This window comes from Tardiphaga sp. GW822-FHT04G09 (assembly GCF_058800725.1).
This window is the reverse complement of sequence record NZ_JBXAMO010000015.1, coordinates 1-53,132: the sequence shown is the minus strand read 5'-3', so window position 1 is coordinate 53,132 and position 53,132 is coordinate 1. Positions and strand designations below refer to the sequence as shown.

The following is a 53,132-nucleotide window of genomic DNA, read 5'->3' as shown; positions in this document are numbered from 1 at the left end:
ACGTATCAGTCGCTTCGTCCGACAAAGGGGTGACATGGCGGCGGACATATTGTTCCTGTAACCCGTTGCTTGTGACCTGATCGATCCATCTTGCGGCGTCGAATGGCGCGTTGCGGAGAACGTGCATGCGATATTCGACCGATGATCTGCGCGCGGCCGTCACGGCCGGCGTGCTTCCTTCCGCGCAGCTCGACGCCCTGCTGGCTTTCCTCACAGCGCGTGTGCCGGAGCAGCCCGCCACCGGCCCGAAATTCGATATCGTGCACCTGCTCTGGTACGCCGGCGCGCTGGTGGTGATATCAGCCATGGGCCTGTTCTCGACGCTGGCGTTTTCGCAGATGGGCGGGCCGGCGCTGACGGCCACCGCCATTGTTTATGCCGTGGCCTTCACCGCGGCCGGTCACTATCTCTGGACGGTCAAGAAGCTGCGCACGCCGGGCGGACTGCTGATTGCGGTCGCTGTGGCGATGACGCCGCTGGCCGTGTTCGGCATACAGGACGCCTACGGTGCCTGGACCGAATTCGGCAAGCCGGCGGCGATGCGCGATTTCTATGTCTGGATCAAGGGCAGCTTCGTCTTCATGGAGCTCGCGACCATCGCGGCAGCCATCGTGGCGCTGCGGTTCTATCGCTTTCCGTTCATCGTGTTCATCATGGCGGTTGCGCTGTGGTTTCTGTCGATGGATGTCGTGCCCTGGATCGCGGGTGCCAGCTACGGCAACTGGGAACTGTCCCGCAAGGTCTCGATCTGGTTCGGCCTCGGCATTCTGGTTGCTGCGGTGATCGTCAACCTGCGCCAGCGCAGCGGCGACTTCGCGTTCTGGCTCTATCTGTTCGGCGTGCTGACATTCTGGGGCGGCATCACCGCCAGCTCGAACGGCAGCAATCTCGACAAGGCGCTGTATTGCGCGCTGAATGCCGGCTTCCTGCTGATCTCGGTCGCGCTATCGCGACGGGTCTTCGCGGTGTTCGGCACCATCGGCATTGCGATCTATCTCGGCGATCTCGCGGAGAAGCTGTTCAAGGATTCAATGCTGTTCCCGTTCGCCCTGTCGCTGATCGGCATCGGCATCATTGCGCTGGGGCTGTATGTGAACCGCCACCAGCGCGACATCAGCGCCTGGGTCGAGGCGCGGATGCCGGAATCGCTGCTGCGGCTGCGGGCGACACTGCGCGCCTCACAGATGTGATGAAGCTTGACCCCTCCAGGTCTGGCCCATGTGGGATCGCGCGATCGGTCCGAAACAGGCCGACCTCGCGGCTGTCGATCTCGAAACGCTGACGGAACCTGTTGCCGTCGGGCTCCGGTTCTATTCCACACGCGCCTTCTTCGGCTCCACGATCTCGAAGCCGGTGGGGAATTCGTCGAGCATCCCGAACAGCTCGCGCAGCTTCACCGGGTCGCCATCGAGAGACACTGCGCCGCCTGCAACGCTTTCGGCAAATGTCTTCTGCTTCAGCGTAATGGCGTCGAGCGCGGCGCGGGTCAGCCTGACGCTGGCATCGGCCTGATCGGAGAGTTTTCCCGACGTGTGCGTCAGCGCGGAATTTTCCAGATTCATGACATAGGCTTCGTTGAGATCGGTGAACGTCCAGTTGATGACGATCTTTCTGCCTTCCGCCTTGGCCGCATTGAGCCGCACGCCAAGGAAATCGAACGCAAGATCGATGGAAATGCCTTTCAGCAGTTCGGCATTCGCAAGCGACGGCCGCTGGGGACCGATGCCGCGACGTAATTCGAGCGCGCCGAGCAGATAGGCGTTGCGCCATGTTGCCGCCTCGCTCTGATAGCCGAGCTGCTCGAGCGCGTCGGCGCCGAGATCCCGCGCTTCCTGGTTCGACGGATCGGCGAAGACCACTTTGCTCATCACGCTGGCGACCCAGCGATATTGCCCGGCGTTGAAGTCGTCACGCGCGCGTTTGATCGTCGTGTCCGCGCCGCCCATATATTCCACCTGCTTCTTCGCCTCCTCCACGCGCGGCAGCGGGTTGAGGTCGGCGGGATTGGCGTCGTACCAGCCGAGATAGAATTGATAGACAGCCTTGGCGTTGTGGCTCAGCGTGCCGTAATAGCCGCGCGACGCCCAGTCGTTCGCCAGTGACGGCGGCAGCTTCAACTGCTCGGCGATCTCCGTCGAGGTCAGGCCATGATTGAGCAGCCGCACGGTCTGGTCATGGATGAACTTGTAAAGGTCGCGCTGCTTGTTCAGGAACGCGACGATGCGCGCATTGCCCCACATCGGCCAGTGATGCTGGGCGATGACAATATCGGTCCCGTCGCCGTAGCGCTGGATCGCCTCGCCGATATATTTCGACCACAGCCGGCCGTCACGAATCTCGGCGCCACGGATGGTGTAGAGATTGTGCATGTTGTGGGTGGCATCTTCCGCCATGTTCAACAGCTTGAACTGCGGAAAATACATGATCATCTCGGACGGCGCCTCCGAGCCCGGCACCAGATGGAATTCCATCTCGACGCCGTCGATGCTGCGGCTCTCGTAACCTTGCTTGATCAGATCGTTCGGCGGGATCAACGAGATCGTACCCTTCGCCAGTGCCTTGCCTAGACCCGTGTCGACCTGGGCGCGCTCGCCGACCGGCAGCGCAGAGCCGAACTGGTATTGCGCGCGGCGGCTCATGGCGTTGCCGGCGATGACGTTTTCCGCCACCGCATGCTCCATGAACCCATCGGGCGCGATCACCTTGACCTTGCCGGATGCCGCATCATCTTCCGACATCACGCCCTTGCCGCCGCCGAAATGGTCGGCGTGGCTGTGACTGTAGATCACGGCTAGCACCGGCTTTGCCGGCCGGTTCTTCAGATAAAGATCGAGCGCGGCTTTGGCGGTCTCGTTGGAGAGCAAGGGATCGATCAGGATCAGGCCAGTATCGCCCTCGACGATGGTGAGATTGGCGATATCCAGCCCGCGCACCTGATAGACGCGCTCGGTGACCTTGAAGAGACCATTGATGGCGTTGAGCTGTGCCTGCCGCCACAGGCTGGGATTGACCGTCGGCGGCACCTGATCGTTTTTCAGGAAATCGTACTGCTGTGTGTCAAACGCCGGATTGCCGCCGGGGCCGGGAATGACGCCATCCGGCAATGTCGCGATGAAGCCGCGTCGGGCATCGTCGAAATCGGCGCGGTCGTTGAACGGCAGTGTCTTGAGGAAGGCGTCGTTCACTGCGCGGCTGGCGGGCTCGGCGTCCTTCGACTGGGCGAGTGCTGACGACAGCGGCGCGACGGCAAACAGGCTAACGGCCAGCAGGCTGGCGGAGCGCGACAGCGGCATTTGAAACTCCCGGGCTTCGCGTGGTCCTCGGCATGCGCCACGCGCTGGTTTCAGCCTATCAAGGGAGCAATATCCCTTTCACCATGAACTTCACCTATCCCGGCGAAAAAAGTGCAGGGCCCGGTGAGCCCCGCACAAGGGCGACCTTGTCAGGTTGCCGGTCTTAGGTCGCCGGTCTTGGCTCTATCGGATGCCAGATGCTGATCTTGCGAGTTTCCGGCATCAGGAAGACACAGATGACGAAGCATACGGCAGGAACCACGATCGGGTAGATCAGCGCGTAGCCGATGCTGCCCGTGGCCGCGAAAGCCGCCGAGGTGATGAACGGCACCAGTCCGCCACCCCAACCGTTGCCGATGTGATACGGCACCGATACCGACGTATACCGAATCCTGCCGGGGAAGTATTCTGCCAGGAACGCCCCGACCGGCCCGTACACCATCCCGACGTAGCAAACGAGGATGAAGATAATGAAGACCGCGATCGGATAGTTGATGTTGCCGGGCTGCGTGACCGTTCCCAGCCACAAATACAACGGATAGTACGTAATCGCGGCGAGCAACATGCCTCCCAGGATCACTGGCTTGCGGCCAATGATGTCGGACAGCCAGCCGAAAAAAATCAGGCTCGGCGTTGCAATGAGCAGTGCGGCTCCCACGATGTAGGCCGAGGTCAGCGGGTCCACCTTGGATACCTGCTGCAGGAAGTACAACGCCCAGAACTGACCGCTGTACCAGACCACTCCTTGCCCGATCAGCACGATGGTGGCGATCCCAACATATTTGATGTTGGAGGTGAGGAAGGCCTCCTTCCATGGATTCCTGGTCATCTGCCCCTTGGCCTTGATCTCCTGGAAGATCGGCGTCTCCTGAAGCTGGAGCCGGATGTAAATGGCGATAGCCACCAACAGGAAGGAAACCAGGAACGGAACGCGCCACGCCCATGCGTCGAAGGCCTGGTTGCCGAAATACGTGCGTGTCGCGATGATCACCGCCAACGACACCACGATCCCGAGAGTCGGGGAGGTCTGCAGCCAACCGGTGTAATAGCCCCGGCTTTCGTCCGGCACATGCTCGGCGACATAGGTGATGGCGCCGCCATACTCGCCGCCCAGACACAGGCCCTGGAGCATCCGCAGGCCGAAGAGAAGGAACGCAGCAGTCAGGCCGATTGACTCGTAGGTCGGGATCAATCCGATCGCCCCCGTGCCCAGCCCCATTCCGCTGAGCGTAACAAGGAACGTGTACTTGCGGCCAACCCGATCACCCATCCATCCGAAGAGGAATGCGCCCAGTGGGCGGATCAGGAATCCGGCGGTGAATAGTGCAATCGTACTGAGCAGAGCTGCGACGGGGTGGGATTGCTCGAAGAACTTGACCGACAGAACCGCGGCCAGGCTCCCGAAGATATAGAAGTCATACCATTCGATGACGTTTCCGACCGCCGCGGCGACGATCACGCGGCGGAAATCCGTCTGGATTTGCATTGCCATGTGTGCCTCCTGTTACTTCAAGACATTGCCTCCCATTTTCGGTGCTTTGCTTTCTCGCGGCGCGCGATCAATGCGCGACATCTGCAGGTGCCTCACCTGTGTGTGCGTCTGCGCCGCCTGCCCCCCTTGAGGGAGCTTTTACCATCTGAGGGGAGCTCCAACGGCCTCCGGCGCCGTGAGCCAACGCTGCCTCCTTTCCATCTGGCTGGAAGCGAAAGCACTCAGGCAGTCTAATCCTAATTGGACCACCACCGCATAAGACTTTTGGCTCTATCGGGCTGCGCCCGGCTGGTGTCCCAAGTCCTCCCTGGCAGTGAGCAAACGCAGCAATCAGATGAGCCAGAGAAGGTTGCCTCTCGAAGCGCCGGAAGCACTCACTATATGACTCAGAACAACAATGAAGGGAGGTGAGCATCATGCGTATTCAACATTGGCAAGATGCCGCCAGCCTGTTGCTGGGCGTGTGGTTGGCCGTATCGCCGTTCATCCTGGGCTTCGCCGGGGCGGCGACCTGGATCACAATCGCGCTGGGATTGTGCGTCATTCTGTTTGCCATAGAGGGATTCTTCATTCCCTCCTATCTGGAGGAATTGGGAGAGATTCTCCTCGGACTGGCTCTGCTCGTAGCACCCTGGGCAATCGGCTACGAGTCGGGATCGGCCACAGCAAGCAGTATGGTGTCGGGCATTCTGGTGATCTTGTTCGCAGCCTGGGAACTGATGACGGATCGCGATTTCATCAGTTCATGGCACGATCGCTGGCATCACTTGACCAGTTGAGCCAGGCAGTTGCCTGATCCCTCTGCCGACCATCATCAATGGTGGTCGGAGGAGAGAAATTCCCTCGGCGGCGTGTCGCTCAATGATGCGATACGCTACTCGTAAACGCGCCATGTGGTGCCGCGCTGTAAGTCGACGCGGGATTCTTGAACCGGCTGTCCGATTGATGCATTCTTGCCATCAACGATGGAAGGGAGGCGATCATGACCACACGCCGCACGGTTCTGCTATCTCTCGCGATACCTCTTGCCGCGCTGGTGCCGGCGCAGGCCGCCTCTTTCCTCGCGCAGCTCGATCCCGACAAGGATGGCACCGTCGACCTTGCCGAGGCCAAGGCAGCCGCCGGCAAACTGTTCGACAAGCTCGACCGCGATCATGACGGCACGCTGGACGCCAGAGAGCTGCGCGGCCGCATGAGCAAGAGCGAGTTCGCTGCCGCCAATCCGGACAAGGACGGCACGCTCGACAAGGCGGAATATCTCGCCGTGGTGGAAACCCGGTTCCGCGCGGCCAATCCCGATAATGACGGCACCATCGATGCCAGGGAATTCGCCACGCCGGCCGGCAAGAAGCTATTGAAGCTGCTGAAATAGGGCCCTTTTATCGCCACCGGACTCGCCCCATATTCGGGCCATGGCGAAGAAACCCGACTCTCCGAAAAAGCCCGCAAAATCAATCAAGACACCCGCCGCCAAGCCCGGCGCCGGCCGTCCCGACGTCAAGCCGATCGGGCCCGCGCTGGCGGAACTGCTGAATCCCGCGATCAATCGCGGCGATGCCGGCATGGGATCGGGCACCGGCCTGCAGCCGCCGCCGACCAATTCCTTCGAGCGCCGCTCCGGCGGCGAGGCAGCGGTGCATCGCGCGCGCAAATCGACGCCAAAGAAATTCGAGGGCGACGAGGGAATGCGCCCGACGCCGTTGCAGCCGTTTCCGCAACCGGTTGTCGCGCCCTATGCCCCGCGACTGAGCGAGCAGAAGGGTCTCGAGGAAGCCCAGCAGGCCAATTACAACACCTCGGCCACGATCCCGACGCTGGATCCGGAACTGGCCAAGCAACTCGGTTTCGCCACCGAGGAAGATGATGCCGCTGCCATGGCGCGCCCGCCGCGCAACAAGATGGAGGCGCTCGGCGTGCAGGCCACGGCCGATGCGCTGGAAGCGCTGGTGCGCGATGGCCGCCCGGAGTTCAAGGACCAGAAAGTCTGGACGCCGCATCGTCCGCCGCGTCCGGAGAAATCCGAAGGCGGCGTGCGCTTCGAGCTGAAATCCGAATATGAGCCGAAGGGCGACCAGCCCACCGCGATCAAGGAACTGGTCGAGGGCATCGAGCGCAACGACCGCACGCAGGTGCTGCTCGGCGTCACCGGCTCCGGCAAGACCTACACCATGGCCAAGGTGATCGAGGCCACGCAACGCCCGGCGATCATCCTCGCGCCGAACAAGACGCTGGCCGCCCAGCTCTATGGCGAGTTCAAGAGCTTCTTCCCCGACAACGCCGTCGAATATTTCGTCAGCTATTACGACTACTATCAGCCGGAAGCCTACGTCCCGCGCACTGACACCTATATCGAGAAAGATTCCTCCATCAACGAGCAGATCGACCGCATGCGCCACTCGGCGACGCGTGCGCTGCTGGAGCGCGACGACGTCATCATCGTGGCGTCGGTGTCGTGCATCTACGGTATCGGCTCGGTGGAAACCTACACCGCGATGACCTTCGCGCTGAAGAAGGACGAGCGCATCGACCAGCGCCAGCTCATCGCCGACCTCGTGGCCCTGCAGTACAAGCGTACCCAGCACGATTTCACGCGCGGCACTTTCCGGGTGCGCGGCGACGTGATCGACATCTTCCCGGCCCACTATGAGGACCGCGCCTGGCGCGTGAACCTGTTCGGCGACACCGTGGAGAGCATCGAGGAGTTCGATCCGCTCACCGGCCACAAGCAGGATGAGCTCGAATTCATCAAGATCTACGCCAACTCGCACTACGTGACGCCGCGGCCGACGCTGATCCAGGCGATGAAGTCGATCAAAGAAGAGCTGAAGTGGCGGCTCGAGCAGCTGCACAATCAGGGCCGCCTCCTGGAGGCGCAGCGGCTGGAGCAGCGCACCACCTTCGATCTCGAAATGATGGAAGCCACCGGCTCATGCGCCGGCATCGAGAACTATTCGCGCTATCTCACCGGGCGTCGCCCCGGCGAGCCGCCGCCGACTTTGTTCGAATATGTCCCCGACAATGCGCTGGTGTTTGCCGACGAAAGCCACGTGTCCGTGCCGCAGATCGGCGCCATGTTCAAGGGTGACTTCCGCCGCAAGGCGACGCTGGCGGAATACGGCTTCCGCCTGCCCTCCTGCATGGACAACCGGCCGCTGCGCTTCGAGGAATGGGACATGATGCGCCCGCAATCGATCGCGGTGTCGGCCACGCCGTCCGGCTGGGAGCTGCAGGAATCCGGCGGCGTGTTCGTCGAGCAGGTCATTCGCCCCACCGGCCTGATCGACCCGCCGATCAATATCCGCCCGGCCCGCACCCAGGTCGACGATCTCCTGGGCGAAGTCCGCGCCACCGCGGCCCAGGGCTATCGCTCGCTGATCACCGTGCTGACCAAGCGCATGGCCGAAGACCTGACAGAGTTTTTGCATGAGCAGGGCATTCGCGTGCGCTACATGCATTCGGACATCGACACCATCGAGCGGATCGAGATCATCAGGGATCTTCGCCTCGGCGCATTCGATGCGCTGGTCGGCATCAACCTGCTGCGCGAAGGTCTCGACATTCCCGAATGCGCGCTGGTCGCCGTGCTCGATGCCGACAAGGAAGGCTTCTTGCGTTCGGAGACATCGCTGATCCAGACCATCGGCCGCGCCGCGCGCAATGTCGACGGCCGCGTCATTCTCTATGCCGACCAGATGACCGGTTCGATGCAGCGCGCCATCGCCGAGACCGATCGCCGCCGCGAGAAGCAGGTGGAATACAACACGCTGCATGGCATCACGCCGGAAAGCGTGAAGAAGTCGATCGGCGACATCCTCAACTCGGTCTATGAAGGCGACCGCGTGCTGGTGGATATCGGCGGCGGCATGGCCGAGGACGCCATCACCATCGGACACAATTTCGAAGCCGTGCTGGCCGATCTGGAAGTGCGGATGCGCGAGGCCGCAGCCGACCTGAACTTCGAAGAAGCCGCGCGCCTCCGCGACGAGGTCAAGCGCCTGCGTGCCACCGAACTCGCCGTGGTCGACGACCCCACCGTCAAGCAGCGCGGCGTCGCCGCCCGCGGCGGTGCCTATAAGGGCGACAAGAAATATGGCGATGCCGCCAACCTGCCCGCGCGCCTCGACAAGGCCGCACAAGGCAAGGCGCGCGGCAAATACGGCAAGAGTTCATCAGCGGGCGGCGCCTCGTCGAAAGTGCACAAGCCCGGGCTCGACGAGATGGGCATCGCGAACTGGCATGAGGTGAAGCCCGCCCGCGGCAAGGAAGTCCAGCGTCCGCGCAAGCCGACACTCGACGAAATGGGACCGGGCACCGAGAGCAAGATCTTCCAGCCGAAGAACAGCCGCGAGTCCGGGCCGGAGTTTGGCCCCGCGCCAAGATCAACCGGCGGCGCGCCGGGGCATCGGGGCGGGTGGAAGAAGCGGAGCTGAACGCGCATTGACGAAAAGGCATCTGTAGCGTATACGCTACAGATGCCGGTGATCAACAGAACCGACGAATTCTCGATTTGGCTGAAAAATCTGCGCGACATCCGGGCGCGGGCGAAGATTATTTCGCGGATCGATCGGCTGGAACTTGGCAATCCCGGCGACGTTGCGCCGGTCGGTGATGGCGTCAGTGAGATGCGCATTCACTACGGTCCGGGCTATCGGGTCTATTTCGTGCGTCGCGGCGACGAACTGATCATCCTGCTCTGCGGTGGCGACAAGAGCTCGCAAAGCGCAGACATCGCCGCTGCCAAGCAACTCGCGCATCAAATGAAGGAGTGAGCATGGCCACCGTGACCCCATTCGATGCCGCCGACTATCTCGACAGTCCCGAGATGATCGCCGCCTATCTTACCGAGGCTTTTGAATCGGAAGACCCGGCCTTGATCGCCAAGGCGATCGGCGCCGTTGCCCGCGCGCAGGGCATGACCGACGTTGCCGAGAAGACCGGCCTGTCGCGCGAGAACCTTTATCGCGCGCTCGGCGGTGACGCCAAACCGGAATTCGCGACGGTGCTGAAGGTGTTGCACGCGTTAGGCATCAGTTTGGTGGCGCAGACACGCGTAGCGTAGCATAATTCCTATAAGACTATATACCCCTCTCTGTCCTGCTCATGAGGGTGCTTTCGGGGTGGAGCACGATACGGCGCCTGCGGACGTGCCTCGCAAGCACGGACTCGGGAGGTCCGGGGTCACCGTCCTGGCCCACTATGAGGCTGCGCCGGAAACGGCTGGACGGGTGCGGGTGAAGGCAGGCGAAAGCCTGTCCGGAACGGAGGGCTTTCATTAGCCCTGCCCAGTGCCCGGAAGCACGGTCTCTGGAACAGAAATCGCCGCGATGAAGCGCCGCAAGGCGTTGCGCTGTAGACGGAACGATGTCGCAGCCGGACCGGACGCAGCGCCTGACTAAAAAGGTGCCCCTTGCGGCGCGCCATTCCCCTCAGTTTTCGAGGGAAAGACTACAGCTCACCTCGGGGTTTCGCCCGCGAGAACGATGTCGCGTGGCTGTTTGACATCCGAATCCGAGAGACAAATGCGACGGTGCATGCGCGGCCTGTTGAACCGTTTCGGCGCTACGTCAACCAATCATGACGCGCGGCCATCACGCCGCATCACGGCGACAATTGGCGATGAACGAAACCGGCACCATCGAGAAGCGGCTCAACGCACTGGAGCGCGATCACGGCAAAACCCGCGACTATCTGGTCGGGCTGACGTCGTGCATGGTGGCTGCGCTCGGGGCCGCGCTGTTCGAGCAATACGGCAAGCCGGCCAGCAACCTCTATACCCAGATCATCGTTTTCGCGATCGGTTTTGTCGTCGTCCGCCGCATTACGCGCTGGACGCTGAAAGTCTGACGCTCACTTCCCCGCCGGCGGCGCAACGTCGGCAACCTGGCCGCTGCGCTTCAGGGCTTCGACGACGAAGCCCGACGCCTTCATCTCCTCGACGAAGGCCTTGAGATAGGCGACGCCGGCCGTGCGCGGTCTGTCGGTGATGCGCGGCATGGCCATCGCCTGCTGGATCTCCTGGAAATGGCCAGACATCACGCGCATCTCCGGATGGTCCTTGGCATAGGCATCGAGCTGCTGGCGCACGCCGGCGGCGGCATCGAGCTTCTCGTCAAGAAACTTGCGGATCATCGCGCTGCCACCGCCGGCATCGGCGCGCAGCACGGTGGCATGCTTGATAGTGCGGGTGAGATAGAGGTCGTAGGCCGAGCCGAGGCCGACGGACATCCGGACGCCGTCCCGGTCGACGTCATCGACGGTCTTCAGCGGCGAATGCACGGGGACCATGTAGGTGCCCTCGATAATCACATAGGGCGCGGTGAAGATGATTTCCTGCGCGCGCACCGGCTCGATGGCGATGAAACCGACATCCCAGACGCCAGCCCTGGCGCCCTCGAACACCTTGCCCGCCGCGTCATAAGGCACATAGTCCACGGCGACGCCGAGGCGCTTCGCCAGCTCGGCGGCGAGATCCGCGGAGACGCCGCGCGGCGCGCCGTCCGGGCCCTTCTGGGCCAGGACACTGTTACCGTAATTGATCGCGGCGCGGAGCTTTCCGGTGGGGACGAGATCGCGCAACACCTCGGGCGATGCCTGAACGGATTGGACCGCGGGCTGGGCGAAGGCCGGGACTGCTGCGGTCATGAACAGCACCATCCATCGCAATACACGCATCGCAGGCCCCCCTAGTTTCGGCGCGACCATGCCTGCAAAGCCGGCGGGCGACAATCGGCCACCTGGGGCTTCGACGACCGTGCGATCTGCCCGGCGCGAACGGCGGCAGGCGGATTGGATGGCTGATATGCCCGGCCGGGAATGCCTGTTATCGCACTGCGCGACCGTCTACACTGGTGTCCGTTGGCGCAATGGGTGGCTCGACGTGTTCAATGGTTTCTACAAATGCGACTACCGGGCGGGCGACGTGGTCGGCCGCAGCGTCATGTATTGCAAGGACGGCCGCATGCTGGGCGGCAACACCGCTTTCGCCCATGTCGGCACCTATGAAGAGGCCGATGGCGCCATCCATGCGGTGATCCATGGCCAGCGCCACCACATCGACTCGCAGTTTCGCACGCTCTATGGCGACGACGACGGCTCCATCCGCGTCCGTGGCCTGCATGACGGCAAGAACTACAGGTTCACCGGCGGCGATATGCAGGGCCGTGGGCCGGCCTTCGAGTCGGTGATGACACGGCTCGACGAAGAGGACTTCCCGGACACGGGCACGGTGGGCGATGGCGGCATCGCCAACGGGCTGTATTCGCTGCACATGAAAACCCTCGACGGCGTCGAGGACGGGCTGACCGGCGTGATGCTGCTGTTCGACGGCCGCATTCTCGGCGGCGACGCGCGCTTCTATTATCTCGGCGCCTATGGTTCGTCCGGCGGCCGCTGGAAGGGCGAAATCGTCAATCAGGAACACACGCCTACAGCCGGCGGGGGTACGATCTTCGCCGGCTATGAAGTGGGCATCGGCTTTTCCGGCAGTTGCAGCGACGGCTGCGCGGCGTTCGAAGCCACGGCCCTCGCCGGCAAGCGCAGCCTGCGCCTGAAGGCCGAGCTGTCGCTGCTGCACAAGGCGTGAGACGTTAGCTGGCTCGCGCCAGTATCTTGCGTTCAACCGGGTGGATGTCGATCGCCCGTAACTGTCCCATCCGCAGCACATCGATTTCGATCGCGCGAGCGATGCGATCACGATCCAGAATCCGGATCAGATCATCGACGCCATTCACCGGCACATGATCGAGCGCGATCACGACGTCGCCGGGCAGCAGACCAGCTCTCGCCGCGGGACCATCGGGATCGATCTGGTCGAGCAGCGCGCCCATGGTGTTCTCCACACCGGCGAGCACCGCATGGCGACGCGGGATCGGCGCAGTCTGGCCGGACACCCCGATGAAAGCGCGGCGAACATAGCCGTGACGGATGATCTCCGACAGCACGAATTGCGCGGTATTGCTGGCGACCGCAAAGCAGATACCTTGCGCGCCCTGGATGATCGCGGTGTTGATACCGATCACCTCGCCCCGCGACGACACCAAGGGGCCGCCGGAATTGCCGGGATTGAGCGCGGCATCGGTCTGGATCACGTCCTCGATCGAGCGCCCGCTCTCCGAGCGGATCGACCGGCCGAGCGCCGAGACGACACCGGCAGTGACAGTGGATTCGAAGCCGAGCGGATTGCCGATGGCAACGACCAGCTGGCCGCGCCTCAGGTTCTTGGAATTCCCCAGACCCGCATAGCGCAAATCGCGTGCGCCATCGGCCCGCAGCAAAGCGAGATCGGTATCAGGGTCGGCGCCGAGCACGCGCGCTTCGGTGACGACGCCTTCGGTGTCGCGCAGGCGGATGTGCCTGGAATTGCCGACGACATGGCTGTTGGTCAGCACAAGGCCGTCCGGCGAGATGACAATGCCGGAACCGAGCCCGGCGCGCTGGCGCGGATTGGACGTCTTCGCTCCGGTCTCGACGCGCACGACCGCGGGACCGACGCGTTCTGTGACGCCGATCACGGCGTTGGAATAGGCATCGAGCAGCGCCGCATCATTCTGCACTGCGGCAACGCCAGGTGTCCCGGAATCGTCATCGACGGGATGTGTGGTGATATCAAGCATGGCGTGCTTCCTTTGTGATTTAAATGGCCCCGGCACGTACCATCGCAAGTGCAGTGCAGGTGCAGCATGCGCAGCGCACATGGCCGGCCCGCATTCCGCTTTAGCCGCAGGTCTGTTCAAACCGTGACTTTACGCCGCAGCTCGGCGCACCTATGTTTTGCGCGCGGCTGTCGATGGTGATGAGCGCTGTTCAAGGGAAGAAACCACGATGGCCAAACAACCCTGGTATCGCGTTCTCTATATCCAGGTGCTGATCGCCATCGCGATTGGCGTAACGGTCGGTTACTTCTATCCGGATGCTGGCAAGGCCCTGAAGCCGCTCGGCGACGGCTTCATCGCACTGATCAAGATGATGATCGCGCCGGCGATCTTCTGCACCGTTGTGCACGGAATCGCCTCGATCGGCGACATGAGCAAAGTCGGCCGCATCGGCGGCAAGACGCTGCTGTATTTCGAAACGGTCTCCACCGTAGCACTGCTGATCGGCCTCCTGGTCGGTCACTTCCTGCAGCCCGGCGCCGGCTTCAATATCGATCCCTCCACGTTAGACGCGAAATCCGTGGCCAGCTATGTCAGCCGTGCCAAGGAGGAGAGTTTCGTCGGCCATCTGATGGCGATCATTCCGACGTCCTATTTCGACTCGCTGGCCAAGGGCGATCTCCTGCAGGTGCTGCTGGTCGCGATCCTCTCCGGCTTCGCGATCTCCCATATGGGCAAGCCCGGCGAAAAGATCGCCGAAGGTATCGATCTCGCCGGGAAGATGTTCTTCCGCATCATCGGCATGATCGTCCAGCTCGCACCGATCGGCGCATTCGGCGCAATGGCCTTCACCATCGGCTCGTTCGGCCTCGGCGCCCTCGTCAATCTCGGCTATCTGATCTTCACCTTCTATCTGGCCTCGCTGCTGTTCGTGCTGCTGGTGCTCGGCGGTATCGCGCGTGCCTTCGGCTTCTCGATCCTGCGTTTCATCGGCTACATCAAGGACGAGCTGCTGATCGTGCTCGGCACCTCGTCGTCCGAGACCGTGTTGCCGCGCATGATCACCAAGATGGAAGCCCTGGGCGCATCGAAGCCGGTGGTCGGCCTCGTGATCCCGACCGGCTACAGCTTCAATCTCGACGGCACCAATATCTATATGACGCTGGCCACGCTGTTCCTGGCGCAGGCCACCAACACGCATCTCACCTTCGGCCAGATGGCCGCGGTGCTCGGCGTGGCGATGCTGACATCGAAGGGCGCATCGGGCGTCACCGGCGCAGGCTTCGTGACGCTGGCTGCAACGCTGTCGATCATCCCCGATATTCCGATCACCGCACTGGCCATTATCGTCGGCATCGACAAGTTCATGAGCGAATGCCGCGCGCTCACTAATCTGATCGGCAACGGCGTCGCCACCATCGTCATCAGCCGCTGGGAGGGCGAACTCGATCGCCATCAGCTCCACGAGGCGCTGCTGCATCCGATCGATTTCGGCGAAGAGATGGAGAGTCGGCCGTTGGGAGAGCTGCCGAAAAAATCGGCCGCCTGATTGCCCTATCTAGGACATCGATCCGGCATCAGCGCCGTTGCCGCCTTCTCGCTGTCCTCCGCACTTGACAGCTACAGATATTGCCCGCCCTGCAACGTTGCGGCGCTCGCCACGACGATGGCTCGCTTCGGACAGATGCCGAGGCAGCTCGTCAGTACAACGCGTGGACTTTTCACGTCCTGCTTCGCGCTGCGACGTTTCAAGTCCGACTTGAGAGATTTGCGCAACGCCTTGCCATCATCGATGCGACCGAGGCACTTCTTGCAGACAAGGACGGGCGGCGCGCGGCGCAAGCGGGCAGTGACGACGGGTTTACCGGCCATCCTTCATCTATAGAAACCGCCCGCTGCATTACGATCACCCCGAACGGCGGTTGCTGGTGTTCTGCGTGAGATTGCCGTGCGCCGCCTGCTCGCGAATATTGTGCTTCTCGTCGTCGCGATGACCCTTGGTGTTATCGAGCGTGACCTTCGGCGCGCTGCCAGGTCCCTTGTCGCTGCAGTTATCCTCGGGAACGGGCTGGATGTGCTTGGTCATCGGGAATCTCCCCTTGCAGGTCGAGGGCAACGCAGCTGCCCAAGCTGCGTTCCTTAACCAGGCTCCAGCACATGAAATCGCCGTCAGCCGTTGAACCTTCCGGTGCCGTTGTTTGACGCATAAAATGTTGAGTGGGGGCGCTGCATGAAAATCGCGTTGCTGATCTTGCTGGGTCTGGTTCTGGGGTTGCTCGGCGGAGCCGCTTTGGGAATCGGCGCCGGTGTTGCCTGGGTCGAATTGTTCAAGACCAGTAATTTCGAGGGCTACAGCGCCATGCTGGTGTTTTTCACCTTTATGCCCATTGGCGCACTTCTCGGCGCCGTCGGCGGGGCCCTCCTGTTCGGCATCATGGCCGCCCGCAATGAAGATGTCGCCATGAGGCGGCTCCCCGTGCAGGACCACGATCAGACATACCGGTAAGGTTATGCCGACGGCACAATGCAGCTTAACGTTTTGGTGAGCAGCTCCTCACCACGAACATTTGTGCATTGCAAAATAATCAATTGAATTTCAGCGAAATTATATTACTTAAGTTTCCAAGCAATTTGTGCAGACCGCCCGGGCGACGTTGCTCCGGCGCGCAAGTGTTTTCAGCCATTTTCAGGACGATCCCAATGACAGAGCATAGCCTCTGGCGTTTTTCGCGCGCGTTGCATCGCGCCATCAATGAACGCCAGCTCGACCACCTCGCTGACATCATCGACGACAATATCGAATGGGCGGTCTACGGCCCGATCGACATGTTTCCGTTTCTCGGCGCACGCCACGGCAAAGCGGCCGTGCTCGATGTCTGCAAGCAGATCGCGGACAATGTGCGGGTGCATCGCTTCGAGCGCGAGTCGATGATCCTTGGTGATGAGTCTGGCTCCGCAATGATGCGCTTCTCGCTGACCGCACTGGATTCGAACCGCCCCATCAGCCTGCGACTGGCACAATTCGCGCAGTTCAAGGCCGGGCGTCTGACCAGCATGCGCGTGGTCGTCGATACGTTCGACCTGGTCGAACAGGCATTGGGCCGGCCTATCCATCTGCCCAAGATCGCCTGAGCAGCGCGGCGATTGCCAATCGCCAATGATCATTCCCGGCGAAATGTTGCGACGCCACAATTCCGCCGGGCCTGATGGTATTATCTGCCAACCGATCCGCGATCTTGCTGGGCAGTGGGCACGATGGCTTCAGGATTCAGACCGAAATATTGGGCGCTTGTCGCAGCGCTCGGCGGAACCGCGTTGGCCTTTCCGGCTTACGCGCAAAACCCGTGGCGCGGTCTCGTCGACGTTGCGCCACCTCCCGGCGAAATAGAGCAGGTCGACACGGCAGCCACTCCTCCTGCTGACGCCGCGGAACCCGACTGGAGCCTCTTGAACACCGACGATTCGCCGACGGCGAAGGCATCGCTCCGCGAGAAGCGCTCGTCGCTGATCGTCGGCAGCCCGTCGTCCAGCTGGACGTCCAACGACAGCAACGGCGCAGCGGCACTCTCGGTCAAGCAATCGGTCACACCATTCTGGGATACGCGCGTCGGCGCCGATATCAATGTGGCGCGGCAGACCGCTCCGCGCAGCGCAGCCGATGCCTACCGCAATCAATTCGGAGACGGCACGGCGCAGGCCCAATCGGGCGGCGCAGCCTGGGCGGCCGCGACCGCTCCCGGCGTGGGCTCAATCTGGGACAAGACGGCGATCGAAGCCCGTGTCGATCCGGGTGCAGATCAGACCAAACTTGGTACCTCGCTCAGCAAGTCGGTGCCCATTGCCGGTGATCAGTATTCTCTGACGCTGCAGAGCGGCTACAACGTGATCCAGCAAGGCAGCATTCCGGCCATTGGCTACAATGGTCGCCCCACGCGAAGCTACGAGACCGACCAGCTTGCGCGGTTCAACATTACCGATACGGGCACGAGCTTCATCGCAGGGCAATCGCTCGCCACCACCGACGACAAATGGCTGCGCAAGTTCGGCGCGGAGCAGAAGCTGTTTGGCGGCGTCAACGTCTCCGGATCAATCAGCGAGACGGTCCAGGGCGTGACCAACAAGACATTCTCGGCCGGCTTCAAGCACAGTTGGTAAAGCAAGTTTTAATAACTTTGCCAGATGATTGCCGGCAAAGATCGGCGCCCCGCCGCATATTCGCCGCGATCTCGTCAAAATCCACTGCGCAGATGGACACGTAAATTTGTCGTGCGGGGGACCGCGCTCGCTCACTGTGAAGTTCACTTCGCACAAACAAGGAAGAGCTGATGAGTGCCATTCGTTCAGAACAGACGGAAGCCAAAGATGACGACAGCAACCTCGCCGCTGTGTCTGAAGTCGAAGCGGGTATCCGCGACTTCGTGCGCAATGATATCGCCTACCTCCGTCGTCCGGTGCCTGGCATGGTGAACAATTCAAGCGAAACCACAACCAGCACCGATGCGCCTCTGGAAGCCACCACCGAAGCGACCGTCAACAGCGTCAACTCGCTGATCCAGCGCGTCGCCGGCACCTCGCTCGGTGAGATCGAGAAGCTGGTTTCCGAACTCGAAAGCCTGCGTGACCTGCTCCATGCCGAAGGCCAGCGCGTCCAGCGCGAGATCTCCGGCTACGCCCAGCTCAGCCAGGCCGCAATGAAGTCGACCCGCCTGATTGCCGACAATGTCGCGCAGTGGAAGCGCACCGCTGACGGTCTGCGTCACGACTGATCGACACCAGGCCAACCAGATCAAAAGCCGCCGTCCCGAAAGGGCGGCGGCTTTTTCGTGAGCAACTTCAATTGAACTTTATTGGTTCCGTTCCCGACCAACGGTTACGCAGCAGCTGTGAACTGCTCCTGGGGGAATTGATTCGTGGAGACCATCCGGCCGAACAACACCGATCCGATTCCGGCGCGCAGCAGCGCGCCCAGGATGGGGACCATTATCTTGCGTTTTGTCGGGTTGCTGTTCGTGGCCGTGGCGCTGCTCGCCTGGGCCTGGAGTCGCTGAGGTCGCGATCATCGACCTCACGCGCGAGAAAACCAGCGCAGCTCGGCGCGGGTCTGGTTAGCAAATCGTAAAAATTACTCGCTGACGACTGCGCTGCTCTCGAGCGTATAGGCGCCATCGGCATAACCCTTGACCACCATGCAGGTGGCCAGCATCACCGCAAGCGTCACGCTCGCAAAGATAAAGCCCACGAATTTCAGTCCGGTGCGGTCAGCCATTGTCGTCCCCAAATAGTCCTGCAACGTCGTCTTAGTCGCCATATGCGTGAGTCGCAGATCACGCTCACAAGGTTCAGAACCCCTTAACAGCGTTCGGGTTCCACCGATAAAATTTGAAATGGTTAAGCCGCGCCACCCCGTTGCGGCAGGAAGACCGAACCGAGGAAGCTGTAGACCTCCTCGCCGCGCTGATTAACGGCAACGTTCTTCGACTGCAAGATGCCCCACCCCGGACGCGTCGCGGTCGCGCGCACGGAAACGACCTCACTGCTATAGGTCAGGGTGTCGCCCGCAAGAACAGGCCGGACCCAGCGCAGATCGCGAAAACCGGGCGATGGGCCACCGACTGGAGGCTCTTCGCCACGCGCTTCGGCTTCCGCCTTTGCGCGCTGGCCATCGGCCACCAGCAACTTCATGCACACCGACGCCACGTGCCAGCCCGACGCTGCAAGACCGCCGAACAGCGACTTGCGACCGGCCTCTTCATCGAGATGGAATGGTTGTGGATCGAATTGTTCGGCAAAAGCCTTGATCGACTCCGCCGTGAACGTGAACGATCCGAGCTCACGGCGCATACCGATTTGGATGTCTTCCAGATAGCGCATGCTGCGACCCTAGTTCCCGGCGGCGGCTTCGCGCCGCCCGACCATGATCGGGGTGATCATCTCGGAAATCGTCTGCCCCCTGGCATTGCGTGTGCTGAACTTGAATTTCACGATGCCCAAGGTCGGCCGGCTTTGCGATGCGCGCGCTTCGATCACTTCGACATCCAGCGTCAGATCGTCGCCCGGACGAAACGGCGCAAGCCATCGCATCTGATCCACGCCTGGCGACCCCATCGATGCGGTCTTGTGCAGAAACCCGTCATAGATCATCCGCATCATCAGCGAGCACATGTGCCAGCCTGAGCCGGCAAGCCCCTTCAGCATCGACGCACTCGCCGCATCCTCGTCAAGATGCATGGGCTGCGGGTCATATTCCCGCGCATATGCAACAATCTCGTCGCGGGTGATGTGACGCGGCCCAAATGTGCCGAAATGGCCGGGCTTAAAATCTTCAAATGTCAGGGTCATAATGGGGGATGCCGTCGAGGAAGCCTGATTGTGGCCGTTATTTGCAGCAATCTCAACCCGGTCGCTTGCATGGCTTTCCCGCGATCCTGCCCGTCAACGCCGTCGGGCCAGGACATTTGAAGCCGTTTGTCGATGCGATTGAATTTGTCATACATCTACCGGGCGGGGGATTTCACCGATGTTCGAATTTCGGGATCTGTTTCAGTGGGACCGTTTCATTACGCCCACAATCATCAAGACGTTCTACTGGCTGGTGATCGCACTGATCATTCTGTTCGGCATTTCCGGGATATTTTCGGGTCTCGCCGCAATGGCCATCAGCCCGTTTGGCGGCTTTATCCTCGTGATGTCGAGCCTTGCCAGCGTGATCGTCGGCATCATCTTCGCGCGCATCGGGGCTGAGTTCGTCCTGATCGTATTCCGCATCAACGAACATCTCGGCGCGATACGGGATCAGGGGCAGACGTTGGGTCAGCACCAGCAGTATTAAGTGCTTGAACCCCGCTCCTCGGTCATGTGAGGAGCGGGGCCAAGACGCTTAGGTATTGAACCGGAAATGCAGTACGTCGCCGTCGGCGACGACATATTCCTTGCCTTCCAGCCGCAGCTTGCCGCCATCGCGCGCGCCAGCTTCGCCACCGAGCCTGACATAGTCGTCATAGCCGATGGTTTCCGCGCGGATGAAACCCTTCTCGAAATCCGTGTGGATGACGGCTGCAGCCTGCGGTGCCTTGGTGCCCTGGGTGATGGTCCAGGCACGGGCTTCCTTGGGACCGACGGTGAAATAGGTGATGAGATGCAGCAGCGAATAGCCCGCGCGGATCAGGCGATCGAGGCCCGCTTCTTCGAGCCCGAGCGTATCGAGGAATTCCGCACGTTCGGCACGTGACAGAGTCGCGATCTCGGATTCGATCTTGGCGGAGATGGCGACCGCAACCGCGCCCTCCTTCGCAGCATGTTCTGCAACCCGCTTCGAATATTCGTTGCCTTCGCCCGCCGCGCCTTCTTCCACGTTGCAGACATACAGAACGGGCTTGGAGGTCAGCAGACCGAGCATGCCGAACGCGCGCTCTTCCTCGGGCTTGCGCTCGAGAAAACGCGTCGGCTTGCCGTCGCGCAACAGCACCAAGGCGCGCTGGACCAGATCGAGCTGTTCCTTGGCGTCCTTGTCGTTGCCCTTGGCCTTCTTGGTCAGGTTGTCGATGCGCTTCTCGCAGGAATCCAGATCCGCGAGCATCAGCTCGGTCTCGATGATCTCGATGTCGGCGAGCGGATCGATCTTGCCTTCGACATGGGTGATGTCGTCATCGATGAAGCAACGCACCACATGGGCGACGGCATCGACTTCGCGGATGGTGGCGAGAAACTGATTGCCAAGGCCTTCGCCCTTCGACGCGCCCTTCACCAGGCCGGCGATATCCACGAAGGTCAGACGCGTCGGGATGATCTGCTGCGACTTGCCAATCTCGGACAATTTGTCGAGGCGCTTGTCCGGCACCGCGACTTCACCGACATTCGGCTCGATGGTGCAGAACGGATAGTTCGCAGCCTGTGCGGCCGCGGTTTCCGTGAGCGCATTGAACAGCGTCGATTTGCCGACATTCGGCAACCCGACGATCCCGCATTTGAATCCCATGATCCTGTCCTAATTCTTCGACGGCTTCTCAGCAGAGCCGTTGTCGTCCTTCGACGTGAAACCCTTGGCCTGCATCGTCAGATGCACCTTGTTCTGAAACGACGAGTCCTGACCACCGACCAGCAAGCTTACATGCTCGGTCACCGCGTCGTTGAACGCTTCGAGCTGCGGCCGTTCGGCCTTGGCGAAATCGCTCAGCACGTGATTATGCACCAGTTCCTTGGCACCGGGATGTCCGATGCCGAGGCGAACGCGCCGATAGTCGTTGCCGATATGCGCGGAGATCGAGCGCAGACCGTTATGTCCGGCGATGCCGCCGCCGATCTTCACGCGCACCTTGGCGAATGGCAGTTCGAGCTCGTCGTGAAACACGGCGATGTCGCCGAGTGAAATCTTCAAATAGGCGGACGCTTCCTGAACTGAGCGGCCGGAGTCGTTCATGAAGGTCATCGGCTTCAGCAGGATGACACGTTCGCCGTCCAGCGTGCCTTCGGAGGTCTCGCCCTGAAAGCGACGGCGCCACGGTCCAAAACCGTGACGCCGCGCGATGTCGTCGAGAACCATGAACCCGATATTGTGCCGGTTGCCCTGGTATTTCGCACCAGGGTTTCCGAGACCAACAAAGAGAAGCATGACGCGGAGCTCCGCGCCGGATTACTTCTTCTTCGCCGGAGCGGCGGCGGCGGCCGGAGCCTTGGCGCCGGCAGCCGGAGCCTTGGCACCAGCCGCGGCGGGAGCCGCAGCAGCAGCAGCCGCAGGGGTCGCAGCTTCTTCACCGTAGCCCGACGGAGGCACGATGGTGACCAGCGTCAGGTCGGCATCGCGAGCCAGCGTCTTCACGCCCTTCGGCAGAACGACGTCGGTGATGTGCAGCGACGTGCCGATATCAAGCTGGCTGACATCAACTTCGAGGAACTGCGGAATGCTCTCGGCTTCGGCTTCCAGTTCGATCGTGTGGGTCACGATGTTGATGGTGCCGCCACGCTTCACGCCCGGAGCGCTTTCAGCACCCTTGATGTGCAGCGGAACGCTGACGCGGATGGTCGCGCCTTCGCCGAGGCGGAGGAAGTCGACGTGGAGCGGGAAGTCCTTGACCGGATCGAGGTGGAAGTCGCGCGGAATCACGCGGTGCTTCTTGCCCTCGAGCTCGATGTCGTAAATCGTGGTGAGGAACCGGCCGGCCAGAATGCGCTGGCGCAGTTCGGCGTCATTCACCGAAATCGCCACCGGGGGCTTGTTGTCACCATAGATCACTCCGGGCACTCGGCCGGCGCGACGCTCTGCCCGTGCGGCCCCCTTGCCGCCGACCGGACGTGAGGTCGCCTTCAATTCCTTGACGGTCGCCATCGTGTAAGTCCTTGTTTTCTAAAAAGTTAAAGGCCGCAATGCGGCCCGTTTCCACGCTGCAGCAAGCCTCCAGGGGTGCGGGGGCTGCGGACGTGGGCGGCTTCTACCGCCAAACCGCCAAAAAGACAAGGAAATGACGGGCTTTTTCTTCGTCTGCAGGGCCCTTCCAGGGGCCTATTTAGCCATCTTCGCCCAGGTAACCGATCTCCGGCCGCCGCGTGCAGGCGCCGGTAGAGCCGTCCACTCAGCCACCGAGCTTGGCTTCCAGTGCCGCGATCCGGGCCTTCAGCGCCTCGTTCTCCTCGCGGGCGATCCGGGCCATGTCCTTGACCGCCTCGAACTCCTCGCGCTTCACGATATCGAGATCGCGCAGGATCTTCTCAGCCTGGTTGCGCACAACCGTATCGACCTCGCGCTTGACGCCCTGGGCCGCGCCGGCAGCATCGTTCATCAGGCGGCCGATCTCGTCGAAGAACCGATTGTTGGTCTGGGTCATGGCAAGAACTCCGGTCGGATGAACAAACACGCGGCATTAAGCTGTAGATCGACAATGGCGATCCCGGCTGCGCAGTTCAAGTATCGCCTGTCTTTCGCGTTCACAACTGCCCAGGTCCCTTAATTCGTCACAAGCCAATGCTTTACTGGCGGCATCCGGAGCCGTAAGCCCACCACATGCCATTCCTGACCATCGCCTTCCCCGTTTTCGATCCGGTCGCCATCGCGCTCGGCCCGATTGTCATTCGCTGGTACGCGCTGGCCTATATCGGCGGCATCGTGCTCGGCTGGATCTACGCCCGCGCGCTGATCAAGAGCACGAAGTTATGGGGCGGCCCCTCGCCGATCTCGCTTCTCGATTTCGACGACTTCATCCTCTGGGTGACGATCGGCATCATCGTCGGCGGCCGCACCGGCTATGTGCTGTTCTACAATCTCGACTTCTTCATCGCCCATCCCGCCGAGATTTTCGAGCTGTGGAAGGGCGGCATGTCGTTCCATGGCGGCTTCATGGGCTGCGTCTTTGCCGTATTTCTGTTCTGCTGGAAGCGTGGGCTTTCGGTCCTGTCGCTCGGCGACATCACCTGCGCGGTCGGCCCGATCGGCCTGTTGCTCGGGCGCCTCGCCAATTTCATCAACAGTGAATTGTGGGGCCGGCTTGCCGACGCCAGCGTGCCCTGGGCGATGGTGTTTCCCAATGGCGGGCCACTGCCGCGCCACCCCAGCCAGCTCTATGAAGCCGGCCTCGAGGGTATCGTCCTGTTTCTCATTCTGGCCCTGATGATCCGGGCCGGCGCGCTGAAGCGCCCCGGACTGATCCTCGGCGCCTTCATCTTTTTTTATGCGCTGGCGCGTATTACAGGAGAATTCTTCCGCGAGCCGGATCCGCAACTCGGATTTCTGTGGGGTGGGCTCACCATGGGCATGCTGCTCTCCGTGCCGATGATATTTGTGGGACTCGTTTTGATGGTACGTGCCTGGCGCAAGCCGCAGGCATCGCTCGAATTGAGTCCGGGCAAGAAGGCCTGATGTGACCGAACAATCGCCGCTGCTGGATGAAATCAAGCGCCTGATCAAGTCGACCGGACCGATGCCGGTGTGGCGCTACATGCAGCTGTGCCTGACCCATCCGCAACACGGCTACTACATTTCACGCGATCCGCTGGGCCGCGAGGGCGACTTCACGACATCGCCGGAAGTCAGCCAGATGTTCGGCGAGCTGCTCGGCCTGTGGTCGGCTTCGGTTTGGCGGGCCATGGGCGCGCCGCCTTTTGTGCACCTGATCGAGCTTGGCCCCGGACGCGGCACCATGATGGCCGACGCGTTACGTGCACTACGCGTGCTGCCACCGCTGTATCAGGCGTTGAATGTGCATCTCGTCGAGATCAATCCCGTACTGCGCGAAAAGCAGAAGGCAACCCTGTCCGGCGCCCGCAACGTCACCTGGCACGACAGTATCGAAACCATCCCCGCGGGGCCGTCGATCACCCTCGCCAATGAATATTTCGATGTGCTGCCGATCCATCAGGCCGTGAAGCGTGAAAGCGGCTGGCACGAGCGCATGGTGGATATCGACAGCAATGGACAGCTGATGTTCAGCGCGTCAACCGATCCGCTGCCGCGCTTCGACGTGCTGCTGCCCCCGCTGGCGCGCGCAGCCCCTGTCGGCGCGGTGTTCGAATGGCGCCCCGATACCGAGATGATGAAGATTGCCAGCCGCGTCCGCGACGAAGGCGGCGCGGCCCTGATTATCGACTACGGCCATATGCGCAGCGACGCCGGCGACACCCTGCAGGCCATCGCGCAGCACAGCTACGCCGACCCGCTGAAGAATCCCGGTCAGGCCGACATCACCGCACATGTGGATTTCCAGGCGCTCGGCCGCGCGGCAGAAGATGTCGGCGCCCGCGTCCACGGGCCGGTGACGCAAGGCGAATTCCTCAAGCGCCTCGGCATCGAGACGCGCGCGCTGACCCTGATGGCCAAGGCCACGCCGGAAGTTTCCGAAACCGTCTCGGGCGCACTGAAACGCCTGATCGACAGCGGCCGCGGCAGCATGGGCTCTATGTTCAAGGTGGTCGGCATCTCCGATCCCAATATCGACACGCTGGTGGCCTTGAGCGACGACACCGGCATCGAGGCCCCGACATCATGACGTTCACATCGCCCTTGCTGTCAGCCATTCCCGGCCTGCGCCATGCTTTCTTCACGCGCGAAGGCGGCGTCTCCGAAGGCATCTATGCCGGCCTCAATGGCGGGCTCGGATCGCATGACGATCCCGCGCATGTGGCCGAGAACCGCCGGCGCATGGCGGCGGAGATGGGCGTCGCCCCTCAGCATTTCCTCACCGCCTATCAGGTGCACTCACCCGATGTCGCCGTCGCCACGGCACCGTGGGATGGAGATGCACGTCCGCGCGTCGATGCGATGGTGACGAAGGTCGAGGGCCTGGCGCTCGGCGTCACGACGGCCGACTGCGGACCGGTTCTGTTTGCCGATCCCAAGGCGCGCGTCATTGGTGCCGCTCATGCCGGCTGGAAGGGCGCTCTCACCGGCGTGCTCGAAACCACTATTTCCGAAATGGAGAAACTCGGTGCCGACCGTTCCGACATTGTGGTCGCGATCGGCCCGCTGATCCGCCAGCCAAGCTATGAGGTCGGCGCCGAATTCGTCGAGCGCTTCACGCAGTCCGATGGCGGTTTTAGCCGGTTCTTCATTCCCTCGGTCCGCGCCGGACATTCCATGTTCGATCTCGGCGGCTTCATCCGGACGCGGCTGGAGCGGGCCGATATAGCCATCATCGACGACACCGGCATCGACACCTATCCCGACGAGAACCTGTTCAGCTATCGCCGGTCTGTGCATCGGAAAGAGCCGGATTACGGCCGCCAGATCCACGCGATCGTTCTCGAACGCTAACCTGGGCGTTAACGCACCGTTATCCTTAACGCGGCCGAACTGCCTCAAACTGAACGCTAATTGTCGGGGAGCGGTGACCGTTTCGGTCACCCTGGAGAGACCCGTGGCCAAGCTGCCCTAGACCTTAACGCATTTTAACGATATCGCTCGACCTGTCCGGCGCCGCATGCGGCAAACGGACGGAAGTCGGGACGCCCTATGCGATTTTCTGCCCTTACGACCGATCGAGCCAGATCGCGCCTGATCCAGGCTGCGCTGTCGCTGACCGTAGCGTTCGGGCTTGCCGGCTGCGCCAATGTCCCCAATTCGGGCGGCGCCATGAATGCGCAGGCCAGCCTTTCCAGCCCGACAGGCGCTACAGTCGCATTCGAGTCCATAGACGGGCCGCCGCCGCAGGTGTTCGACCGGATGGTCAACCTTTTGGATAGTGAAGCGCGTCTGCGCAACCTTGCGGTTGTATCGCGCAAGGACAGCGCTGCTTTCCGGGTCCGCAGCTATCTGGCGGCCCAGGTTCGCGGCGGTCAAACCTCGATCGCCTGGGTCTGGGACGTCTATGACCGCGACCAGAATCGCGCTTTGCGCCTGAGTGGCGAGGAACAGGCTGGCAAGGGCGGACGCGACGCCTGGGCCGCGGCCGACGACCTTGTTCTGCGGCGGATCGCGCAAGCGGGGCTCACTGGTCTCAATGGTATGATCAACGGGACCATGCCCGGCGATCAGGAGCCGGCCCCGGTGTTACGTGGCAACGGACCCGCCATCGCAAGCACTGATGAATTGCCCGTGCAGGCCACCGCATTTGCCGAGACGCGCTGACTTCAGCTCACGTTAAGCAGAGGCCGTTTTTACGCAGGAAAACAGCGCGCCACGGGTTGCCAGCGGACCGTCGACCTTGATATCACCTCGCTCAACTAGACGAGTTCTTGTGGGTAATCCGATATGCTGAACGTTGTATCCACCAAGCCGCGGGGAGACGCGTCGATGTCGGCCAAGAACGGTTCGATCAAACTGGTCGCCGGTAATTCCAATCCTGCCCTTGCACAGGAAATCGCGACCGCGCTGAATATCCCGCTGACCAAGGCCAGCGTCCGGCGCTTCGCCGACATGGAAATCTTTGTCGAGATCCAGGAAAACGTCCGCGGGTCCGACGTCTTCATTCTTCAATCCACGTCGTTCCCGACCAACGACCATCTGATGGAATTGCTGATCATCACCGATGCGCTGCGCCGCGCTTCCGCGCGCCGCATCACCGCGGTGATCCCCTATTTCGGCTACGCTCGCCAGGATCGCAAGGCCGGTGGCCGCACCCCGATCTCGGCCAAGCTGGTCGCCAACATGATCACCCATGCCGGTGCCGACCGCGTCATGACGCTCGACCTGCATGCCGGGCAGATCCAGGGTTTCTTCGATATCCCGACCGACAACCTCTACGCCTCGCCGCTGATGGTGCGCGACATCAAGGACAAGTTCGATCTCGCCAATGTGATGGTGGTGTCGCCCGACGTCGGCGGCGTCGCCCGTGCCCGCGGCCTTGCCAAGCGCATCAACGCCCCGCTCGCCATCGTCGACAAGCGCCGCGAACGCCCCGGTGAATCCGAGGTGATGAACGTGATCGGCGACGTCGCCGGCTACACCTGCATCCTGATCGACGACATCGTCGACTCCGGCGGCACGCTGGTGAACGCTGCCGATGCGCTACTCAAATACGGCGCCAAGGAAGTTTCCGCCTACCTCACCCATGGCGTGCTGTCCGGCGGCGCCGCCGCGCGGATCGCCAATTCCAGGCTCAAGGAACTTGTCATCACCGACTCGATCCAGCCGACCGAGGCCGTGGCCAATTCGAAGAATATCCGCGTGCTCTCGGTTGCCTCGCTGATCGCCGAAGCGATCGGCCGCACCGCATCGGAAGAGTCGGTATCGAGCCTGTTCGACTAAGGCTCGCGCTTCTACACGATCCCCGCCGCCACCTGCCCGCGCAGACGCTCCAGACTGAGCAGCGTCTCTGCGCAGGCTGCGGCAACCTTGAGGCCACTCTCCGCGAAGTGCTTGCGGAAGAATGCCGCACGCTCTTCTGTCTCATGGAAATCCTCCGGCGCCGTCACGGCCGAGAACACCGGGATCTCGGTGCGCAACTGCACATCCATCAGCGCGCGGATGACCGTGTCCGCCACGAAGCCGCGGGTGCCGCTGTCGACCACAAGGCCGGCCGCGACGATCGCCGTGTAGCGCCGCGTCTTGGCCAGCACCTGCACATGTAGGGGGATCTCAAACGAGCCGGGCACTTCGAACAGATCGACCTGTGACGGGCTGATATGACGCGCCTCGATCTCGCTCAGAAATGACTCCCAGCAGGGCGCAACGATGTCGCGATGCCAGGACGACTGCACAAAGGCGACGCGCTGGGGCTTGGCAAAGCGCGGGTGCTGCTGGACAGCGGATGACTCGGACGTTGTGTCGTTCATGGCCTGATACTTTCGTTACAGCCGAACTATGCCGAAACCGAACCAGCCCAGCAAGGCCAACCACAGGCCGTATCGGAGCCCGACAGGCATCCCGCGAGGCCGAGAAAGCTCACAGCCCCCGCGGCGGAATCAATGGTTACCACCCCAACCGGACTCGCGGCACGCGAGGGCGCACCGCACAGACTCGCGATCCGGGAATCCGATTCCGGTTTGTTCTCATTGCGGCGAGATGACCTGTGGATGAGCGCCGGTTTGTCTGTGGATGGATTCGTGGTGCCGTTGCGCAGATTCAGCAAATCACATCACTTCAAACTCGCAAGGTCTGGACGAATAGAGCTTGCAGCCTGCAGCGACGCTCCGACATTTTCGCGTACCGGCCAGCTGTTTGCATCATCACATTTCAAGAGCAAGGTCGCGACGGCATGTCACTCCTCGAAGGTACTATCGATTCACGGCTCAACCCACTCGCGGTTGTCGAGGATATTGCCGCCGATCATAACTGGGCGTTCGAGCGCTCCGGCGAAGACGAAGTCACAATTGTTTCCAAAGGTGACTGGATCGATTACCAGCTCTCTTTCACCTGGATGAATGAGATCGAGGCGCTGCATCTGGCTTGCGCCTTCGACATGAAGATTCCACCTGCACGCCGCGCCGAAGTGCAGCGCCTGATCGCCATGATCAACGAACAGATGTGGGTCGGTCATTTTGATATCTGGACTCACTCAGGCATGGTGATGTACCGGCAGGCACTCGTGCTGCCCGACGGCCTCACCGCGACGAGCGCACAATGCGAAGCGATGCTGGTTTCGGCGATCCATTCCTGCGAGCGCTACTATCCGGCATTGCAGTTCGTGGTGTGGGCCGGCAAGACCGCAGCCGAAGCAATGTCTGCTGCGATGTTCGACACTGCCGGCGAAGCATGACCGACGCGCCGGTCATCACCGTGCCGGATGCGCCCGGCGAGGCCGAACGACTGGTGGTCGCAAATGCGTTGCTGGCCTACAATACCAACACCGTTGGCCCCAACAATTACCAGCCGCTCTCGATCCTGATCCACGATCCCGCGACCGGCGAGCCGATCGGCGGCATCTGGGGCAAGACGGCGTTTAACTGGTGCTTCGTCGAGCTGTTCATCGTGCCCGAACAGTTTCGCGGCCAGGACATCGGCTCGAAAGTCCTCGCCAAGGCGGAAGAGATCGCGCGTGAGCGCGGCTGCATCGGTCTGTGGCTCGATACCTACTGGTTTCAGGCGCGCAGCTTCTACGAGAAGCAGGGCTATGAGGTGTTCGGCGAAATCCCCGACTATCCGCGCGGCGGCCCGCGCTACTTCCTGAAAAAGAGCCTCATCTAGACCGGTTCAGGCTGTGCAGCCCGCCCCGCAATGTTATGGTCCCGGCCGTTCTGACAGCCGGGATTTTGCGATGACCTCTCCGACACCCTCACGCGGGCTCAACACCATCGACGGCCATATCGTGCTGGCGGGCGCCGGCAAGATGGGCGGCGCGATGCTGACCGGCTGGATCGCCGGCGGCCTCGATCCCAAGCGCGCCGTTGTGATCGACCCGTATGTCTCCGACGAGATCAAGGCGCTCGCGGCAAAGGGCGTCCGCCTCAATCCGGATGTGAAGGACATTGACGCTGTTGCCGCGCTCGTTCTTGCTGTGAAGCCTCAGATGTTCGCCGAGGTCGGCCCGACCCTGCGTGTGATCGCCGGATCGTCGCTGGTGGTCTCGATCATGGCCGGCACGACCATCGCCGGCATCGTCAAAACCTGCGGCGGCAAGGTGGTGCGCGCGATGCCGAACACGCCGGCCGCCATCGGCCGCGGCATCACCGTGGCGGTTGCCGCGAGCGACGTATCGCAGGAGCAACGCGGCCTGACCGACGCACTGTTGCTTGCCACCGGATCGGTGGAATGGGTCGAGGACGAGAGCCTGATCGACGCCGTCACGGCCGTCTCCGGCTCGGGCCCTGCCTATGTGTTTCTGCTGGCCGAAGAAATGGCTCGCGCCGGCGTTGCTGCGGGTCTTCCACCCGAGCTCGCCATGAAACTTGCACGCGAGACCGTGTCCGGCTCCGGCGAGCTCCTGCGCCGGTCCGATCTCGACGCGGCAACGCTGCGCAAGAACGTCACCTCGCCTGGCGGCACCACTGCAGCGGCTCTCGGTGTCCTGATGGCCGACGATGGTTTCGAACCGTTGCTGACGCGCGCCATCGCTGCGGCAACCGCGCGGTCGAAAGAACTGGCGAAGTAACTACACCGGCACCCGGACCACCGCACGCAGTCCGCCCATCGGACTATCCATCAGCGTGATATCGCCGCCATGGGAGCGCGCGATATCGCGGGCGATGGCGAGGCCAAGGCCTGTGCCGCCTTCGTCCTGATTGCGCGCATCGTCGAGCCGCAGGAACGGCTTGAACACTTCCTCGCGCATATCGGCGGGAATGCCCGGACCGTCGTCATCGACAGTCACCGTCAGATAGCGGTGGTCGCGATGGCCGGTGATGGCGATGTCATTGGCGTGGCGCGCCGCGTTCGAAACGAGATTGCCGAGGCAACGCTTGAACGCCGCCGGCTTCACCGTGACGATCGGCAGGCCATGAAACGTGACCGTCGCCTTGTGGCCGTTGCGCTCGGCATCGCTGCGCAATTCTTCCAGCGCCGCAGCCATGTCGGTCGGCTGCGCCTGCTCACCGCTGTCGCCGCGCGCGAAGGCGAGATAGGCCTCGAGCATGCCGGACATCTCGTCGATATCCTTGCGCATGCCATCGACTTCCGGACCGTCCTCGATCAGCGCCAGTTCGAGCTTGAAGCGCGTCAGGATGGTGCGCAGATCGTGCGAGACGCCGGCCAGCATGGCGGTGCGCTGTTCCATCGCGCGTTCGATACGCGCCTTCATCTCGATAAAGGCATTGGCGGCACGACGGACCTCGCGCGCGCCGCGCGGCCGGAAATTCGGCGCCTCGCGGCCTTTGCCGAAACTCTCGGCGGCGTCAGCCAGTCTGAGGATCGGACGGATCTGGTTACGCAGGAACAGGATCGCGACGATCAGCAGGATCGAGGACGTCCCCACCATCCAGAACAGGAAGATTTCGGAATTCGACGCATAGGCTGCGCTGCGCTGGGCAAAGACGCGCATCACGGCGTCATCGAGCTGGATGCGGATTTCCACCAGATTGGAGCGCCCGACGGTATCGATCCAGAACGGCCGCGTGATCTGCCGACCGATCTGGACGGACAGCGCCTGATCAAGCAACGAGAAGAACGGCTTCGGACCGGGCGGCGGCATGTCACCGAGCGGCAGGAAATCCACCACGAGGCCAAGGCGCTGCTGTGCGATGGCCTTGATCTGCGTGCGGTCCTTGTCCTGCGGATAGACCTTGTAGACGTCGATCAGCGTTGCGATGTCCTGCACCACGGCCTGCGACAGGCGGCGCGTCACCGTGTTCCAGTGCCGCTCCATGAAGACGAAGGCCACCACCGACTGCAGCAGCACCATCGGCACGATCATGATCAGCAGCGTGCGGGCATAGAGCCCCGTGGGCATCACGCTCTTGAAGCGCCGGCCCATCAGACTGTGCGCCGCGGAGACGCGGCCTGCCGCCGAGCGGAGGATGGTGATGCCGGTGTCGAGCGTGCTCATCGCGCAAACTTCATGGACTATGGCGATGCGACGAGGCGATAGCCGATGCCACGCACGGCCTGCAGAAACAGCGGATTGGCCGGATCGGTCTCGATCTTGCGGCGCAGGCGATTGATCTGCACGTCCACCGCACGCTCGTTCACGGTGCCACCGCCACCCGTGAGTTCGCCGCGCGGCACGGTCTCGCCGGGCGCTGCGGCCAGCACGCGCAGCATGTCACGCTCGCGGTCGGTGAGATGGATGATCTCGTCGCCCTGGCGCAGCTCACCGCGCGCGAGGTGATACACATAGGGCCCGAACTGCAGAGACTCCGCGCGTTCGACCGGCACCGGCGCACTGCGCTTCAGAATATTTGCGATGCGCAGCACCAGTTCACGCGGCTCGAACGGCTTCGCAACATAATCATCCGCGCCGATCTGCAATCCCTCGATCCGGCTTTCCGCCTCGTGCCGCGCCGTCAGCATGATGATCGGCACGGCCGAGGCCGTCCGAATGAAGCGTGCGAGCTCGAAGCCGGTCTCGCCTGGCATCATCACATCGAGGATCAGGAGATCGAAATGCAGCCCGAGCAGCTTGGCGCGCGCTTCCTTGGCACTCGGCGCCGTAGTGACGCGGTAGCCTTCGCCAGAAAGAAAGCGCGAGAGAAGATCGCGAATACGGCGGTCGTCATCGACCAGGAGCAGATGCGGCGCATCGTCGGCCAATGGCACCGGCATTCGTTTGGCGGCCTGAGCTAACGTCATGTCTTGTTCGTCCTGCCGTCAGTTTTTGCGGATCCCTGACTCAAGATGACCTGCAGCACCTTGTCGGGATCATTGCGGTCGATCATTGCCGAGAGAAAACTCCCGATCGCTTCAACTTCGACCGGCGTAAAATCCTTCAGCGCGCGGTTGATGCGATCGGTTTGCAAACCCGCGAGCTGCGCGACCAGAGCTTCGCCTTTGGCAGTGGCGAAAAGAAGCCGCTGCCGCCGGTCGGCCTCGCCGGATTTCTGCACGATATACCCTTCATCGAGCAATTGCTTGAGGACACGGCCCAGCGACTGCTTCGTGATGCGCAGGACATCGAGCAGATCGGCAACCTTCAGGCCGGGATAGCGATGCACGAAGTGAACGACGCGGTGATGGGCACGCCCGAAGCCAAACTGGTCGAGCACGTCATCGGGATCGCCCACGAAGTCACGATAGGCAAAGAACAACAGCTCGATGATGTCCCAGCGGGGCTGTCTCGCAGGATCGCCGCTGGATTGCCGCTGGATCGTCTCAAGCGATCGGGAAACCGCGTCCTTAGAATTTACGTCAACCATATTGACATATCTTGGGTTCAATCTTACAAAACTGACCATCGCGACGAAATATTAGAACTCTCGCCGCATGGTCCAATAGGACCGATCTGAGAACCATACCGGACTTCGGCATGGCGCTAAAGCCTGTCCTGGGACATCCACCGGGACCGGAAACGCTTTTGCCGTGGGTCCGGACTTGACGTAGAACATTAACGCCGCCGCTAGCCGCCGCGCCGTACGCTAGGAGTAAGGTCATGGGAATTTCGTTCGATAAAGTCGATGGCGCGACCTGGCTGAAGTTCGACGTGCAGCCCGCAGCGAATGCGGTGTCCGAGGCAGACCGCGCAGAAAAGCTCAGGGATCCGGGCTTCGGCCGGGTTTTCACCGACCATATGGCCATCGTCCGCTATAATCAGACCGACGGCTGGCATGGCGCGCGCGTCGAATCCCGCGCGAATTTCCCGCTCGATCCCGCAGCCGCCGTCCTGCATTACGCGCAGGAGATTTTCGAAGGGCTCAAGGCCTATGTGCGTGAGGACGGCGGCGTCAATCTGTTCCGTCCCGATGCCAATGCAAGGCGCTTCCGGAATTCGGCCGATCGCATGGCCATGGCCCCGCTGCCCGAAGCCGTGTTCATCGAAGCGGTCGAGCAACTCGTGCGCATCGACCGCGCCTGGATTCCATCGGGCGAAGGCAGCCTCTACCTGCGCCCCTTCATGGTCGCGAGTGAGGTCTTCCTCGGCGTGAAGCCGTCCGCGGAATATATCTTCGCTGTTATCGCCTCGCCGGTGGGCTCCTATTTCAAGGGCGGCCCCGCCCCGGTGTCGATCTGGGTGTCGGAGAACTACACACGCGCTGCGATCGGCGGCACCGGCGCCGTCAAATGCGGCGGCAACTACGCCGCGAGCCTGCGCGCGCAGGCGGAAGCCAGCGATCACGGCTGCGATCAGGTCGTGTTCCTGGATGCGGTGGAGCGCCGCTACATCGAAGAACTTGGCGGCATGAACATCTTCTTCGTGTTCGAGGACGGTTCACTGCTGACGCCGCCGCTCGGCACGATCCTGCCAGGCATCACGCGCGATTCGATCATCGCACTGGCGAAGGACAAGGGCACGCAGGTGCGCGAAGAGGCCTACACGCTCGACCAGTGGCGTGCCGACGCTGCCAGCGGCAAGCTGAAAGAGGCCTTTGCCTGCGGCACGGCGGCGGTCATCTCGCCCATCGGCCAGGTGCGCTCCGCGAGCGGCGATTTTACCATCAATGGCGGCGCGGCTGGTCCCGTCACGATGGGACTGCGCAAGCAGCTGGTCGACATTCAGTACGGTCGCGCACCCGACCCGCATAACTGGATCCGCAAGGTTCTGTAAGCGCGAGCGCTTCGAGACGACAAATGCCGCAGCCTTTCGAGGCTGCGGCATTTTTATTTGGCTCAGGTCGTCGGCACGAGCCCGAGTTGCTCGCGCCTCGTCCAGCGCCAGAGCATGACCGGCGCCACCACGGCAAGACCTGCGGCCAGTCCGATCCAGATGCCAACGCCGCCAAAGCCCAGCTTGAATGCGAACAGCAGGCTGAGTCCCATGCCGAAGCCCCAGTAGCCCAATGCGGCAAAGATCATCGGCATGCGCGTATCCTGCAATCCGCGCAGCATCCCCGCAGCCACCGACTGCGCGCCATCCGCAATCTGGAACACCGCCGCGCAAAACAGAAACGACATGGCCGTGTCGATGACGACGGCATTGGCGGGATTGCTCAGATCCATGAAAGCGCCAATCAGGACCCGCGGCGCAGCCAGCAACAACATGCTCATCGACGCCATGAATGCCACCGCAAGGCCGAATGCTGTCCACCCAGCCCGCGCGATCCCATCGCGATCCAAGGCGCCTTTGGCCAATCCAACGCGAACGGTTGCCGCCTGGCTTAGTCCCATCGGTACCATGAAGGAGATCGATGCGATCTGGATTGCAATCGCATGCGCCGCAATGGCGGCCGTTCCAAACTGCCCCATCAGGAACACCGCCGCATTGAAGACGGTAATTTCGAATGCGAGCGTTGCGCCAATTGGCGGGCCGATGCGCCATAGCTTCGCGAGGCGCGGCCAATCGGCGCGCCACCAGTTGCCGAACAGATGGTAGCGCCGAAACTTCGGATGCCATGCGACGACGAGAGCAAAGACCGCAAACAGAAAGACGTTCGACAGAGTGGTCGCGAGACCCGAGCCGCGCAAACCCATCTCCGGAAATCCGAGATGGCCGAATACTAGCACCCAGTTGGCCGCCGCATTGAACAGAATGGTCGCGCCGGTCACCACCAGTGCCCAGAGCGGGCGCTGCACAGCGGCGACGAAGGAGCGCAATACGATGAAGCCGAGCGCAGGCAGAAAGCCCCACTGCAGCATATGCATGAATGCCTGCGCATCGGCAGCCGCCTGCACCTGTTGACCGAATAGCAACAGGATCGCTTCCGTATGCCAGAAAACAATCCATGCCGGCACCGAGACAATCAGCGCCGTCCACAAACCCTGCCGAAACGTTCGCCGGACATCGCGCACCGCATGCAGCTTGCGGCCGATAGCCTCCGCCATCATCGGTGACGTCGCCGTGACGAGGCCGATGGCAAATATCAGAATGGCGAGATAGACATTCACGCCGAGCGCCGACGCAGCCAAAGCCTCCGCGCTCACGCGGCCGAGTATGATGACGTCAGTCGTCGTGAGCGCGATCTGCGCCAGATTCGTCAGCACCAGCGGCCAGCCGAGCGCCAGCGTCGCCCGCAATTCGGCGAGCCACAGATCGCGCGTCAAAGCCTTCTGACCGACAGCCAGCAGCATGGAATCCTTGTCGATTTGAGTGACGCGGCTGCAAGGGATGTCGCGTCAAAATCCGTCCGGCAACGATGTCGGACATTCACACATCAAAATGCGCGTGAAGATGCCGTGATAAACGCTACGAGGGTGTTTGGCCAGACGCCGGACCTAGCTGGCGCCGCGACCTTGCAGCGCAGCAGCGGACACCCAGAACACCTCGCCTTCGGAGTCTTCGGTGTCCAGCCAGATCAGTGGCAGATCGGGAAAGGCTTCATCGACATTGGCGCGGCCGCGACCGATTTCGCAGAGCAGACCGCCATGCGGGTTCAGGTGATCGCCAGCCTGTGCAATGATCTTCCTGACGATATCGAGCCCGTCATTGCCGCCATCGAAGGCCATTGCGGGTTCCGCCAGGCATTCGTCGGGCAGATCAGCCATGCCCTGCGCATCGACGTAAGGCGGATTGGTGATGATGAGATCGTAGCGGGTGTTGCCGAGCGGTTCGAACAGATCGCCCTTGTAAAGCGTCAAACGCTCATCGAGCCCGTAATCAATGACGTTGCGCATGGCGACGGCGAGCGCTGCGGGCGACAGATCAACGGCATCGACCTGCGCATTGGGGAAAGACTGGCTCGCCAGGATCGCGATACAGCCTGAGCCGGTGCAGAGATCCAGCACGCTTTCGATTTCCATGGGATCGTCGATCAGCGAGCCGCCCTCGCCGTCGTCACCGCTGAAATGCGAATCCAGCAATTCACCGATGAAGGAACGCGGCACGATGGTGCGCTCATCCACATAGAACGGCAGGCCACGCATATAGATCTTGTTGACCAGATAGGCCGCCGGTTTGCGCGTCGTCACGCGGCGATGAATGACGTCGAGGATCTGCCTGCCTTCGGCCGCAGTGACCCGCGCCATGGCGAAATTCTCGAACTGGTCGGGATGCAGATGCAGGACTTCGCAGACGATGAAGGCGGCTTCGGCCACAGGATCCGTCGTACCGTGCGCAAAAGCGAGCCTCGCCTCGATGAAGCGGCTGGTGGCATAGCGCACATAATCGAGCAGCGTCACGAGTTCGCCCGGCGCCACCTTCGGCAGGGTCGCAGTCGCGATCCTCTTCACCGAGGTCTTTGCCTTTGCAGAAGCCTTGCTCGCGGATTTCCTGACCACTTTCTTCGCGGTCTTTTTCACAATCTTCCTGGCCATCATTTATCCCAGCGCGCCGCAGCGTCGTCATCGTCGGTCTTCGCAGCAATCCAGCTGCTGCCACCGGCGGTTTCCTCGCGCTTCCAGAACGGAGCATGCGCCTTGAGGTAATCCATCAGAAACTCGGCGGCCTGAAACGCCGCCTGACGGTGCGCCGACGCGGTCAGCACCACCATGATATTCTCGCCGGGCAAAATGCGGCCGACACGGTGAACGATCGTCAGCCCCGTCAGCGGCCAGCGCGTCATCGCCTCGTCGGCATGACGCCCGATCTCCGCTTCGGCCATGCCGGGATAGTGCTCCAGCTCCAGCGCCGTGGTCGCATCGCCACTCTCACTTGAGTTTTCCTGGCTGCGGCAAATGCCGCTGAACGTGACCACCGCGCCGATATCGGTACGGCTCGCCGTCAGCGCTGCGATTTCGCTGGAAACGTCGAAATCGGCATGCTGGATGCGAATGGTCACGTTGGAAGTCATGAGGTCAACGCAGTCGTTGGTGAAATCAGCCGCCGGTCATCGGCGGGAAGAATGCAATCTCGCGTGCGCCAGCGATGACGGTATCGGGCCGTACATGGTTATGGTCGATAGCGGCACGGATCACTTTAGGCGTCTCGAACGCATAGGCATATTCGTCGCCGCGCGTACTCAGCCATCCGATCAGATCGCCGACCGTGCGCACGGTTGCCGGCGGCTCGACCGTCTCTTCGGCCTTGCCGATTCGCTCGCGCACCCAGGCGAAGTAGACGATCTTCATGCATCCTCCGCGATGAGGTGATGAATGCCGGCGCGGAAATAGTCGTAGCCTGTATAAATGGTGACGAGCGCGGAAATCCACAGCAGCAGCAGGCCAAGCTGTGTCGTGATCGGGATCACCTGATCGCCGGCCTCGCCGGCCAGCAAGAACCCGATGGCGATCAACTGGGCCGTCGTCTTCCACTTCGCCACCCTGGAGACCGGGACGCTGACCCGGAGCGCGGCGAGATATTCGCGCAGGCCGGAGACCAGAATCTCGCGACACAGGATCACGATGGCCGCCCACAGGGTCCAGCCATGGATGATGCCATCAGCCGCCAGCATCAACAGGCAAGATGCCACCAGCAGCTTGTCGGCGATCGGATCAAGCATCCGGCCGAAGGCCGACTGCTGATTCCAGATCCGGGCGTAATAGCCATCGAGAAAATCCGTGACCGCAGCGCCGATAAAGACGGCCAGCGCGACCCAGCGCAGCCATAACGGGCCATCCATGATCGACTGCGAATAGATGCAGCCGACCACCACCGGAATGGCGGCAATGCGGGCCATGGTCAGGATATTTGGCAGGGACATCGCGGAGTTCGCGGCCCGTCTCGTGGTCACTGTCATCCGTCTTACCAATACTGCCAGAGCGCAGAGGTCAACCGCCAGAGAAGCTGGAGCGGCTTAGTTTACCGCAAAACTGTCCCGGGGCATGCGACAGCCAGATTACGTCTCGTTCATCTTGGCGGTTAGCTGGCCGGTCACCTGGTCCCCGGCTGGGCGTGGAAAAAGTCGAAAATCTTGCGGGCGCTCTCCGCCGAGATGCCAGGAACCTTGCCGAGGTCGCCTACGGAGGCTCGCTCGATCTCTTTTAACGTTCCGAAATGGTGCAGGAGTGCCCGCTTGCGGGTTGGGCCGATCCCCGGAATTTCCTGCAATCCGGCTTCGCGGATATCCTTCTTGCGCAGTGTGCGGTGCGATCCAATGACGAACCGATGCGCCTCGTCGCGCAGCCGCTGGATGAAATACAGCACGGGATCACGCGGCTCCAGCTTGATAGCCTCGCGGCCGGGAATGAACATGGTCTCGCGGCCAGCGTCACGATCCGGCCCCTTGGCCACCGCCATCAGGGTCACATGGGTCAGTTTCAGCTCGTCGAAGATCTCCTTGACCGCATTGAGCTGGCCGCGGCCGCCATCGATGATGACCAGATCCGGCCAGAGCGGCACGTCATCGTCTTTCGGCTTGACCACCTCGCCCTCGACCGGCGGCGCCAGCAGCCGCTTGAAACGACGCTGCAGCACCTCCTTCATCATCCCGTAGTCGTCGCCGGGCGTGAGCCCTTCGGACTTGATGTTGAACTTGCGGTACTGGTTCTTGATGAAGCCGTCCGGTCCCGCCACGATCATCGCGCCGACCGCATTGGTGCCCTGGATATGGCTGTTGTCATAGACTTCGACGCGCTTCGGCACCGTCGACATGCCCGCCATCTTCGACATGCCTTCCAGCAGACGCGTCTGCGTCGCCGTGTCGGCGAGTTTGCGGCCGAGCGCCTCGCGGGCATTGGTCAGCGCGTGGATGACCAGCTCTTTCTTTTCGCCGCGCTGCGGTGTCAGCACCTCGACTTTGAAGCCTGCCTTGACGCTAAGCGCGCTGGCCAGCAATTCGCTTTCCTCGATGGCATGCGACAGCAGCACCATCTTCGGCGGCGGCTTGTCCTCGTAGAACTGCGCCAGGAACGAGCCGAGCACTTCCTCCGGCGTGTATGATTTCTCGGCCTTGGGGAAATAGGCGCGGTTGCCCCAGTTCTGGCCGGTTCGGAAGAAGAACACCTCGACGCAGGAATAGCCGCCCTCCTGATGGATGGCGAAGACGTCGGCCTCTTCCACGGTGCGCGGATTGATGCCCTGCTGCGACTGAATGGCAGACAGGGCTGCAAGGCGGTCGCGATACAGCGCGGCGCGCTCGAAGGCGAGCTCCTCCGACGCTTTCTCCATTTCGCCGGCCAATAGCTGCTTCACCGCGCGGCTGCGGCCGGACAGGAAGTCCTTCGCCTCACGCACCAGTTCGGTATAGCCGGGAAAATCGATCTCGCCGGTGCAAGGACCGGAGCAGCGGCGGATTTGATACAGCAGACACGGACGTGTGCGGCTCTCGAAAAATGAATCCGTGCACGACCGCACCAGGAATGCGCGCTGCAGTGCCGTGATGGTGCGGTTGACCGCGCCCACCGACGCGAATGGACCGAAATAGCGGCCGGGCCGCGACTGCGCGCCACGATGCTTCAGAATCTGGGGGGCCCAGTGATCGCCCGTGATCAGAATATACGGAAAGGACTTGTCGTCGCGGAGCTGCACGTTGAAGCGCGGGCGCAGCTGCTTGATGAGATTGGCCTCAAGCAGCAGCGCCTCGGTCTCGGTTGCGGTCGAGATGATCTCCACCACCACCGTGGCCGCGATCATGCGTGCGATGCGCATTACCTGCCCGGTCGGCCTTGCATAGGACGACAGCCGCTTCTTCACGTTCTTGGCCTTGCCGACATACAGCACATCATTGGCCGCATTCAGCATCCGGTAGACGCCGGGCGAGGTCGGGGCGTGACGCACCGCATGTTCGATCGCCGCGCGGCCGAGCGCCAGCGGACCTTCAGCGATCGCTTCGCCGAGATCGTCGTCGCCGGTATCCGGGAGCGCGCCATCTTCCTCCTCGTCGGCCCCCGCGGGTTCCGGCTCGAGATCCGGTGGTGCCTGCAGGGTGGAAGGGATGTCCTGCCCGGAACCATGGCCATCGGTGTCTGACTCTGCCGCGGGTTCGGGCGACGTCTCGTGCAGCGGCTCGGTGGGGTCTTGAATCATGAGCCCAATTTAGGCGCTGCGGCGGACCATCGCCAGCATCCGGGCGCCCCGAAATGCCCAAGCAACAGCCGGTTTCCGTGGTCTTTGCAGCCAGCCACCGGATTTTGGCCGCCCGCCCCGGGAAATTCGCGAATTGCCAAAAGTAAGACTCTTTTAACGCCAATACGGCGGCGCTGAGGGCCGTTAAGGACCGCTTAATCTAAAACTCTCGATAAATCGTCTCGATCAATGATGGAATTCCGTAACCCTAAGACTTCGTTCGGCAGATCCCGAGCGCGCTCTCATGGGCCGGCAGTAACGCGTATTTTGGAGAGTTGAGATGAGTAAGTTTGCGTTCGCGGCAGTCGCCCTCGTGGCTGCAGGTGCGACAACAGCACATGCGGCGGACATGCCTTACCGGTCGCGCGCGCCCTATACGGTCGCCCAGCCGCTCAACGCCTATAGCTGGGCCGGCCCGTATCTGGGCGCCAATCTCGGTTACGAATGGGGCAGCGTCTCCAACAGCGGCGCGAAGCCCTCGGGCATCGCCGGCGGCGTCACCGGCGGTTACAACTGGCAGAGCGGCAACATCGTGTTCGGTCTCGAAGGCGATCTGCAGGGCACCGGCGCGGATGACCGCTTCGCTACCTACAAGTTCTCGAATCCCTGGTTCGGCACCGCGCGCGGCCGCATCGGCTATGCCTTCAACAACGTGCTGCTCTACGGCACCGCCGGTCTCTCCTTCGGCAGCCTGCAGGCCGAGCAGAGCGGCCTGCAGCAGTCCCAAACCTCGGTCGGCTGGACCGCCGGCGTCGGCGCCGAAGTCGGCATCTACCAGAACTGGACTGCCAAGATCGAATATCTCTATGTCGATCTGTCCAAGAACACCTACACGCTCACCGGCACCGACAGCGCGCTCAGCTTCGGCACCGTGCGCATCGGCGTGAACTACCACTTCTAAGCTTGGCTCCGGACGCCTCGCGTCCGGATCTCCTCCAGGTACAAGAAACCATTGCCATCCACTCCCGGCCGCACTGCGGCCGGGATTTTTTATGGCAACACGCACAGGCTGGATCCGTCGCTATCCTGTGATGACCAGATTGACCGCTTTGGGGCCCTTGCCCTTCTTGTCGGGCTCGACCTCGAAGGTGATCCGCTGCCCTTCGATCAGGTCCTTCAGGCCGGCGCGTTCGACCGCGGTGATGTGCACAAACACGTCCCGCCCGCCATCGTCCGGCTTGATGAAGCCGTAACCACGCTCGCCATTGAAAAACTTGACCGTACCGCTCATGCCCATCGGGTCCCTCCCCGCAATGCTCCGCCACGGCGCTTGGACACCGCGACCGACCGGACATTCACTCCACGGAAGCTAGGCCTCGTTTCAATATCGCTTTGGGCCACGTCACTCCGCCGCTACCATTCGCGGAAGCGGAACGTAAAGCCAGTCACAATGCCACCAGCTTAATACGGTTACGCCGGGATTGACTACCGTTTTTGGTGGTGCCGTTTGATAGTCGGAGTTTGCGTAGTTCGGCGCAGAGCCTGCGACGTCAGGGCTTGGCCGTTTCGAGTCTGAAGCGTCCGGCGCCGCCAAGACCGAGGGGCTTTTCGAGCTGCGGCAGGATTTCCTTGAGCTCGGCGGCAAGCTTCCACGGCGGATTGACGATCAGCAGACCGGTCGAGGTCAGCGGACCATCCGCCGTTTGCGGTGCAACGCTGAATTCGAGGCGCAGACATTTACCGGGCGTGGCAGATGCAGCAGCTGTCGCCGCGACGTGCTGCGCAAGGTCATCGGTGGCGCGGCGGCTTTTGGCCGGATACCACATCACATAAATGCCGGTCGCCCATTTGGCGTAGATCTGTTCGAAAGTCGCCGCCAGCCGTGCGAACTCTTTCTTGTCCTCATAGGGCGGGTCAATCAGCACCACGCCGCGGCGCTCCTTCGGCGGCAAGAAGGCCGGCAGACCGACCCAGCCGTCGATATCGACCACGCGCGCCTGCTCGTCCCTGCGCAAGGATGAAATGAGCTTCTTGCGCGCCTGCGGCTCGACTTCGCAGCAGACCATACTGTCCTGGGGCCGCATCAAGGCGCGCGCAATCAGCGGCGAGCCGGGATAGGCCTTGAGCTCGCGCGGCGCATTGAACGAACGGACGATGTCGAGATAGGGCGCGACCAGCGGCGCACTGGCTTCGCTGAACCGGGCCTGCAGGGCGCGCGCGATACCGGTCGTCCATTCACCGGACCGCGTGGCTTCGTCGCCGGTCAGGTCATAGAGTCCGGCGCCGGCGTGGCTGTCGATGACGCGGAACGGCGCCGGCTTCTCCTGCAGATGGGTCAGGATGCGGACCAGCACGATATGCTTGATGACGTCGGCAAAGTTGCCGGCGTGGAAGGCGTGGCGATAATTCATGCGCCAGCAGTACGCTACGATGGCTCACACCGCAAAAGCTTAGACGTTGATTCGTGCGTATTCCGGCCGCAAAAACGGTAGCCACTTCTGCGGAATCCGCGCCGGCTAGCCGCCCCGCATCGGCGGCATCACCACCTGATCGCGGCGGCAGGCGCGGCGATCGATCTCCTCGCAGGCGCGGAACTGGAGATCCTTGCTCATGCAGACCCGGACCTCGCTCAGGCGGTTACGATCGCAGGTCACGGCGATGGCCGAATTGCTGAGGCCCGGATTGACCTTGATGAAGGCTTCCTCGATAGCGTCCGGCGAAATTGTCTTGGTCTGCTGCAGATCGAGAAATTCGTCGGGAATTTTGACGCCGGCGCGCGCCTTGCGGATGGCTTCGAAATAGCCGCGCTGACCGAGGCCGGAGCAGGTGCCGTGCTTGTCCCATTCATTGAAGATCAGGCCGGGCGCCGGCATCAGGTCGAGCATGGATGTCATGATATTGCGCGCCAGCCGGGGCGATGGACGCTCGCAATAATTCGGGAAGCCACGGTCGTATTGCGGCCACAGGCCATGAACCACGAAAGAGTAAGGCCGGCCGCCGCATTGCATCTGGGCCGAGCGGTTGTTGCCGCCGCGCTCCTGAGCCGCCTCGCAGAAACTCGGCGACCATGACAGCGACAGCACGTAGAAATCGAATTCGCCGGGCGCATTCTGCCGGCGGTCCTGGGCGGAGGCCGGATCGACGCTTAGCGCCGCGAGCGCCAAAAACCCGAGTGAAATGACCAGTCTAAATGCCTGAAACATGACGCGCCCCACCCCTGAGAAGGGCAAACCTAATCAGGCATCAAGAACAATTCAAGAACAAAATGGGTTGGATCCGCAAACGAAGCTTAGTGCTTCGCGGCCCGGCAACGCGGGTTATAGGACCAGTCGCGGTCGAGACCGACGACACACCATTCCACGCCCTGGCCGTAACCGGCAAAGCCGCCGTCCTCGACGATCGAGTAGTGCACCTGGCGCGTCTTGCCATCGGTCAGCATCGCGTCGGCGGTGCAGTAGCGGCGCGGAATATTGTCGGAGGTCCAGGGGCGGAAGGCCGTCTCATGGACGCGGCTGAAGCCGGTGATCTGCAGCGCCGAATTCCAGAAGGTGCTTTCCTTGTCCTGGAACTGGGACGAAATCGTCGAGAGACCGGCTTCGCAATCCGCCAGACGGCCCTCGTAGTTCGGCCCGGACAGCCAGAAGTTCAGCTCGAGCGGGTTCGCAGCCTGTGCGCCCGGAGCCAGGGTCATAAGCCCGAGAACGGCGCCGGCAACGGCAGCCAGGGCGGCTTTCTTCCAGGATGAGATGAGGTCGCGCATGGGGAATCCGCCGTCTGATGATTGTTCCCGGAACGTGCCGCGAAGCCCGTGCAGGGTCAAGTGCAGCACGGCAACACCCTGCGCACAACTCCGTCAGAACCACACCGGCGTTCTTTTCAGCGTCGCCGATGCCCTCTAAGGTGCCCGCAACGACGATGGAGACGGTAATGCGAATGATTCGGTTGGCGATTTTGGCTGCAGGCCTGAGCGGTGCGATCGTGAGCAGCGCGGCCCAGGCCGACTGGGTGCCGCCATTCAAGGGCAATGACACCGGCGGCATCATCTCCACATCCCTGATCAGCCAGACCGATATTCGCGCCCTGGCGATCGACCATTGCGCGCGTTACGGCAAGGTCGTGAAATTCCTGAGCACACCGCAGGAATATGGCGCCTACGTCTCGTTCGCCTGCCGCTGGGTGCCCTACGGCGCCTCGGACCGCCCGTTGCGCGTTCGCTACTGAGCTTCTCCGTTCGCGACTGAACCTTTTGGCGTGATACGGCGTCTCATCGGCTTGGGGAGAACCAGGCATGATGAGACGCTGTTTTTCATTGTTGAATGTTCCAGTCTTGAGCGCAGCGGCGGTGCTGTGGACCATGTCCGCCATCGCCGATCCCATCGAGTTGCCGGCACGCAAGGCCGGGCTTTGGGAAATGAAGATGCAAGGCAGTGCCGGAATGCCCGGCATGACCATGCAGCACTGCACCGATGAGACCACCGACAAGGTCATGAACACCACCTTCTCGCCGATGGCAAAGGACATGTGTTCGAAGAACGAAATGAAGAAGACCGCCACCGGCTATGTCACGGATTCGGTCTGCAACATCGGCGGCACCACCAGCACGTCGCACGCCGAGATCACCGGCGATTTCAATTCCGCCTATACGATGAAGATCACGTCGCAAAGTTCGGGCGGCGCCAAGGCCAATGCGGGCGACAGCACCACGCAGCTGGAGGCGAGATGGCTCGGCGCCTGCAAGCCGGACCAGAAGCCCGGCGACATCATGATGCCTGGCGGCATGAAGATGAATGTCAAGGACATGGAGAAGATGAAGGGCATGCGATCCAGGTAACGGCATAGCCGCTGCCGGACGCTTCCCATCGCCGCGATGATCGCTATAGATGATGCTAATCATCCCAATGGCGCGCCATGACGCCAGCGACAGGAAACACAGGATCGCGCAATGACCGAATTCACAGCATTGATGGCCGGCATGGCCAAGTCCGGCGATGGCTGGGCCGTTGGCGTCAGCGAAGACTGGCTGCAGGGCCGCACCGTCTATGGCGGCCTCGCAGCAGCCCTGTGCATGCAGGCCGCGCTGAACGAATTCGGCGACGTGCCGCCGCTGCGTTCGGCACAGATCGCCTTTATCGGCCCCGCCTCCGGTCAATTGCAGTTGAAACCGAACGTGCTGCGCAAGGGCAAATCGACCCTGTTCGCCAGCGTCGATCTTGTCGGCGACGCCGGGCTCGCGACCCGCGCCATGTTCTGTTTTGGCGCTGCACGCGAATCGGCATTTTCGCATGTTGCGATCGGCAAACCGGATTTGAAGGCGCCCGAGACCTGCCCGGACTTCTTCCGCAGCGCGCCACCAGCCCTGAGCTTCGTGCAACATCTCGAAGGCCGCTTCGTAAGCGGATCGCCACCGTTCAGCGGCAGTGAGGATCCGCAAATGATGCTGTGGCTGCGGCTTCGCGAACAAGGCATCCGACCTTCGCTGGTCCCGCTGCTCGCATTGGCCGATGCACCGCCACCGGCTGCGTCCGCGCGCTCAACTGCACCATCGCCGATCTCAACCATGACCTGGTCGATCGACATGCTCACCGACGAGATCGCCACCGACGACGGCTGGTGGCTGATCCACAACGTCGCCGAACAGATCGCCCATGGTTATTCCAGCCAGGCGATGACGCTTTGGAATCGAAACGGCCGGCCGATCATGGCCAGCCGTCAGAATATTGCAGTGTTTGGATAGAGGCTTACTTCTTTGCCGCAGCAGCTGCGGCATAGCGCTCGATGAAGGTCTTGCCACCCTTCATCTTGTTGTTGTGCTGCGCTTCGTTGATCTGGATCGTGACGGCTTCGGCATCGACGCCGAGGTTCTTCACCAGCGCCTGGGTGATGTCGAGCATCATGCCCTTCTTCTGCTCGTCGGTGCGGCCGGCGGCCAGGTTGATCGTGATCTCAGGCATTGATGTCTCCCGTTGCTCTACCAATTGTTGGCGCGTGGATTAATTCCACTTCACGCCGTGCTTGTCGAGAATCTTGCGGACTGCGCTCACGAGATCGTTTTCCGCGATCCTGGTCTGCGCCTCTGCCTGCTTCTGCAGATAGGCCTCGCGATCGCCTTCCAGATCCGACAGCCCGGCGCCGAGGATCAGGTCCTTCAGCATCACTTCGCCGGTCGCCTTTTCGTCGGAGCCCTGAATGATCACGCAGGGCGAATTGCGCCGGTCGGCATATTTCAACTGGTTGCCCATGTTCTTGGGATTGCCGAGATAGAGTTCGGCGCGGATGCCGGCATTGCGCAGGCTTGCAACCATCTTCTGATAATCGGCGACGCGGTCGCGATCGAACACGGTCACAACCACCGGGCCAAAGGCCGGCGTGGTATCGATCTTGCCGAGCAGCGTCAGTGCCGCCTGCAGACGCGACACGCCGATCGAGAAGCCGGTCGCCGGCACCAGTTCGCCACGGAAACGCGAGACAAGTCCGTCATAGCGACCACCGCCGCCGACCGAACCGAAGCGCACGGGGCGGCCCTTCTCGTCCTTGGCTTCCAGCAGAAGCTCAACTTCATAGACCGGGCCGGTGTAGTATTCGAGGCCGCGGACAACAGACGGATCGATCTTGATACGATCCGCACCATAGCCCGCTGCGCTGATCAATTTTGCGATCTCGTCGAGCTCGGCGCGCCCCTGCCTGTAAGCATCGGACTTTGCGAGTTCATCCTGCGCCGTTTCAGCATCAAGGCTGCGCAGCACAATTTCGGAAGCTTCAGTCGACAAACCAGCGCCCTTGGTGAAGTCACCCTTGCCTTCCTCGCCGCCATCCCAGCGGCCAGGACCGAGCAGCTTCTTGATCTCATCAACCGGAAACTTGTCCATCTTGTCGATAGCGCGCAGCACGGTGAGCCGTCGCCCGGCATTGTCGTCACCGCCGAGGCCGATGCTCTCCATCACGCCGTCGAGCACCTTGCGATTGTTGACGCGCACCACATAGCTGCCGCGCGGAATGCCGAGCGCTTCCATCGCATCCGCCGCCATCATGCACATTTCGGCATCCGCGGCTGGCGAGCCGGAGCCGACCGTGTCGGCATCGAACTGCATGAACTGGCGGAAGCGGCCCGGGCCCGGCTTCTCATTGCGATAGACGTAACCTGCACGGTAGCTGCGATACGGCTTCGGCAGCGCGTCCCAGTGTTCGGCGACATAGCGCGCCAGCGGCGCGGTCAGGTCGTAACGCAGCGAGATCCACTGTTCATCGTCGTCCTGGAACGAGAACACGCCCTCGTTCGGACGGTCCTGATCAGGCAGGAATTTACCGAGCGCGTCGGTGAATTCCATGGTCGGGGTCTCGACCGGCTCGAAGCCGTAACGCTCATAGACCTCGCGGATAGTGTCGGTCATGCGCCGTGTCGCGGCGATATCTGCCGGTCCGCGGTCGCCGAGGCCGCGCGGCAGGCGCGCGCGCAGTTTCTGGGGTTTTTTGGGTTTGTCAGCCATGGCGCGTCGTACCAGCGCCGGCCGGAACCGGCAAGCACTGGAGCCGCTGCCAATCTTGCTTGGCGACGCCCAAAACCGGCACGCCGCTGCGGCGGAACCTTCGTCTGGCCTTCCCGTTCATTTTCATATGCCGGTCAGCCTGGCCGGAGCAGAATGAGGCTTCCACGATGCCACCGCTCGCAAGCGCCCTGGTGCGAACAGGGCTGGCGCTCAAGCTCAATCAGGTCAAGCGCGCCACGTCGTCCTATGTCCGTGACCGCACCGAACAGACCCAGGGCATCGCCGTGTCCTATGCTGTTGCTGCCGGGCTTTACGCCGCCGCCGGCATCTTCCTGATCGCCACCTTGCTCGTCGGCGCCGCCGCGCTGTTTCGCTGGGTCGAATTGCGCTACGGCCTGTTTCAGGCATTTGGCGCAACCGGCGGGTTGCTGCTGGTGCTCGCTGCGCTCTTCGCCATCCTCGCGGCGAGCCGCCTGAAGCGCCCCGCAAAACAGTTTCCGAGTCTGGGCAGCCGGCTGCGCGTCGCGATCAATGCGAGCCCTGCCAAGCATGAGCAGGTCACATCGGCCGCACCGCATCGTGCGGCTGCACCCAACGAATTCAGGCCGAGCACACGCTCCGCCCAGCCCGCGCCAAACAATGGCCCCGTCAAAGCCGGCCTCGTTCTGGCCGCAACGCTTGCCGGCTGGGCCCTTGCAAGGCGCCGCAGCCTTGCGCAGTCGGCCGCTGCCCGCAGACCCGCGAGCAAAGCGAACGCCTGATGGCCGTCCGCCGATCCGACACGGACAGTCTGCTGCTGGTGGCAGCGACCATCTTTGCCGTGCTCGCCTTGCAGAGCTTTCTCTCCACGCGCACAGCCGAGAAATCCGTTGCCGATGAGCCGGAACCGATCGGCGACACCGATGTCCCGCCACCGGCGACGTTCACACGCGAACTCGCACAGCCCGGCCGCGGTCGTCTTTCTTCCAGCCCGCTGCAGATCCCATGGACGGGCTGGAAGGATGTGCTGTGGCGCACCTATGAGCAGATCAACGACGACCGGCTGCTGGCGATTGCCGCAGGCGTGGTGTTCTTCGGTCTCCTCGCCGTATTTCCGGCGATCACGGCACTGGTCTCCTGCTACGGCCTGTTCGCCGATGCTTCAACAATCTCAGACAATCTGCAAACACTGGCGCTGATGCTGCCGGATGGCTCGTTCCAGATTGTGCAGGACCAGATCGCGCGCGTGCTCGCCAACGGGCAGGCCAAGCTCGGCCTTGCTTTCCTGTTCGGCCTTGCGCTGGCGCTGTGGAGCGCCAATGCCGGGGTGAAGGCCGTGATCGATGCGCTCAATGTCGTCTATGGCGAGCGCGAGAAGCGCAGCTTCATCAGGCTCAACCTGCTGTCGCTCGCCTTCACCACCGGCGCCATCGCGACCCTGCTGCTGATGGTCAGCGCGGTCGTCGCGCTGCCGCTGACGCTGGACAAGATCGGTCTCGCGGCCGACAGCAAGATGATCATCAGCCTCGCCCGCTGGCCGCTGCTGTTGCTGGTGGTCATGCTGGCGCTCGGTATTCTCTACCGGTTCGGCCCGAGCCGCCCGGGCGCGCGCTGGGAATGGCTCAGCATCGGCACCCTCGCCGCCACCCTGCTCTGGCTCGCCGGCTCAGCGCTGCTGTCCTGGTACCTGTCCAATTTCGGCAATTACAGCGCCACTTACGGCTCTCTCGGCGCCGCCATCGGCCTGATGATGTGGATGTGGATGTCAGCGATCATCGTGCTGTGCGGGGCCGAGCTGAATTCCGAGATCGAGCACCAGACGGCCGTGGATACCACCGTCGGGCCGGGCCGGCCGATGGGCGCGCGCGGTGCCGCCATGGCCGATACGCTTGGCCGCGCCAGCGCCTGAGGGCAAAAGCACCGGTGGGCAAGTTCCCCGAGCCCTGCTTTCCGAATCAACAATAATGCTAAGCTTGGCCGGACACTTAAGGCGCAAGTAGCGCTCGCGGCTGGACCCCGTCATGCCGTGCAGGAGTTTGGGTTTGAGGATGTTGCGCGCGTTATGATCCGCATCTCCACGATTTTCGTTGGCATCTGCATGATGCTGGTCGCGGCATCGCTTGGCATGGTGCTGTATGCGATCGCCGGCGTCAGCGGCTATGAGTCCGCCATCGTCGCGCTGGCCACGCTCACCGTCATGATTCTCTACAACGCCGTGTCGATGCGGATCAAAGACCGCAACGAATCCACCGGCCAGATCACCGACCTGTCGCGCGGCACCGCCGATCTCGCCCGGCAGGTTGCCGAATTCGGCCGCCGCCTCGCTTTGGTCGAAAGCAAGATCGCGTCAGCCAGTTCCGCCAATCAGGAGCGCATCCAGACTGTCGTCGGCGAGATCGGCGAATTAGGCGCGCTGGTGAAACAGCTGGCGACGTCGGTCGCCAGCCATGAGGACATGCTGACCGCGATGCCGGCGACGGTTTCGGCGGCGAGCGCGCCGCCATCGCCGGTCAAGGCCGTGGCCGTTGCTGATGTTCCGCTCGCCGTCAAAGACACCGTGACGCCGACCGCGCCCGTGATCGTCGTCAGGCCTGAAGCAGCGCCGTCGCGCAGCGATGCACAGTTCACCGCCGTGGTGAAGAATGCCATCGCCGACAACCGCATCGACATCTATCTGCAGCCGATGGTCACGCTGCCGCAGCGCAAGGTACGCTTCTACGAGGCGATGACGCGGCTGCGCGACGACAAGGATCAGGTGATCACCGCCGACGAGTTCATCGGCCCGGCGGAAGCGGCCGGCCTGATGGGCCAGATCGATCACATGGTGCTGCTGCGCTGCATGCAGGTGCTGCGCCGTCTGATGGTGCGCAACAAGGATGTCGGCGTGTTCTGCAACATGGCCGGCACCACGCTGGCCAATGCCGAGACCTTCGCACAATGCATCGACTTCCTCGAAGCCAACCGCGCGCTGGCGCCGTCCTTCGTGCTGGAATTCAAGCAGAGCGCGTTCCGCAATCTCGGCCCGATCGAGAGCGAACACCTCGCCGCCCTCGCGCAGCGCGGCTATCGTTTCTCCATCGATCATGTCACGGATCTGCGGATCGAGCCGCGCGACCTCGCCGATCGCGGGGTGCGCTTCATCAAGGTCCCGGCGTCGCTGTTGCTGGACCCCAAACACAGCTCGAATTCCGACATTCACCCCGCCGATCTCTCCGACCTGCTCGGCCGCTTCGGGATCGACCTGATCGCCGAGCGGATCGAGGGCGAACGGGCCGTGGTGGACCTGCTCGACTTCGACGTCCGGTTCGGGCAAGGCTTCCTTTTCGCGGCGCCCCGCCCGCTCAGGCCGGAAACTCCGGCCCATGGCGGTGCGTCAAATCCTCCCGCCAAGGAACTCGCCAAGGAACCTGCGAAGGAACCTGCCAAGGCGCCCACGGACCCCAATGGCCCAGCGAGATCTGCACCAAGCACGCCTGCGCGGCCTGAGCCGCCGCGCTCCACCGGCAATGCCGCGCTGGCGCGCCGCGCCACCGGCCCGAACTGATCGGCACTCAATCCAATGACCACACTGCGTTTCGTCGAGCGCTTGCGCGACCTCACCGGACATGTCGATGTCGTCCTCAGCGACATCTGGGGCGTCGTCCATAACGGTCTCGAATCTTTCCCCGAAGCCTGCGAGGCACTGCATACGTTCCGCGCCCAGGGCGGCACGGTGATCCTGATCACCAACGCGCCGCGGCCGGCGGATTCCGTGCAACGGCAACTGCGCAAGCTCGGCGTCGCCGACGACGTCTATGATGCGATCGTGTCGTCCGGCGACCTGACCCGCAATTTCGTCGCCGGCCGACCGGGTCAGGCGATGTATCTGATCGGACCGGACCGCGACAGCTCGATCCATCGCGGCCTCGATGTGAAGCTGGTACCGCTAGAACAGGCGGACTACATCGTCTGCAGCGGACTGTTCGACGACGAAACCGAATCCGCCGACGATTATCGCGATATGATGAACCAGGCGCTGGCGCGCAAACTGACGCTGGTTTGTGCCAATCCGGACATCATCGTCGAACGCGGCGACCGCCTGATCTATTGCGCCGGCGCGGTCGCCGAGCTCTATCGCGAGATGGGCGGCGAGGTGATCTTCTACGGCAAACCGCATCGGCCGATTTACGATCAGGCCATGGCGCTGGCGAAAGCAAAGCGCGGCAAGGACACCGCGCTGGATCGCGTGCTGGCGATCGGCGATTCCGTGCGCACCGATCTCACCGGCGCCCATGCCTATGGCATCGACCTGCTGTTCGTTACCCGCGGCATCCATGCCGGGGACTTCGAAGGCATCGAACAGATGGGCGCCGCGGAAGTGAAGGAACTGTTCGGCCATCCGCCGAAGGCGCTGATGCGTGAATTGAAGTGGTGAGCTGAGGTAAGGCGCGATCGTAGGATGGGGTGAGCGTCTTCGCGAAACCCGTCTTCGAACGGTTTGCAGTTGATGGGTTTCGCTCCGGGGCGATGCGCCTCCGCTCTACCCATCCTTGTATTAGCGTGTTGCGCTATAGTGGCCTCGTTCCGTGAGGAATGGCCCAGCCCGGGTGGCC

Annotated in this window: 61 protein-coding genes; 32 read left to right on the top strand and 29 right to left on the bottom strand. The window is 62.3% G+C overall.

Translation table 11 applies throughout. The features are described from left to right. The first annotated feature begins 125 nt into the window (after positions 1–125). Positions 126–1,190: a hypothetical protein gene (locus AC1RLZ_RS22105; RefSeq protein ID WP_493190336.1), complete on the top strand. Its 1,065-nt coding sequence runs from the start codon at positions 126–128 to the stop codon at positions 1,188–1,190. A gap of 120 nt (positions 1,191–1,310) precedes the next feature. Here AC1RLZ_RS22105 and AC1RLZ_RS22100 read toward each other — a convergent pair whose 3' ends face one another. Both AC1RLZ_RS22100 and AC1RLZ_RS22095 read right to left on the bottom strand, forming a co-directional pair. Further along, positions 1,311–3,293, bottom strand: coding sequence for an alkyl/aryl-sulfatase (locus tag AC1RLZ_RS22100; protein WP_493190335.1), 1,983 nt, complete (start codon positions 3,291–3,293; stop codon positions 1,311–1,313). Between the two features lie 163 nt (positions 3,294–3,456). Next, positions 3,457–4,785 (bottom strand): MFS transporter, encoded by a 1,329-nt coding sequence (locus AC1RLZ_RS22095; protein WP_493190334.1) that lies wholly within the window; start codon positions 4,783–4,785, stop codon positions 3,457–3,459. Between the two features lie 416 nt (positions 4,786–5,201). On the opposite strand from AC1RLZ_RS22095, the gene AC1RLZ_RS22090 reads away from it, so the two are divergent. The 6 genes from AC1RLZ_RS22090 (at position 5,202) to AC1RLZ_RS22065 (ending at position 10,629) form a co-directional block, all read left to right on the top strand. Further along, a complete protein-coding gene (locus tag AC1RLZ_RS22090; protein WP_371421173.1) occupies positions 5,202–5,564 on the top strand; it encodes an SPW repeat domain-containing protein in 363 nt (120 codons plus the stop codon). 203 nt (positions 5,565–5,767) lie between these two features. Further along, positions 5,768–6,157, top strand: a complete 390-nt coding sequence (gene lanM, locus AC1RLZ_RS22085) for a lanmodulin LanM (RefSeq protein WP_493190333.1) — start codon at positions 5,768–5,770, stop codon at positions 6,155–6,157. 40 nt (positions 6,158–6,197) lie between these two features. After that, complete coding sequence (gene uvrB / locus AC1RLZ_RS22080) at positions 6,198–9,215, top strand: excinuclease ABC subunit UvrB (protein ID WP_493190332.1); 3,018 nt, start codon at positions 6,198–6,200, stop codon at positions 9,213–9,215. A 42-nt stretch (positions 9,216–9,257) separates the two neighbouring features. Then, positions 9,258–9,554, top strand: a complete 297-nt coding sequence (locus tag AC1RLZ_RS22075; protein ID WP_493190331.1) for a type II toxin-antitoxin system RelE/ParE family toxin — start codon at positions 9,258–9,260, stop codon at positions 9,552–9,554. Between the two features lie 2 nt (positions 9,555–9,556). After that, positions 9,557–9,844, top strand: a complete 288-nt coding sequence (locus AC1RLZ_RS22070; protein WP_493190330.1) for an addiction module antidote protein — start codon at positions 9,557–9,559, stop codon at positions 9,842–9,844. Positions 9,845–10,401: 557 nt separating this feature from the next. After that, the gene (locus tag AC1RLZ_RS22065; RefSeq protein WP_493190329.1) at positions 10,402–10,629 is read left to right on the top strand and encodes a hypothetical protein; all 228 of its coding nucleotides are present in this window, start codon (positions 10,402–10,404) and stop codon (positions 10,627–10,629) included. 3 nt (positions 10,630–10,632) lie between these two features. On the opposite strand, the gene AC1RLZ_RS22060 is transcribed toward AC1RLZ_RS22065, so the two are convergent. Continuing rightward, a complete protein-coding gene (locus AC1RLZ_RS22060) occupies positions 10,633–11,427 on the bottom strand; it encodes a transporter substrate-binding domain-containing protein (RefSeq protein WP_493190328.1) in 795 nt (264 codons plus the stop codon). Positions 11,428–11,575: 148 nt separating this feature from the next. Here AC1RLZ_RS22060 and AC1RLZ_RS22055 point away from each other — a divergent pair, with 148 nt between their 5' ends. Beyond that, positions 11,576–12,367 (top strand): GrlR family regulatory protein, encoded by a 792-nt coding sequence (locus AC1RLZ_RS22055; RefSeq protein ID WP_493190327.1) that lies wholly within the window; start codon positions 11,576–11,578, stop codon positions 12,365–12,367. Between the two features lie 4 nt (positions 12,368–12,371). Here AC1RLZ_RS22055 and AC1RLZ_RS22050 read toward each other — a convergent pair whose 3' ends face one another. Beyond that, entirely contained in the window at positions 12,372–13,397 is a 1,026-nt protein-coding gene (locus AC1RLZ_RS22050; protein WP_493190326.1) for a S1C family serine protease, read from the bottom strand. A 208-nt stretch (positions 13,398–13,605) separates the two neighbouring features. On the opposite strand from AC1RLZ_RS22050, the gene AC1RLZ_RS22045 reads away from it, so the two are divergent. Then, positions 13,606–14,925: a dicarboxylate/amino acid:cation symporter gene (locus AC1RLZ_RS22045; RefSeq protein WP_371421182.1), complete on the top strand. Its 1,320-nt coding sequence runs from the start codon at positions 13,606–13,608 to the stop codon at positions 14,923–14,925. A 71-nt stretch (positions 14,926–14,996) separates the two neighbouring features. Here the strand turns inward: AC1RLZ_RS22045 and AC1RLZ_RS22040 are convergent, their stop codons facing one another. Further along, the gene (locus tag AC1RLZ_RS22040; protein WP_493190325.1) at positions 14,997–15,248 is read right to left on the bottom strand and encodes a (2Fe-2S) ferredoxin domain-containing protein; all 252 of its coding nucleotides are present in this window, start codon (positions 15,246–15,248) and stop codon (positions 14,997–14,999) included. A gap of 34 nt (positions 15,249–15,282) precedes the next feature. Then, the gene (locus tag AC1RLZ_RS22035; RefSeq protein WP_089261775.1) at positions 15,283–15,462 is read right to left on the bottom strand and encodes a hypothetical protein; all 180 of its coding nucleotides are present in this window, start codon (positions 15,460–15,462) and stop codon (positions 15,283–15,285) included. A gap of 144 nt (positions 15,463–15,606) precedes the next feature. Here AC1RLZ_RS22035 and AC1RLZ_RS22030 point away from each other — a divergent pair, with 144 nt between their 5' ends. The 5 genes from AC1RLZ_RS22030 (at position 15,607) to AC1RLZ_RS22010 (ending at position 18,424) form a co-directional block, all read left to right on the top strand. Beyond that, on the top strand, positions 15,607–15,882 hold the full coding sequence (locus AC1RLZ_RS22030) for a hypothetical protein (RefSeq protein ID WP_493190324.1): 276 nt from the start codon (positions 15,607–15,609) through the stop codon (positions 15,880–15,882). Between the two features lie 194 nt (positions 15,883–16,076). Next, on the top strand, positions 16,077–16,508 hold the full coding sequence (locus AC1RLZ_RS22025) for a nuclear transport factor 2 family protein (RefSeq protein ID WP_371421185.1): 432 nt from the start codon (positions 16,077–16,079) through the stop codon (positions 16,506–16,508). Between the two features lie 123 nt (positions 16,509–16,631). Next, positions 16,632–17,531, top strand: coding sequence for a hypothetical protein (locus AC1RLZ_RS22020; protein WP_493190323.1), 900 nt, complete (start codon positions 16,632–16,634; stop codon positions 17,529–17,531). 170 nt (positions 17,532–17,701) lie between these two features. Then, on the top strand, positions 17,702–18,142 hold the full coding sequence (locus tag AC1RLZ_RS22015; protein WP_371421187.1) for a hypothetical protein: 441 nt from the start codon (positions 17,702–17,704) through the stop codon (positions 18,140–18,142). Between the two features lie 144 nt (positions 18,143–18,286). Further along, positions 18,287–18,424 carry a hypothetical protein gene (locus tag AC1RLZ_RS22010; RefSeq protein ID WP_493190322.1) on the top strand — a complete coding sequence of 46 codons (138 nt, stop codon included), beginning with the start codon at positions 18,287–18,289 and terminating at the stop codon, positions 18,422–18,424. Between the two features lie 74 nt (positions 18,425–18,498). On the opposite strand, the gene AC1RLZ_RS22005 is transcribed toward AC1RLZ_RS22010, so the two are convergent. The 3 genes from AC1RLZ_RS22005 to AC1RLZ_RS21995 form a co-directional block, all read right to left on the bottom strand. Continuing rightward, positions 18,499–18,642 (bottom strand): hypothetical protein, encoded by a 144-nt coding sequence (locus tag AC1RLZ_RS22005; protein ID WP_170849743.1) that lies wholly within the window; start codon positions 18,640–18,642, stop codon positions 18,499–18,501. Between the two features lie 122 nt (positions 18,643–18,764). Then, a complete protein-coding gene (locus tag AC1RLZ_RS22000) occupies positions 18,765–19,247 on the bottom strand; it encodes a MaoC family dehydratase (RefSeq protein ID WP_493190321.1) in 483 nt (160 codons plus the stop codon). Positions 19,248–19,256: 9 nt separating this feature from the next. After that, complete coding sequence (locus AC1RLZ_RS21995) at positions 19,257–19,715, bottom strand: MaoC family dehydratase (protein ID WP_493190320.1); 459 nt, start codon at positions 19,713–19,715, stop codon at positions 19,257–19,259. Positions 19,716–19,893: 178 nt separating this feature from the next. Between AC1RLZ_RS21995 and AC1RLZ_RS21990 the strand changes: the two genes are divergently transcribed. Next, the gene (locus tag AC1RLZ_RS21990; RefSeq protein ID WP_371421191.1) at positions 19,894–20,205 is read left to right on the top strand and encodes a DUF4282 domain-containing protein; all 312 of its coding nucleotides are present in this window, start codon (positions 19,894–19,896) and stop codon (positions 20,203–20,205) included. Between the two features lie 48 nt (positions 20,206–20,253). On the opposite strand, the gene ychF is transcribed toward AC1RLZ_RS21990, so the two are convergent. From ychF to AC1RLZ_RS21970, 4 genes are all read right to left on the bottom strand, one after another. Continuing rightward, positions 20,254–21,351 carry a redox-regulated ATPase YchF gene (ychF, locus tag AC1RLZ_RS21985; protein ID WP_493190319.1) on the bottom strand — a complete coding sequence of 366 codons (1,098 nt, stop codon included), beginning with the start codon at positions 21,349–21,351 and terminating at the stop codon, positions 20,254–20,256. A 9-nt stretch (positions 21,352–21,360) separates the two neighbouring features. After that, entirely contained in the window at positions 21,361–21,984 is a 624-nt protein-coding gene (gene pth / locus AC1RLZ_RS21980; protein WP_493190318.1) for an aminoacyl-tRNA hydrolase, read from the bottom strand. A gap of 21 nt (positions 21,985–22,005) precedes the next feature. Next, positions 22,006–22,698 carry a 50S ribosomal protein L25/general stress protein Ctc gene (locus tag AC1RLZ_RS21975; RefSeq protein ID WP_493190317.1) on the bottom strand — a complete coding sequence of 231 codons (693 nt, stop codon included), beginning with the start codon at positions 22,696–22,698 and terminating at the stop codon, positions 22,006–22,008. Positions 22,699–22,942: 244 nt separating this feature from the next. Then, on the bottom strand, positions 22,943–23,194 hold the full coding sequence (locus tag AC1RLZ_RS21970; RefSeq protein ID WP_184513811.1) for an accessory factor UbiK family protein: 252 nt from the start codon (positions 23,192–23,194) through the stop codon (positions 22,943–22,945). A gap of 176 nt (positions 23,195–23,370) precedes the next feature. Here AC1RLZ_RS21970 and lgt point away from each other — a divergent pair, with 176 nt between their 5' ends. The 5 genes from lgt to AC1RLZ_RS21945 all read left to right on the top strand — a co-directional run bounded on the left by lgt (position 23,371) and on the right by AC1RLZ_RS21945 (position 28,044). Next, the gene (lgt, locus tag AC1RLZ_RS21965; RefSeq protein ID WP_493190316.1) at positions 23,371–24,222 is read left to right on the top strand and encodes a prolipoprotein diacylglyceryl transferase; all 852 of its coding nucleotides are present in this window, start codon (positions 23,371–23,373) and stop codon (positions 24,220–24,222) included. Between the two features lies 1 nt (position 24,223). Next, positions 24,224–25,348 carry a class I SAM-dependent methyltransferase gene (locus AC1RLZ_RS21960; RefSeq protein ID WP_493190315.1) on the top strand — a complete coding sequence of 375 codons (1,125 nt, stop codon included), beginning with the start codon at positions 24,224–24,226 and terminating at the stop codon, positions 25,346–25,348. Further along, entirely contained in the window at positions 25,345–26,112 is a 768-nt protein-coding gene (pgeF, locus tag AC1RLZ_RS21955) for a peptidoglycan editing factor PgeF (RefSeq protein ID WP_493190314.1), read from the top strand. The genes AC1RLZ_RS21960 and pgeF overlap by 4 nt, the downstream gene beginning before the upstream one ends. Positions 26,113–26,310: 198 nt before the next feature. Continuing rightward, positions 26,311–26,925: a hypothetical protein gene (locus AC1RLZ_RS21950; RefSeq protein ID WP_493190313.1), complete on the top strand. Its 615-nt coding sequence runs from the start codon at positions 26,311–26,313 to the stop codon at positions 26,923–26,925. 165 nt (positions 26,926–27,090) lie between these two features. Next, a complete protein-coding gene (locus AC1RLZ_RS21945) occupies positions 27,091–28,044 on the top strand; it encodes a ribose-phosphate pyrophosphokinase (protein ID WP_371421229.1) in 954 nt (317 codons plus the stop codon). A gap of 11 nt (positions 28,045–28,055) precedes the next feature. Here AC1RLZ_RS21945 and AC1RLZ_RS21940 read toward each other — a convergent pair whose 3' ends face one another. Next, on the bottom strand, positions 28,056–28,571 hold the full coding sequence (locus AC1RLZ_RS21940) for a 6,7-dimethyl-8-ribityllumazine synthase (protein WP_493190312.1): 516 nt from the start codon (positions 28,569–28,571) through the stop codon (positions 28,056–28,058). 422 nt (positions 28,572–28,993) lie between these two features. On the opposite strand from AC1RLZ_RS21940, the gene AC1RLZ_RS21935 reads away from it, so the two are divergent. The 3 genes from AC1RLZ_RS21935 to proC all read left to right on the top strand — a co-directional run bounded on the left by AC1RLZ_RS21935 (position 28,994) and on the right by proC (position 30,826). Continuing rightward, positions 28,994–29,494, top strand: coding sequence for a type III secretion system chaperone family protein (locus AC1RLZ_RS21935; RefSeq protein WP_371421230.1), 501 nt, complete (start codon positions 28,994–28,996; stop codon positions 29,492–29,494). Further along, complete coding sequence (locus AC1RLZ_RS21930) at positions 29,491–29,922, top strand: GNAT family N-acetyltransferase (RefSeq protein ID WP_493190311.1); 432 nt, start codon at positions 29,491–29,493, stop codon at positions 29,920–29,922. Before AC1RLZ_RS21935 ends, AC1RLZ_RS21930 begins: the two co-directional genes overlap by 4 nt. A gap of 70 nt (positions 29,923–29,992) precedes the next feature. Next, positions 29,993–30,826, top strand: coding sequence for a pyrroline-5-carboxylate reductase (gene proC, locus AC1RLZ_RS21925; RefSeq protein ID WP_493190310.1), 834 nt, complete (start codon positions 29,993–29,995; stop codon positions 30,824–30,826). On the opposite strand, the gene AC1RLZ_RS21920 is transcribed toward proC, so the two are convergent. Genes AC1RLZ_RS21920 through AC1RLZ_RS21910 form a run of 3 tightly spaced genes read right to left on the bottom strand, consistent with a single transcriptional unit; the run spans position 30,827 to position 33,521 of the window. Further along, entirely contained in the window at positions 30,827–32,215 is a 1,389-nt protein-coding gene (locus AC1RLZ_RS21920; protein ID WP_493190309.1) for an ATP-binding protein, read from the bottom strand. Positions 32,216–32,232: 17 nt separating this feature from the next. Beyond that, positions 32,233–32,958 carry a response regulator gene (locus tag AC1RLZ_RS21915; protein ID WP_493190308.1) on the bottom strand — a complete coding sequence of 242 codons (726 nt, stop codon included), beginning with the start codon at positions 32,956–32,958 and terminating at the stop codon, positions 32,233–32,235. After that, a complete protein-coding gene (locus AC1RLZ_RS21910; RefSeq protein WP_493190307.1) occupies positions 32,955–33,521 on the bottom strand; it encodes a MarR family winged helix-turn-helix transcriptional regulator in 567 nt (188 codons plus the stop codon). Before AC1RLZ_RS21910 ends, AC1RLZ_RS21915 begins: the two co-directional genes overlap by 4 nt. A 233-nt stretch (positions 33,522–33,754) precedes the next feature. On the opposite strand from AC1RLZ_RS21910, the gene AC1RLZ_RS21905 reads away from it, so the two are divergent. After that, positions 33,755–34,867, top strand: a complete 1,113-nt coding sequence (locus AC1RLZ_RS21905; RefSeq protein WP_493190306.1) for a branched-chain amino acid aminotransferase — start codon at positions 33,755–33,757, stop codon at positions 34,865–34,867. Between the two features lie 62 nt (positions 34,868–34,929). Here the strand turns inward: AC1RLZ_RS21905 and AC1RLZ_RS21900 are convergent, their stop codons facing one another. From AC1RLZ_RS21900 to uvrC, 6 genes are all read right to left on the bottom strand, one after another. Further along, complete coding sequence (locus tag AC1RLZ_RS21900) at positions 34,930–36,327, bottom strand: MATE family efflux transporter (protein ID WP_493190305.1); 1,398 nt, start codon at positions 36,325–36,327, stop codon at positions 34,930–34,932. Positions 36,328–36,471: 144 nt separating this feature from the next. Further along, a complete protein-coding gene (prmB, locus tag AC1RLZ_RS21895; RefSeq protein ID WP_493190304.1) occupies positions 36,472–37,509 on the bottom strand; it encodes a 50S ribosomal protein L3 N(5)-glutamine methyltransferase in 1,038 nt (345 codons plus the stop codon). Then, the gene (locus tag AC1RLZ_RS21890; protein WP_493190303.1) at positions 37,509–37,985 is read right to left on the bottom strand and encodes a molybdenum cofactor biosynthesis protein MoaE; all 477 of its coding nucleotides are present in this window, start codon (positions 37,983–37,985) and stop codon (positions 37,509–37,511) included. The genes prmB and AC1RLZ_RS21890 overlap by 1 nt, the downstream gene beginning before the upstream one ends. A gap of 25 nt (positions 37,986–38,010) precedes the next feature. Next, a complete protein-coding gene (gene moaD, locus AC1RLZ_RS21885; RefSeq protein ID WP_493190302.1) occupies positions 38,011–38,262 on the bottom strand; it encodes a molybdopterin converting factor subunit 1 in 252 nt (83 codons plus the stop codon). Then, entirely contained in the window at positions 38,259–38,870 is a 612-nt protein-coding gene (pgsA, locus tag AC1RLZ_RS21880) for a CDP-diacylglycerol--glycerol-3-phosphate 3-phosphatidyltransferase (RefSeq protein WP_089261825.1), read from the bottom strand. Before pgsA ends, moaD begins: the two co-directional genes overlap by 4 nt. Positions 38,871–39,004: 134 nt before the next feature. Next, a complete protein-coding gene (gene uvrC / locus AC1RLZ_RS21875; protein ID WP_493190301.1) occupies positions 39,005–41,098 on the bottom strand; it encodes an excinuclease ABC subunit UvrC in 2,094 nt (697 codons plus the stop codon). Positions 41,099–41,417: 319 nt separating this feature from the next. Here uvrC and AC1RLZ_RS21870 point away from each other — a divergent pair, with 319 nt between their 5' ends. Then, positions 41,418–42,038 (top strand): outer membrane protein, encoded by a 621-nt coding sequence (locus tag AC1RLZ_RS21870; RefSeq protein WP_493190300.1) that lies wholly within the window; start codon positions 41,418–41,420, stop codon positions 42,036–42,038. 120 nt (positions 42,039–42,158) lie between these two features. On the opposite strand, the gene AC1RLZ_RS21865 is transcribed toward AC1RLZ_RS21870, so the two are convergent. From AC1RLZ_RS21865 to AC1RLZ_RS21850, 4 genes are all read right to left on the bottom strand, one after another. Beyond that, the gene (locus AC1RLZ_RS21865) at positions 42,159–42,374 is read right to left on the bottom strand and encodes a cold-shock protein (protein ID WP_068731145.1); all 216 of its coding nucleotides are present in this window, start codon (positions 42,372–42,374) and stop codon (positions 42,159–42,161) included. A 253-nt stretch (positions 42,375–42,627) separates the two neighbouring features. Then, positions 42,628–43,488: a 23S rRNA (adenine(2030)-N(6))-methyltransferase RlmJ gene (locus tag AC1RLZ_RS21860; RefSeq protein ID WP_493190299.1), complete on the bottom strand. Its 861-nt coding sequence runs from the start codon at positions 43,486–43,488 to the stop codon at positions 42,628–42,630. Between the two features lie 105 nt (positions 43,489–43,593). Continuing rightward, positions 43,594–44,280 carry a ribonuclease T2 family protein gene (locus AC1RLZ_RS21855; RefSeq protein ID WP_371421214.1) on the bottom strand — a complete coding sequence of 229 codons (687 nt, stop codon included), beginning with the start codon at positions 44,278–44,280 and terminating at the stop codon, positions 43,594–43,596. A gap of 86 nt (positions 44,281–44,366) precedes the next feature. Then, positions 44,367–44,837 (bottom strand): hypothetical protein, encoded by a 471-nt coding sequence (locus AC1RLZ_RS21850; RefSeq protein WP_493190298.1) that lies wholly within the window; start codon positions 44,835–44,837, stop codon positions 44,367–44,369. A 167-nt stretch (positions 44,838–45,004) separates the two neighbouring features. On the opposite strand from AC1RLZ_RS21850, the gene AC1RLZ_RS21845 reads away from it, so the two are divergent. From AC1RLZ_RS21845 to AC1RLZ_RS21835, 3 genes are all read left to right on the top strand, one after another. Next, positions 45,005–45,298 (top strand): hypothetical protein, encoded by a 294-nt coding sequence (locus AC1RLZ_RS21845; RefSeq protein WP_493190297.1) that lies wholly within the window; start codon positions 45,005–45,007, stop codon positions 45,296–45,298. Between the two features lie 70 nt (positions 45,299–45,368). Continuing rightward, a complete protein-coding gene (locus AC1RLZ_RS21840; protein ID WP_493190396.1) occupies positions 45,369–45,908 on the top strand; it encodes a DUF3617 domain-containing protein in 540 nt (179 codons plus the stop codon). Between the two features lie 111 nt (positions 45,909–46,019). Beyond that, positions 46,020–46,811 carry a thioesterase family protein gene (locus AC1RLZ_RS21835; protein ID WP_493190296.1) on the top strand — a complete coding sequence of 264 codons (792 nt, stop codon included), beginning with the start codon at positions 46,020–46,022 and terminating at the stop codon, positions 46,809–46,811. Positions 46,812–46,815: 4 nt separating this feature from the next. On the opposite strand, the gene AC1RLZ_RS21830 is transcribed toward AC1RLZ_RS21835, so the two are convergent. Together AC1RLZ_RS21830 and hisS are read right to left on the bottom strand one after the other, a co-directional pair. Further along, entirely contained in the window at positions 46,816–47,052 is a 237-nt protein-coding gene (locus tag AC1RLZ_RS21830) for a tautomerase family protein (protein WP_371421218.1), read from the bottom strand. 15 nt (positions 47,053–47,067) lie between these two features. Then, the gene (gene hisS / locus AC1RLZ_RS21825) at positions 47,068–48,561 is read right to left on the bottom strand and encodes a histidine--tRNA ligase (protein WP_493190295.1); all 1,494 of its coding nucleotides are present in this window, start codon (positions 48,559–48,561) and stop codon (positions 47,068–47,070) included. Between the two features lie 167 nt (positions 48,562–48,728). Between hisS and AC1RLZ_RS21820 the strand changes: the two genes are divergently transcribed. The 4 genes from AC1RLZ_RS21820 to AC1RLZ_RS21805 all read left to right on the top strand — a co-directional run bounded on the left by AC1RLZ_RS21820 (position 48,729) and on the right by AC1RLZ_RS21805 (position 52,954). Then, on the top strand, positions 48,729–49,322 hold the full coding sequence (locus tag AC1RLZ_RS21820; protein WP_371421220.1) for a phage holin family protein: 594 nt from the start codon (positions 48,729–48,731) through the stop codon (positions 49,320–49,322). After that, positions 49,322–50,449: a YihY/virulence factor BrkB family protein gene (locus AC1RLZ_RS21815; RefSeq protein ID WP_493190294.1), complete on the top strand. Its 1,128-nt coding sequence runs from the start codon at positions 49,322–49,324 to the stop codon at positions 50,447–50,449. Before AC1RLZ_RS21820 ends, AC1RLZ_RS21815 begins: the two co-directional genes overlap by 1 nt. A 153-nt stretch (positions 50,450–50,602) precedes the next feature. Further along, positions 50,603–52,084: an EAL domain-containing protein gene (locus AC1RLZ_RS21810; RefSeq protein ID WP_493190293.1), complete on the top strand. Its 1,482-nt coding sequence runs from the start codon at positions 50,603–50,605 to the stop codon at positions 52,082–52,084. Between the two features lie 15 nt (positions 52,085–52,099). After that, on the top strand, positions 52,100–52,954 hold the full coding sequence (locus tag AC1RLZ_RS21805; RefSeq protein WP_493190292.1) for a TIGR01459 family HAD-type hydrolase: 855 nt from the start codon (positions 52,100–52,102) through the stop codon (positions 52,952–52,954). Positions 52,955–53,132 lie beyond the last annotated feature (178 nt).

Bases quoted from the DNA above. Each gene is read 5' to 3' on its own strand.
- AC1RLZ_RS22040 (WP_493190325.1), bottom strand. From the start codon at position 15,248: ATGGCCGGTAAACCCGTCGTCACTGCCCGCTTGCGCCGCGCGCCGCCC.
- uvrC (WP_493190301.1), bottom strand. From the start codon at position 41,098: ATGATTCAAGACCCCACCGAGCCGCTGCACGAGACGTCGCCCGAACCC.
- AC1RLZ_RS21835 (WP_493190296.1), top strand. From the start codon at position 46,020: ATGACCGAATTCACAGCATTGATGGCCGGCATGGCCAAGTCCGGCGAT.
- AC1RLZ_RS21815 (WP_493190294.1), top strand. From the start codon at position 49,322: ATGGCCGTCCGCCGATCCGACACGGACAGTCTGCTGCTGGTGGCAGCG.
- AC1RLZ_RS21905 (WP_493190306.1), top strand. From the start codon at position 33,755: ATGGGAATTTCGTTCGATAAAGTCGATGGCGCGACCTGGCTGAAGTTC.
- AC1RLZ_RS22075 (WP_493190331.1), top strand. From the start codon at position 9,258: ATGCCGGTGATCAACAGAACCGACGAATTCTCGATTTGGCTGAAAAAT.
- AC1RLZ_RS21805 (WP_493190292.1), top strand. From the start codon at position 52,100: ATGACCACACTGCGTTTCGTCGAGCGCTTGCGCGACCTCACCGGACAT.
- AC1RLZ_RS22015 (WP_371421187.1), top strand. From the start codon at position 17,702: ATGAGTGCCATTCGTTCAGAACAGACGGAAGCCAAAGATGACGACAGC.
- AC1RLZ_RS21920 (WP_493190309.1), bottom strand. From the start codon at position 32,215: ATGAGCACGCTCGACACCGGCATCACCATCCTCCGCTCGGCGGCAGGC.
- AC1RLZ_RS21935 (WP_371421230.1), top strand. From the start codon at position 28,994: ATGTCACTCCTCGAAGGTACTATCGATTCACGGCTCAACCCACTCGCG.
- AC1RLZ_RS22035 (WP_089261775.1), bottom strand. From the start codon at position 15,462: ATGACCAAGCACATCCAGCCCGTTCCCGAGGATAACTGCAGCGACAAG.
- hisS (WP_493190295.1), bottom strand. From the start codon at position 48,561: ATGGCTGACAAACCCAAAAAACCCCAGAAACTGCGCGCGCGCCTGCCG.
- AC1RLZ_RS21845 (WP_493190297.1), top strand. From the start codon at position 45,005: ATGCGAATGATTCGGTTGGCGATTTTGGCTGCAGGCCTGAGCGGTGCG.
- AC1RLZ_RS22000 (WP_493190321.1), bottom strand. From the start codon at position 19,247: ATGCGCTATCTGGAAGACATCCAAATCGGTATGCGCCGTGAGCTCGGA.
- AC1RLZ_RS21995 (WP_493190320.1), bottom strand. From the start codon at position 19,715: ATGACCCTGACATTTGAAGATTTTAAGCCCGGCCATTTCGGCACATTT.
- AC1RLZ_RS21900 (WP_493190305.1), bottom strand. From the start codon at position 36,327: ATGCTGCTGGCTGTCGGTCAGAAGGCTTTGACGCGCGATCTGTGGCTC.
- AC1RLZ_RS22090 (WP_371421173.1), top strand. From the start codon at position 5,202: ATGCGTATTCAACATTGGCAAGATGCCGCCAGCCTGTTGCTGGGCGTG.
- AC1RLZ_RS21975 (WP_493190317.1), bottom strand. From the start codon at position 22,698: ATGGCGACCGTCAAGGAATTGAAGGCGACCTCACGTCCGGTCGGCGGC.
- pth (WP_493190318.1), bottom strand. From the start codon at position 21,984: ATGCTTCTCTTTGTTGGTCTCGGAAACCCTGGTGCGAAATACCAGGGC.
- AC1RLZ_RS21970 (WP_184513811.1), bottom strand. From the start codon at position 23,194: ATGACCCAGACCAACAATCGGTTCTTCGACGAGATCGGCCGCCTGATG.
- AC1RLZ_RS22105 (WP_493190336.1), top strand. From the start codon at position 126: ATGCGATATTCGACCGATGATCTGCGCGCGGCCGTCACGGCCGGCGTG.
- AC1RLZ_RS21810 (WP_493190293.1), top strand. From the start codon at position 50,603: ATGATCCGCATCTCCACGATTTTCGTTGGCATCTGCATGATGCTGGTC.
- AC1RLZ_RS22060 (WP_493190328.1), bottom strand. From the start codon at position 11,427: ATGACCGCAGCAGTCCCGGCCTTCGCCCAGCCCGCGGTCCAATCCGTT.
- AC1RLZ_RS22055 (WP_493190327.1), top strand. From the start codon at position 11,576: ATGGCTGATATGCCCGGCCGGGAATGCCTGTTATCGCACTGCGCGACC.
- AC1RLZ_RS21820 (WP_371421220.1), top strand. From the start codon at position 48,729: ATGCCACCGCTCGCAAGCGCCCTGGTGCGAACAGGGCTGGCGCTCAAG.
- AC1RLZ_RS22065 (WP_493190329.1), top strand. From the start codon at position 10,402: ATGAACGAAACCGGCACCATCGAGAAGCGGCTCAACGCACTGGAGCGC.
- AC1RLZ_RS21865 (WP_068731145.1), bottom strand. From the start codon at position 42,374: ATGGGCATGAGCGGTACGGTCAAGTTTTTCAATGGCGAGCGTGGTTAC.
- AC1RLZ_RS22100 (WP_493190335.1), bottom strand. From the start codon at position 3,293: ATGCCGCTGTCGCGCTCCGCCAGCCTGCTGGCCGTTAGCCTGTTTGCC.
- AC1RLZ_RS21915 (WP_493190308.1), bottom strand. From the start codon at position 32,958: ATGACGTTAGCTCAGGCCGCCAAACGAATGCCGGTGCCATTGGCCGAC.
- AC1RLZ_RS22045 (WP_371421182.1), top strand. From the start codon at position 13,606: ATGGCCAAACAACCCTGGTATCGCGTTCTCTATATCCAGGTGCTGATC.
- AC1RLZ_RS22005 (WP_170849743.1), bottom strand. From the start codon at position 18,642: ATGGCTGACCGCACCGGACTGAAATTCGTGGGCTTTATCTTTGCGAGC.
- AC1RLZ_RS21860 (WP_493190299.1), bottom strand. From the start codon at position 43,488: ATGAATTATCGCCACGCCTTCCACGCCGGCAACTTTGCCGACGTCATC.
- AC1RLZ_RS21890 (WP_493190303.1), bottom strand. From the start codon at position 37,985: ATGACTTCCAACGTGACCATTCGCATCCAGCATGCCGATTTCGACGTT.
- uvrB (WP_493190332.1), top strand. From the start codon at position 6,198: ATGGCGAAGAAACCCGACTCTCCGAAAAAGCCCGCAAAATCAATCAAG.
- AC1RLZ_RS21855 (WP_371421214.1), bottom strand. From the start codon at position 44,280: ATGTTTCAGGCATTTAGACTGGTCATTTCACTCGGGTTTTTGGCGCTC.
- AC1RLZ_RS21910 (WP_493190307.1), bottom strand. From the start codon at position 33,521: ATGGTTGACGTAAATTCTAAGGACGCGGTTTCCCGATCGCTTGAGACG.
- AC1RLZ_RS22020 (WP_493190323.1), top strand. From the start codon at position 16,632: ATGGCTTCAGGATTCAGACCGAAATATTGGGCGCTTGTCGCAGCGCTC.
- pgsA (WP_089261825.1), bottom strand. From the start codon at position 38,870: ATGACAGTGACCACGAGACGGGCCGCGAACTCCGCGATGTCCCTGCCA.
- AC1RLZ_RS21930 (WP_493190311.1), top strand. From the start codon at position 29,491: ATGACCGACGCGCCGGTCATCACCGTGCCGGATGCGCCCGGCGAGGCC.
- AC1RLZ_RS22095 (WP_493190334.1), bottom strand. From the start codon at position 4,785: ATGGCAATGCAAATCCAGACGGATTTCCGCCGCGTGATCGTCGCCGCG.
- lgt (WP_493190316.1), top strand. From the start codon at position 23,371: ATGCCATTCCTGACCATCGCCTTCCCCGTTTTCGATCCGGTCGCCATC.
- lanM (WP_493190333.1), top strand. From the start codon at position 5,768: ATGACCACACGCCGCACGGTTCTGCTATCTCTCGCGATACCTCTTGCC.
- AC1RLZ_RS21870 (WP_493190300.1), top strand. From the start codon at position 41,418: ATGAGTAAGTTTGCGTTCGCGGCAGTCGCCCTCGTGGCTGCAGGTGCG.
- AC1RLZ_RS21840 (WP_493190396.1), top strand. From the start codon at position 45,369: ATGAGACGCTGTTTTTCATTGTTGAATGTTCCAGTCTTGAGCGCAGCG.
- AC1RLZ_RS22050 (WP_493190326.1), bottom strand. From the start codon at position 13,397: ATGCTTGATATCACCACACATCCCGTCGATGACGATTCCGGGACACCT.
- AC1RLZ_RS22070 (WP_493190330.1), top strand. From the start codon at position 9,557: ATGGCCACCGTGACCCCATTCGATGCCGCCGACTATCTCGACAGTCCC.
- pgeF (WP_493190314.1), top strand. From the start codon at position 25,345: ATGACGTTCACATCGCCCTTGCTGTCAGCCATTCCCGGCCTGCGCCAT.
- AC1RLZ_RS22030 (WP_493190324.1), top strand. From the start codon at position 15,607: ATGAAAATCGCGTTGCTGATCTTGCTGGGTCTGGTTCTGGGGTTGCTC.
- ychF (WP_493190319.1), bottom strand. From the start codon at position 21,351: ATGGGATTCAAATGCGGGATCGTCGGGTTGCCGAATGTCGGCAAATCG.
- AC1RLZ_RS21850 (WP_493190298.1), bottom strand. From the start codon at position 44,837: ATGCGCGACCTCATCTCATCCTGGAAGAAAGCCGCCCTGGCTGCCGTT.
- proC (WP_493190310.1), top strand. From the start codon at position 29,993: ATGACCTCTCCGACACCCTCACGCGGGCTCAACACCATCGACGGCCAT.
- moaD (WP_493190302.1), bottom strand. From the start codon at position 38,262: ATGAAGATCGTCTACTTCGCCTGGGTGCGCGAGCGAATCGGCAAGGCC.
- AC1RLZ_RS21940 (WP_493190312.1), bottom strand. From the start codon at position 28,571: ATGAACGACACAACGTCCGAGTCATCCGCTGTCCAGCAGCACCCGCGC.
- AC1RLZ_RS22025 (WP_371421185.1), top strand. From the start codon at position 16,077: ATGACAGAGCATAGCCTCTGGCGTTTTTCGCGCGCGTTGCATCGCGCC.
- AC1RLZ_RS21950 (WP_493190313.1), top strand. From the start codon at position 26,311: ATGCGATTTTCTGCCCTTACGACCGATCGAGCCAGATCGCGCCTGATC.
- AC1RLZ_RS21945 (WP_371421229.1), top strand. From the start codon at position 27,091: ATGTCGGCCAAGAACGGTTCGATCAAACTGGTCGCCGGTAATTCCAAT.
- AC1RLZ_RS21990 (WP_371421191.1), top strand. From the start codon at position 19,894: ATGTTCGAATTTCGGGATCTGTTTCAGTGGGACCGTTTCATTACGCCC.
- prmB (WP_493190304.1), bottom strand. From the start codon at position 37,509: ATGGCCAGGAAGATTGTGAAAAAGACCGCGAAGAAAGTGGTCAGGAAA.